At 71.9% G+C, this 56,579-nt stretch carries 50 protein-coding genes and 3 pseudogenes (1 of these 53 running past the window's edge); 34 read left to right on the top strand and 19 right to left on the bottom strand.

Annotated features, from left to right (window positions below; all coding sequences use genetic code 11):
* On the bottom strand, window positions 1-59 hold the start of the coding sequence (locus tag ACIBCM_RS30800; protein WP_399248956.1) for a DUF4247 domain-containing protein. Its footprint begins 343 nt before the window's first position; only the first 59 of its 402 coding nucleotides appear in the window; its start codon is at window positions 57-59; its stop codon lies beyond the left edge, outside the window.
* A pseudogene (locus ACIBCM_RS30795) lies at window positions 56-549 on the bottom strand (DUF2617 family protein). Before ACIBCM_RS30795 ends, ACIBCM_RS30800 begins: the two are co-directional and overlap by 4 nt.
* Before the next feature lie 743 nt (window positions 550-1,292).
* On the opposite strand from ACIBCM_RS30795, the gene ACIBCM_RS30790 reads away from it, so the two are divergent.
* Window positions 1,293-1,529: a hypothetical protein gene (locus ACIBCM_RS30790; RefSeq protein WP_399248954.1), complete on the top strand. Its 237-nt coding sequence runs from the start codon at window positions 1,293-1,295 to the stop codon at window positions 1,527-1,529.
* A complete protein-coding gene (locus ACIBCM_RS30785; protein ID WP_399248952.1) occupies window positions 1,529-1,903 on the top strand; it encodes a toxin Doc in 375 nt (124 codons plus the stop codon). Before ACIBCM_RS30790 ends, ACIBCM_RS30785 begins: the two co-directional genes overlap by 1 nt.
* A gap of 175 nt (window positions 1,904-2,078) precedes the next feature.
* Here ACIBCM_RS30785 and ACIBCM_RS30780 read toward each other — a convergent pair whose 3' ends face one another.
* Window positions 2,079-2,636: a DUF4303 domain-containing protein gene (locus ACIBCM_RS30780; RefSeq protein WP_399248950.1), complete on the bottom strand. Its 558-nt coding sequence runs from the start codon at window positions 2,634-2,636 to the stop codon at window positions 2,079-2,081.
* A gap of 161 nt (window positions 2,637-2,797) precedes the next feature.
* On the opposite strand from ACIBCM_RS30780, the gene ACIBCM_RS30775 reads away from it, so the two are divergent.
* The 4 genes from ACIBCM_RS30775 to ACIBCM_RS30760 all read left to right on the top strand — a co-directional run bounded on the left by ACIBCM_RS30775 (window position 2,798) and on the right by ACIBCM_RS30760 (window position 7,885).
* Window positions 2,798-3,403, top strand: coding sequence for a hypothetical protein (locus ACIBCM_RS30775; RefSeq protein ID WP_399248948.1), 606 nt, complete (start codon window positions 2,798-2,800; stop codon window positions 3,401-3,403).
* Window positions 3,404-3,856: 453 nt separating this feature from the next.
* Window positions 3,857-4,120, top strand: coding sequence for a hypothetical protein (locus ACIBCM_RS30770; RefSeq protein ID WP_399248946.1), 264 nt, complete (start codon window positions 3,857-3,859; stop codon window positions 4,118-4,120).
* Window positions 4,121-4,425: 305 nt separating this feature from the next.
* Window positions 4,426-6,738 carry an ATP-binding cassette domain-containing protein gene (locus ACIBCM_RS30765; RefSeq protein ID WP_399248944.1) on the top strand — a complete coding sequence of 771 codons (2,313 nt, stop codon included), beginning with the start codon at window positions 4,426-4,428 and terminating at the stop codon, window positions 6,736-6,738.
* A gap of 337 nt (window positions 6,739-7,075) precedes the next feature.
* Window positions 7,076-7,885, top strand: coding sequence for an SAM-dependent methyltransferase (locus ACIBCM_RS30760; protein ID WP_399248942.1), 810 nt, complete (start codon window positions 7,076-7,078; stop codon window positions 7,883-7,885).
* Window positions 7,886-8,017: 132 nt separating this feature from the next.
* Here the strand turns inward: ACIBCM_RS30760 and dmpG are convergent, their stop codons facing one another.
* The 5 genes from dmpG to ACIBCM_RS30735 all read right to left on the bottom strand — a co-directional run bounded on the left by dmpG (window position 8,018) and on the right by ACIBCM_RS30735 (window position 12,693).
* Window positions 8,018-9,163, bottom strand: a complete 1,146-nt coding sequence (gene dmpG / locus ACIBCM_RS30755) for a 4-hydroxy-2-oxovalerate aldolase (protein WP_399248940.1) — start codon at window positions 9,161-9,163, stop codon at window positions 8,018-8,020.
* Window positions 9,163-10,140 (bottom strand): acetaldehyde dehydrogenase (acetylating), encoded by a 978-nt coding sequence (locus ACIBCM_RS30750; RefSeq protein WP_399248938.1) that lies wholly within the window; start codon window positions 10,138-10,140, stop codon window positions 9,163-9,165. The genes dmpG and ACIBCM_RS30750 overlap by 1 nt, the downstream gene beginning before the upstream one ends.
* On the bottom strand, window positions 10,137-10,985 hold the full coding sequence (locus tag ACIBCM_RS30745; RefSeq protein ID WP_399248936.1) for a 2-keto-4-pentenoate hydratase: 849 nt from the start codon (window positions 10,983-10,985) through the stop codon (window positions 10,137-10,139). Before ACIBCM_RS30745 ends, ACIBCM_RS30750 begins: the two co-directional genes overlap by 4 nt.
* 296 nt (window positions 10,986-11,281) lie before the next feature.
* Window positions 11,282-11,623, bottom strand: a complete 342-nt coding sequence (locus ACIBCM_RS30740) for an indolepyruvate ferredoxin oxidoreductase subunit alpha (protein WP_399248934.1) — start codon at window positions 11,621-11,623, stop codon at window positions 11,282-11,284.
* Window positions 11,624-11,643: 20 nt separating this feature from the next.
* Window positions 11,644-12,693 (bottom strand): NAD(P)/FAD-dependent oxidoreductase, encoded by a 1,050-nt coding sequence (locus tag ACIBCM_RS30735; protein ID WP_399248932.1) that lies wholly within the window; start codon window positions 12,691-12,693, stop codon window positions 11,644-11,646.
* A gap of 442 nt (window positions 12,694-13,135) precedes the next feature.
* Here ACIBCM_RS30735 and ACIBCM_RS30730 point away from each other — a divergent pair, with 442 nt between their 5' ends.
* The 12 genes from ACIBCM_RS30730 (at window position 13,136) to ACIBCM_RS30675 (ending at window position 25,479) form a co-directional block, all read left to right on the top strand.
* The gene (locus ACIBCM_RS30730; protein ID WP_399248930.1) at window positions 13,136-14,362 is read left to right on the top strand and encodes a Rieske 2Fe-2S domain-containing protein; all 1,227 of its coding nucleotides are present in this window, start codon (window positions 13,136-13,138) and stop codon (window positions 14,360-14,362) included.
* Between the two features lie 212 nt (window positions 14,363-14,574).
* A complete protein-coding gene (locus ACIBCM_RS30725; RefSeq protein ID WP_399248928.1) occupies window positions 14,575-15,531 on the top strand; it encodes a catechol 1,2-dioxygenase in 957 nt (318 codons plus the stop codon).
* Window positions 15,528-16,988: a M20 family metallopeptidase gene (locus ACIBCM_RS30720; RefSeq protein WP_399248926.1), complete on the top strand. Its 1,461-nt coding sequence runs from the start codon at window positions 15,528-15,530 to the stop codon at window positions 16,986-16,988. The genes ACIBCM_RS30725 and ACIBCM_RS30720 overlap by 4 nt, the downstream gene beginning before the upstream one ends.
* Window positions 16,972-17,862 (top strand): alpha/beta fold hydrolase, encoded by an 891-nt coding sequence (locus tag ACIBCM_RS30715; protein ID WP_399248924.1) that lies wholly within the window; start codon window positions 16,972-16,974, stop codon window positions 17,860-17,862. The genes ACIBCM_RS30720 and ACIBCM_RS30715 overlap by 17 nt, the downstream gene beginning before the upstream one ends.
* Window positions 17,859-18,038: a hypothetical protein gene (locus ACIBCM_RS30710; RefSeq protein WP_399248922.1), complete on the top strand. Its 180-nt coding sequence runs from the start codon at window positions 17,859-17,861 to the stop codon at window positions 18,036-18,038. Before ACIBCM_RS30715 ends, ACIBCM_RS30710 begins: the two co-directional genes overlap by 4 nt.
* Before the next feature lie 167 nt (window positions 18,039-18,205).
* Window positions 18,206-19,060, top strand: coding sequence for an alpha/beta fold hydrolase (locus ACIBCM_RS30705; protein WP_399248920.1), 855 nt, complete (start codon window positions 18,206-18,208; stop codon window positions 19,058-19,060).
* A 210-nt stretch (window positions 19,061-19,270) separates the two neighbouring features.
* A complete protein-coding gene (locus ACIBCM_RS30700) occupies window positions 19,271-20,074 on the top strand; it encodes an IclR family transcriptional regulator (protein ID WP_399248918.1) in 804 nt (267 codons plus the stop codon).
* A 235-nt stretch (window positions 20,075-20,309) separates the two neighbouring features.
* Window positions 20,310-20,702, top strand: coding sequence for a YybH family protein (locus ACIBCM_RS30695; protein WP_399248915.1), 393 nt, complete (start codon window positions 20,310-20,312; stop codon window positions 20,700-20,702).
* A 1-nt stretch (window position 20,703) separates the two neighbouring features.
* A complete protein-coding gene (locus ACIBCM_RS30690) occupies window positions 20,704-22,203 on the top strand; it encodes an aldehyde dehydrogenase family protein (protein WP_399248913.1) in 1,500 nt (499 codons plus the stop codon).
* Window positions 22,204-22,263: 60 nt separating this feature from the next.
* Window positions 22,264-23,481 (top strand): acyl-CoA dehydrogenase family protein, encoded by a 1,218-nt coding sequence (locus ACIBCM_RS30685; RefSeq protein WP_399248911.1) that lies wholly within the window; start codon window positions 22,264-22,266, stop codon window positions 23,479-23,481.
* Window positions 23,478-23,987 carry a flavin reductase family protein gene (locus ACIBCM_RS30680; RefSeq protein WP_399248909.1) on the top strand — a complete coding sequence of 170 codons (510 nt, stop codon included), beginning with the start codon at window positions 23,478-23,480 and terminating at the stop codon, window positions 23,985-23,987. The genes ACIBCM_RS30685 and ACIBCM_RS30680 overlap by 4 nt, the downstream gene beginning before the upstream one ends.
* Before the next feature lie 442 nt (window positions 23,988-24,429).
* Window positions 24,430-25,479 carry a LuxR C-terminal-related transcriptional regulator gene (locus ACIBCM_RS30675; protein ID WP_399248906.1) on the top strand — a complete coding sequence of 350 codons (1,050 nt, stop codon included), beginning with the start codon at window positions 24,430-24,432 and terminating at the stop codon, window positions 25,477-25,479.
* Window positions 25,480-25,533: 54 nt separating this feature from the next.
* Here the strand turns inward: ACIBCM_RS30675 and ACIBCM_RS30670 are convergent.
* Window positions 25,534-25,805, bottom strand: a pseudogene (locus ACIBCM_RS30670) (alkene reductase); the annotation flags it as partial.
* Between the two features lie 23 nt (window positions 25,806-25,828).
* Between ACIBCM_RS30670 and ACIBCM_RS30665 the strand changes: the two are divergent.
* From ACIBCM_RS30665 to ACIBCM_RS30655, 3 genes are all read left to right on the top strand, one after another.
* The gene (locus ACIBCM_RS30665; protein ID WP_399248904.1) at window positions 25,829-26,749 is read left to right on the top strand and encodes a phenylacetate--CoA ligase family protein; all 921 of its coding nucleotides are present in this window, start codon (window positions 25,829-25,831) and stop codon (window positions 26,747-26,749) included.
* A gap of 304 nt (window positions 26,750-27,053) precedes the next feature.
* Window positions 27,054-27,575, top strand: coding sequence for a peptidoglycan-binding protein (locus ACIBCM_RS30660; protein ID WP_399248902.1), 522 nt, complete (start codon window positions 27,054-27,056; stop codon window positions 27,573-27,575).
* A 302-nt stretch (window positions 27,576-27,877) separates the two neighbouring features.
* Window positions 27,878-28,660 (top strand): DUF899 family protein, encoded by a 783-nt coding sequence (locus ACIBCM_RS30655; RefSeq protein ID WP_399248900.1) that lies wholly within the window; start codon window positions 27,878-27,880, stop codon window positions 28,658-28,660.
* Window positions 28,661-28,782: 122 nt separating this feature from the next.
* Here the strand turns inward: ACIBCM_RS30655 and ACIBCM_RS30650 are convergent, their stop codons facing one another.
* Both ACIBCM_RS30650 and ACIBCM_RS30645 read right to left on the bottom strand, forming a co-directional pair.
* A complete protein-coding gene (locus tag ACIBCM_RS30650) occupies window positions 28,783-29,445 on the bottom strand; it encodes a response regulator (RefSeq protein ID WP_399248898.1) in 663 nt (220 codons plus the stop codon).
* A complete protein-coding gene (locus ACIBCM_RS30645) occupies window positions 29,442-30,569 on the bottom strand; it encodes a histidine kinase (RefSeq protein WP_399248896.1) in 1,128 nt (375 codons plus the stop codon). Before ACIBCM_RS30645 ends, ACIBCM_RS30650 begins: the two co-directional genes overlap by 4 nt.
* A 218-nt stretch (window positions 30,570-30,787) precedes the next feature.
* On the opposite strand from ACIBCM_RS30645, the gene ACIBCM_RS30640 reads away from it, so the two are divergent.
* A complete protein-coding gene (locus ACIBCM_RS30640) occupies window positions 30,788-31,171 on the top strand; it encodes a DUF6223 family protein (RefSeq protein WP_399248894.1) in 384 nt (127 codons plus the stop codon).
* Between the two features lie 93 nt (window positions 31,172-31,264).
* On the opposite strand, the gene ACIBCM_RS30635 is transcribed toward ACIBCM_RS30640, so the two are convergent.
* From ACIBCM_RS30635 to ACIBCM_RS30625, 3 genes are all read right to left on the bottom strand, one after another.
* A complete protein-coding gene (locus ACIBCM_RS30635) occupies window positions 31,265-31,921 on the bottom strand; it encodes a class I SAM-dependent methyltransferase (protein ID WP_399248892.1) in 657 nt (218 codons plus the stop codon).
* A gap of 382 nt (window positions 31,922-32,303) precedes the next feature.
* Window positions 32,304-33,830: an MFS transporter gene (locus ACIBCM_RS30630; protein ID WP_399248890.1), complete on the bottom strand. Its 1,527-nt coding sequence runs from the start codon at window positions 33,828-33,830 to the stop codon at window positions 32,304-32,306.
* A 265-nt stretch (window positions 33,831-34,095) separates the two neighbouring features.
* On the bottom strand, window positions 34,096-34,791 hold the full coding sequence (locus tag ACIBCM_RS30625) for a TetR/AcrR family transcriptional regulator (protein WP_399248888.1): 696 nt from the start codon (window positions 34,789-34,791) through the stop codon (window positions 34,096-34,098).
* A gap of 81 nt (window positions 34,792-34,872) precedes the next feature.
* Here ACIBCM_RS30625 and ACIBCM_RS30620 point away from each other — a divergent pair, with 81 nt between their 5' ends.
* From ACIBCM_RS30620 to ACIBCM_RS30605, 4 genes are all read left to right on the top strand, one after another.
* Window positions 34,873-36,105: a hypothetical protein gene (locus ACIBCM_RS30620; protein WP_399248886.1), complete on the top strand. Its 1,233-nt coding sequence runs from the start codon at window positions 34,873-34,875 to the stop codon at window positions 36,103-36,105.
* Window positions 36,106-36,196: 91 nt separating this feature from the next.
* On the top strand, window positions 36,197-36,436 hold the full coding sequence (locus ACIBCM_RS30615; protein WP_399248884.1) for a hypothetical protein: 240 nt from the start codon (window positions 36,197-36,199) through the stop codon (window positions 36,434-36,436).
* Window positions 36,437-36,723: 287 nt separating this feature from the next.
* On the top strand, window positions 36,724-37,758 hold the full coding sequence (locus ACIBCM_RS30610) for a polyphosphate kinase 2 family protein (protein ID WP_399248882.1): 1,035 nt from the start codon (window positions 36,724-36,726) through the stop codon (window positions 37,756-37,758).
* A 2-nt stretch (window positions 37,759-37,760) separates the two neighbouring features.
* A complete protein-coding gene (locus ACIBCM_RS30605) occupies window positions 37,761-40,649 on the top strand; it encodes a cation-translocating P-type ATPase (RefSeq protein ID WP_399248880.1) in 2,889 nt (962 codons plus the stop codon).
* Window positions 40,650-40,715: 66 nt separating this feature from the next.
* Here the strand turns inward: ACIBCM_RS30605 and ACIBCM_RS30600 are convergent, their stop codons facing one another.
* Window positions 40,716-41,651: a dihydroxy-acid dehydratase gene (locus tag ACIBCM_RS30600; protein WP_399248878.1), complete on the bottom strand. Its 936-nt coding sequence runs from the start codon at window positions 41,649-41,651 to the stop codon at window positions 40,716-40,718.
* A 171-nt stretch (window positions 41,652-41,822) separates the two neighbouring features.
* On the opposite strand from ACIBCM_RS30600, the gene ACIBCM_RS30595 reads away from it, so the two are divergent.
* Window positions 41,823-42,587: a tetratricopeptide repeat protein gene (locus ACIBCM_RS30595; protein WP_399248876.1), complete on the top strand. Its 765-nt coding sequence runs from the start codon at window positions 41,823-41,825 to the stop codon at window positions 42,585-42,587.
* Window positions 42,588-42,901: 314 nt separating this feature from the next.
* Here the strand turns inward: ACIBCM_RS30595 and ACIBCM_RS30590 are convergent, their stop codons facing one another.
* Window positions 42,902-43,693, bottom strand: a complete 792-nt coding sequence (locus tag ACIBCM_RS30590; RefSeq protein WP_399248874.1) for a TioE family transcriptional regulator — start codon at window positions 43,691-43,693, stop codon at window positions 42,902-42,904.
* Window positions 43,694-43,751: 58 nt separating this feature from the next.
* Between ACIBCM_RS30590 and ACIBCM_RS30585 the strand changes: the two genes are divergently transcribed.
* Window positions 43,752-44,957, top strand: coding sequence for an erythromycin esterase family protein (locus ACIBCM_RS30585; protein WP_399248872.1), 1,206 nt, complete (start codon window positions 43,752-43,754; stop codon window positions 44,955-44,957).
* 264 nt (window positions 44,958-45,221) lie between these two features.
* Here the strand turns inward: ACIBCM_RS30585 and ACIBCM_RS30580 are convergent, their stop codons facing one another.
* Both ACIBCM_RS30580 and ACIBCM_RS30575 read right to left on the bottom strand, forming a co-directional pair.
* Entirely contained in the window at window positions 45,222-46,823 is a 1,602-nt protein-coding gene (locus ACIBCM_RS30580) for a VWA domain-containing protein (protein ID WP_399248871.1), read from the bottom strand.
* Between the two features lie 20 nt (window positions 46,824-46,843).
* Window positions 46,844-48,052 carry an AAA family ATPase gene (locus ACIBCM_RS30575; RefSeq protein WP_399248869.1) on the bottom strand — a complete coding sequence of 403 codons (1,209 nt, stop codon included), beginning with the start codon at window positions 48,050-48,052 and terminating at the stop codon, window positions 46,844-46,846.
* Window positions 48,053-48,698: 646 nt separating this feature from the next.
* Here ACIBCM_RS30575 and ACIBCM_RS30570 point away from each other — a divergent pair.
* The 4 genes and pseudogenes from ACIBCM_RS30570 to ACIBCM_RS30555 all read left to right on the top strand — a co-directional run bounded on the left by ACIBCM_RS30570 (window position 48,699) and on the right by ACIBCM_RS30555 (window position 52,510).
* Complete coding sequence (locus tag ACIBCM_RS30570) at window positions 48,699-49,088, top strand: DUF2267 domain-containing protein (RefSeq protein ID WP_399248867.1); 390 nt, start codon at window positions 48,699-48,701, stop codon at window positions 49,086-49,088.
* A gap of 928 nt (window positions 49,089-50,016) precedes the next feature.
* Window positions 50,017-51,050: pseudogene (locus tag ACIBCM_RS30565) on the top strand (transposase); the annotation flags it as partial.
* Between the two features lie 10 nt (window positions 51,051-51,060).
* Window positions 51,061-51,561: a YfbM family protein gene (locus tag ACIBCM_RS30560; protein WP_399248865.1), complete on the top strand. Its 501-nt coding sequence runs from the start codon at window positions 51,061-51,063 to the stop codon at window positions 51,559-51,561.
* Between the two features lie 298 nt (window positions 51,562-51,859).
* Entirely contained in the window at window positions 51,860-52,510 is a 651-nt protein-coding gene (locus tag ACIBCM_RS30555; protein WP_399248863.1) for a hypothetical protein, read from the top strand.
* Between the two features lie 380 nt (window positions 52,511-52,890).
* Here ACIBCM_RS30555 and ACIBCM_RS30550 read toward each other — a convergent pair whose 3' ends face one another.
* Complete coding sequence (locus ACIBCM_RS30550; RefSeq protein WP_399248861.1) at window positions 52,891-53,484, bottom strand: TetR/AcrR family transcriptional regulator; 594 nt, start codon at window positions 53,482-53,484, stop codon at window positions 52,891-52,893.
* 152 nt (window positions 53,485-53,636) lie between these two features.
* On the opposite strand from ACIBCM_RS30550, the gene ACIBCM_RS30545 reads away from it, so the two are divergent.
* Entirely contained in the window at window positions 53,637-54,668 is a 1,032-nt protein-coding gene (locus ACIBCM_RS30545) for an aldo/keto reductase (protein ID WP_399248859.1), read from the top strand.
* A 417-nt stretch (window positions 54,669-55,085) separates the two neighbouring features.
* Window positions 55,086-56,387: a GNAT family N-acetyltransferase gene (locus tag ACIBCM_RS30540; protein WP_399248857.1), complete on the top strand. Its 1,302-nt coding sequence runs from the start codon at window positions 55,086-55,088 to the stop codon at window positions 56,385-56,387.
* The last annotated feature ends 192 nt before the right edge of the window (window positions 56,388-56,579 follow it).

Here is a 56,579-nt window from a genome sequence, read left to right as displayed (position 1 = left end):
CACGCGGCCAGCGCCACGGTGGCGAGGATCATCACGCCGACGCGTCGGACGTTCTTCATCGGGCCTCCAGCCGGGTGTGCGTCGCCACGATCCGGCGGCTCTGCGGGTAGGTGTGCCAGGTGCGCCAGCTCAGGCCCGTGTTCTCCCGGTCCACGGTCAGCGCGGTGACCGCTTCCGTGGAGCCGGGGAAGACGCCGTACAGGGCCCGGGGATGTCCGTCGGACCAGCAGCGGATCCGGGCCACCCGTTCGCTGAACTCCGCTGCCGGGAAGCGCTGGACGCGGGCGCTGAAGTGGTAGTCCCAGCCGTCGAAGTGCTGCGCCGCCGTGTCCGGGAGGCCCCCGCGACCCCCGGCAGACACGCCACGGTCTCCCGTACCGGCCCCGCGAAGACCTGATGTGAGGCGCCGAGCAGCCTGAGCTGCACATCAAACCCGCCGAACGTCAGATCCCGTACGGCGAGCGCGTCGCGCGCGGGCCGGCCCAGCGTGAACGACAACTGGTCGGCGTCGGTGTCCAGATAGGGGATCGTGAGGGCTATGCCACTCATGCGGCGCCGCCGGGGCGGGCGGCGGGCCGCGCGGGCGCGACCACGGGGCCGGCCACGGCGGCGAGTGCTGCGGGCGCGGTGCCGGAGGCGGCGAACTCGACCTTCAACGTTGATCCCCCGGCTCCGGAACGTGCAGACAGCGCCGCTGAGTATGGCACAGCGGGCCGGAGCCGCAGCGAGGGGGAGTCGCGTCCGGGGCGCCGGTGTGCTCCGTACGGCTTCCCGGGCCCGCCGTACCCGCCCTGTCCCGCGTGGGCGGGCGCAGTCCGGGAGCTGGGGGTGCGTCAGCCGGTGGTGGGGCGTGTGCCGTTCGGGCGGAGCGGCGGTACGGCGGGTACGGGAGGAGCCGGGGCCGGCTGGGAACGCCGGGGTGCCACCGCTCCCGTACGGGCGGGGCGCGAGCCTCCGCGGGTGAGGCGCGGGGCCCGGGGCGAGGTGGACCGGGCCGGCGTGGGTCCCGGCGGGCGAGGCGCGGGCCCGGACGTCCGCCCCGGGCCCGCGCTCGTACGGACACGGCTCGGTCTGCGGCAGCCGTCGGGCCGGGCAAGGCTCCGGCCGGGGAGCCGGCCGGCCGCTCCTCCCCGCCCCTGCCCGGGGCGCCTCCCGGCACCGCCGTCCCGCCTCCGCGGCTTCCGGTCACCGCGCGTGGTCACCGGCCCCGCCGCCCCTTCCTGCGGGGCGGCTCGTCCACCCCGGGAGGGGGGCGCTGGCCTCGGGAGGTACCTAGTAGGTACCATCGGCCCATGCCGTCCCTGAACATCACCTTCACCGACGAGGAACTCGAAGCGGTCCGCGCCGCCGCCGCCGCCGCGGGCAAGTCCCTCAAGCAGTACGTCCACGATCTCCCCCTGCGAGAACAGCAGCGGATCCAGTTCGTCCGCTACGCCGTCTCCTGGGGCGACGCGCACCGGGCCGAGTTCGACGCCGCCTTCCCCGACGAGAGGCCACCGGCCGACGAGCGGGGAGCCGAAGCCGCCTGATGCCGCTCCACATCGACGTCCCCTGGCTTCTCGACGTCCAGGAACAGGCCGTCCCCGAAGACGTCTCCGTGGCCGACTACTCCGCCCTCGTGGCCGCGGTCGCCCGCCACAGGACCCGCATCCCGCGCCCCGCCACCGTCGATCCCGACCCGGCCTGGCGGGCCGCCTCCCTCCTCCACACCCTCGTACGCCTGCAGCCGCTGCCGTACCGCAACTCCCTGTACGCGTGCCAGGTCGCGGTGGCCTATATGCACGCCGCGGGCGAGGGCATCGACCCTCCGTACGGCGCGCTCGTCGTCCTGGTCCGCGACATCCAGTCGGGCGGTACCTCCGTCTACCAGGCCGCCGACCGTCTGCGGGAGTGGCGCATCTGAGAGGGCTCCGCCGGATCCCCGCCCCGGGAACGACGGACGGCTTCACCGGTGGGCCCTCACCCGGGCCGCCCGGCCCATCGCCGGAGCCTGCCGAAGAGCGCCACCGTCACCACCATGGGGACCGTGATCGGCCCGCCCGGCACCAACGGCGCGCTGCTCCGCCCCGGGCCGCCGGTCACTTCGGCAGCAGGTCCTTCTCGTACCGCCTCCGCGCGGGCACCGGATTGAGCCCGCGCGCCCGCGCGACCATCGACTCCTCGTCCTCGTCGCCGGGAAGCGGGACGTTGACGACGACCCGGTGACGTTCGGAGCCGGTGCCGAAGAAGCCCTCGCGATCCAGATCCGCCAGAGCGCCGACCAGCGCCCGGAGCAGTGCCCCGTTCACTTCCTCCGGGCGCTCATAGGGGTCGCCGAGATCCGCGAACAGCGCTGCCGCGGCCGCGAAGTGTTCGTCGCCGAACAGGTCGTACGGAGAGTCGGCCCCGGACCAGCGGAGATCATCTGCCCCGGCCCCCGCGCCGCGCCCGGCGTAGTCGGCCGAGACCCGCGCCGGCCCCTCGGACGAACAGGCCGTCGGGGCCGGCCGGTGGAGCACACCGGCCGGCCAGAGACCGTAGGAGGAGAACGACTCCGCCGGGCGGGCCCGCCGCGGCGCCGTCCACGCCCGTCGTGACGCCTCCCGTACGGAACCGCGGATCCGCTCGCTCTCAGGCGCGCCGGGCCGCACGGTCATGGTCGTCTCCCTGCCCTCGACTGCCCGAGCCGAGCCGGACCGGGTGGCCCGTCTCCCCGTACGGTGATCAGACACCACCGGAGTCCGGCCCCGGCCGGTGGGCGCCCAGGGACGGCCCGTACCGGCGCCGGGAAGACCCCCGGCGGATCTACCCTTGCGGCATGGGACTGGGTATCGAGGTTCTGATCCTCGACTGGGGGCGGGTCGCGTCGGCATCTCCGCATGTGCGGAGCGGGCTGCTGGAGGAGGCCGTCTTCGGGGACGACCAGCCGGGCGGACCCGACGAGGAGGGGTGGGTGTGGCCCACGCGGGCGGATGCCGTCTGGTACGGCAGGTACGCGTTCCGGCGGACCCTCGGTTCCTTCAAACCCCACTTCTGGGCGGGCGAGCGGTGGGAGAGCGTCCGGGGGCACACCGAACCCGGCCTGCGTACCGCTCTCGACCGGTTCGCGGCGGGGCTGTTCTGGGACGGCCTGCCGGACATGCCCGAGTACGCGGCCGCGGGACCGCCCTCTGCCCGGGAGTGCCCTTGGGGTCTCGATCTGCTCATGTGGTGCTCGCCGGACGAGGTCGCCGGACTGCGGGACCACTGGATCCGGGCGGCGCCGGACATCGAGGGTCTGCGGGATCCGTTCACCGGGCATGCCGCGCAGCCGGACGGCTGGATCCCCGACTTCGACTCCTTCGCCCGCTTCCTTGAGGACTGGGGCGAAGTCGTCACCGAAGCCCATCGCAGGGGCTGGGGGATCGTCGGACTGCCCTGGTGACGGGGGAGCTCGGCAGGCTGCGCGGCCGCAGGGAAGCGCGGGGTTCCCTCGGCCGTGCCCCGTCCGGCGCGATCGCGCTCCGGTGCGGGGAGCAGAAGGTGGGTCTCACCTCGTCGATGCCTCCGGAGTCCCCGGTCCACGTCCTGACCCGCAGCGGGTCGACGGGTTGCCGAAATCCCGTTCGACGCAGTCGACGGCGTGTCGGAGTGCGGCCCCGGAGAGGGGTGTCACGAAAGTGAGGGCAGAAGATCCCTTTCGTTCATCCGGCTGATGAGGTCGGATGATCAAGGAAAGCCGTGTCTGCCGGGCCGTTCGCCCTGGCCGGCCTTGTCGCGGAGCAGGTGACAGGGCGATCGGGTGCCCTGTGAGGGCAGACTGAAGATGGCGCCGGAGCAGGCGGAGAAGCAGGCCGCTCCTGCCCGCGGGCGCCGGGAGCACGAGGGGAGTGAGGACATGACGGGCAGGCGGAACGCCGGGGAACGCGGTGGCGGTGCGGCGAGGGCCGCTGCCGAGACGATCGCAGGCTGGGCGGTGCTGGTGCTCGTCCCGGGGCTCCTCGCTTTCCAGGCATGGATCGTGATGCTCGTCGTCGGCGCCGTCCACAGCGCGGCGGCCTCTGTCCCCGCGTTCGGTTACGGGGCGTCGGTGCTGGTCGCCCTGGGGCTCGACCTCGCGGCGTTCCTGGTCATCCGGTTCCTGCGGTTCTTCCGCCGGTAGTACCGGTCACCCCCGCGGCGGTCCGTCGGCCGGGCCCGGCCGACATGCTGCGGGCGGGAAGCCGGGTGCTGGGTCCCGGCCGCCGGGCGATGCGGCGGCGGAGAGACGGATACCCCCGATCCTCCGATTCCCCTGTCCGGCGGTCGCCCGGGCGCGAAGGCCCCTTGTCAGTGATATCGGGTACGTTCGGTTGCTTACGCCGTTCGGGGCCGACCTGTCCGGGCGCGGAGCTCGGATCCGCCCGTACCGGGAGGTCACCGGACCACCGCACGGGAAGTGACCCGCCCGACGAAAGGGATACCCGCATGCCCGCCCACCAGTCAGGCCAGCGATCCACGTCCGCCGAAGGCGCGGACAAGCCCCTGACGCCCGCCGACCATCACACGGTGATCAAGGTCAGAGGCGCGCGGGAGAACAATCTCCGGGGCGTCGACGTCGATCTGCCCAAGCGCCGTCTCACCGTGTTCACCGGTGTCTCCGGATCGGGCAAGTCGAGTCTGGTCTTCGGCACCATCGCCGCCGAGTCCCAGCGCCTGATCAACGAGACGTACACCGCGTTCATCCAGTCCTTCATGCCGAGCCTGGGCCGTCCCGATGTGGACGGGCTGCACAATCTGAGCGCGGCGATCGTCGTGGACCAGGAGCGCATGGGGGCCAACTCCCGCTCCACGGTGGGCACCGCGACCGACGCGTACACCATGCTGCGCATCATCTTCAGCCGCCTCGGCACCCCCCACATCGGCACATCGGGGGCCTTCAGCTTCAACCTTCCCGAGGGCATGTGTCCCCGGTGCGAGGGCCTGGGCAAGGTGTCCGACGTCGACACCGACCAGATCGTCGACCGGGACAAGTCGCTGAACGAGGGCGCGATCACCGTCCCGGGCCACGCCGTCGACTCCTGGCCGTGGTCGATCGTGGTCGGGTCCGGGTTCTTCGACCCCGACACCAAGCTCCGGGACTTCACCGAACAGGAATGGGCCGACCTCCTCCACAAGGAGAGCGTCAAGGTCAAGGTCGGCTCGAACAACTTCACCTACGAGGGTCTGGTCACCCGTATCCGCCGGAGCTGGCTCGTCAAGGACCGGGAGGCGCTCCAGCCGCACATCCGCGCCTTCGTCGACCGCGCCGTCGTCTTCGCGCCCTGCCCCGAGTGCGAGGGAACCCGGCTCACCCGGGCCGCCCTGTCGTCCCGTATCAACGGTGTGAACATCGCCGAGTGCTCGTCCATGCAGATCAGCGATCTCGCCGCCTTCATCCGCGGCATCGACGCCCCCGATGTCGGTCCGCTGCTCACCGGCCTGCGTGAACTGCTGGATTCGCTGGTCGAGATCGGTCTCGGCTATCTCAGCCTGGACCGGTCCGCCTCCACCCTCTCGGGCGGTGAGGCACAGCGGGTGAAGATGGTGCGCCACCTCGGCTCCAGCATCACCGACGTCACCTACGTCTTCGACGAGCCGACCATCGGTCTCCACCCGCACGACATCCAGCGGATGAACGAACTGCTGCTGCTCCTGCGCGACAAGGGCAACACGGTGCTCGTCGTCGAGCACAAGCCCGAGGTGATCGCCATCGCCGACCATGTGGTCGATCTGGGGCCCGGTGCCGGTGAGGCGGGAGGGGAGATCTGCTTCAGCGGCGATGTCGCCGGCCTGCGTGCGTCCGGCACCCTCACCGGCCGCCATCTGGGGCACCGGGTCCGGCTGCGGGAGACCCCGCGGACCGCGCGGGGACAGATCTCCATCAAGGGCGCCGATCTGCACAATCTCAAGGACGTCAGCGTCGATGTGCCGCTCGGCGTGCTGACCGTCGTCACCGGAGTGGCGGGCTCCGGGAAGAGCTCGCTGATCCACGGCTATCTCGCCGATCACGAGGGTGTGGTCGTGGCCGATCAGTCACCGATCCGGGGCTCCCGCCGCTCCAATCCGGCGACGTACACCGGACTGCTCAACCCGATCCGTACGGCCTTCGCCAAAGCGAACGGGGTCAAGGCGGCCCTCTTCAGCGCCAACTCGGAGGGAGCCTGCCCCAAGTGCAACGGGCTGGGTCTCGTCTACACCGATCTGGCGATGATGGCGGGAGTCGCCTCGCTCTGTGAGGAGTGCGAGGGCAAGCGGTTCACCCCCGAGGTCCTCACCTACCTCCTGCGCGGCAGGAACATCAGCGAGGTGCTGGGCATGTCGGCGGCGGAGGCGTACGAGTTCTTCCCCACCGGCCAGGCGCACACCGTCCTCGGGCGGCTCAATGACGTCGGGCTGAGCTATCTGCGCCTCGGGCAGCCGCTGAACACACTCTCCGGAGGTGAGCGGCAGCGGCTGAAGCTGGCCATCCACATGGCGGAGAAGTCCTCCACCTACATCCTGGACGAGCCGACCACCGGTCTGCACATGGCGGACGTCGACAAGCTGCTGGCCCTGCTGGACCGACTCGTCGACGAGGGCAACACGGTCGTCGTCATCGAGCACCACCAGGCCGTCATGGCACATGCCGACTGGCTGATCGACCTGGGGCCGGGCGGCGGCCACGACGGCGGACAGGTGGTGTTCACCGGCACCCCGGCCGATCTGGTGGCCTCCGCGGAGACCCTGACGGCCCGGCATCTGCGGGAGTACGTGTCCTGACCCGCGTACCACACACGGGTGCCGCCGTGTCCGCCCCGGGGCGAGCACGGCGGCATCCGCGCCGGTCGCCACGGACAGGTCCGGACGTCCGTCCGCAGTGCGGGGGCTTCGTCGCCCCGCCCCTCAGATGCTGCCGTGGTGCGGGTACGGCGACGTTCGCAGGTGCTCATGGCCGATGCCGGACGCCGTTGTTCCGGTGAGGGTGAACGGGGGTGGGGATCGCCGTGTCCCGGGACCCGGCGGGAGCGGCGCCGCCGACCCGGGATTCCGTTGGGCTGCACAGGGGCCCGCGCCCCATACACTTCTGAACCATCTCTGCGAGGACGGGAGTTGGGACATGCCGCAAGACGGGCGGGCCGCGGGCAGGATCGATACGACACGGGCGCATTCGGCGCGTGTGTACGACTACATTCTGGGCGGGAAAGATCACTATCCGGTCGATGTCGAGGCCGGTGACGCGATGGTGGCCGGGTGGCCGTCGCTTCCGGTGAGCATGCGGCAGAACCGGCTGTTCATGCAGCGCGTGGCACGGTATCTCGCGGGCGAGGCGGGCATCCGGCAGTTCCTCGACATCGGTACCGGGCTTCCGACCTCGCCCAATCTTCACGAAGTCGCCCAGGGGGAGCGGCCGGACGCGGCGATCGTGTACGTCGACAACGACCCGATCGTCCTCGCGCACGCCGAGGCGCTGCTCACCAGCTCCCCCCAGGGCCGCACGGCCTATGTCGACGCGGACATGCGGGAGCCGGAGTCGATCCTGGAGTCCGAGCCGTTCCGGGAGATCCTGGACCTGGGGAAGCCGGTCGCGCTCACGGTGATCGCGATGCTGCACTTCATCAGGCCGCCGGACGACCTCACGCTGGTGCGGCGGCTGCTGGACCCGCTGCCGTCCGGGAGCTATCTGGCGATCTCCACGGCGACCGCCGACTTCGCGCCGGAGGAGTTCGCCCGGGTGGTGGAGGAGTACGAGGGCAGGGGCATCCCCATGGTGCCGCGCTCCCAGGCGGAGGTCGGCGCGTTCTTCGAAGGGCTGGACGTCGTCGAGCCGGGGCTCACCCAGGTCCACCGCTGGCGGCCCTCGGACGAGCAGTCCGCCGTCCGCAACGAGGAGGTCGCGATGTACGGGGCCGTGGCCCGTAAGCCCTGATACGGATGGCCGGCCCCGGGGCCTTGGGCCTGCGGAGCGGCCCGAGGGGGGTGTGCCCCACGCGGGTGGTGTCCCTGGCGTGCGGGCTGCCGGGTCCGGGCGCGGTGACGCGCCCGGGCACCGGAGGCGTGGTCACGGTGAACCCCCTTCCGCGGTGGGGGAATTCACCGTGGCACCGTTCGCGGCGGCCAGCAGATCGAGAGCCACATCGGTGATCATGTCCTCCTGTCCTCCGACCATACGGCGGCGGCCGACCTCCACGAGGATGCCCCGGGTGTCGAGGCCGTAGCGGGCGGCCGCGGCCTCTGCGTGGCGGAGGAAGCTGGAGTACACCCCCGCGTATCCGAGGCTCAGGGTTTCCCGGTCGACCCGCACCTCACGGTCCTGGAGCGGGCGTACGAGATCGTCGGCCGCGTCCATGAGCGGGAACAGGTCGCAGCCGTGCTCCCAGCCCAGGAGGTCGGCGACCGCGATGAACGCCTCCAGCGGACAGTTGCCCGCGCCGGCGCCCTGACCCGCCAGGGAGGCGTCGATCCGGGTGACCCCGTTCTCGACCGCCACGACGGTGTTCGCGACACCGAGGGCGAGGTTGTGATGGGCGTGGATGCCGAGCCGGGTGGACGGGTCCAGGGCGTCCCGGTAGGCGCGCAGCCGGTCGCGTACACCGTCCATGGTGAGACGGCCGCCGGAGTCGGTGACATAGACGCAGGTGGCGCCGTACGACTCCATGAGCCCCGCCTGACGGGCGAGTTCGGCGGGCTCGGCCATGTGGGACATCATCAGGAAGCCGGAGACGTCCATGCCCAGTTCACGGGCGGCGGCGATGTGCTGGGCGGCGATGTCGGCCTCGGTGCAGTGCGTGGCCACGCGCACCGACCGGATGCCGAGGGCACGGGCCTGCCGCAGATCGCTGAGCGTACCGATCCCGGGCAGCAGGAGGGTGGTGGGTACGGAGGTACGGGTGACGTCGGTGACGGCCTCGATCCACTCCCAGTCGGTGTGCGCCCCGACCCCGTAGGTGATGCTGGAGCCGGACAGGCCGTCGCCGTGGGCGATCTCGATCGCGGAGACCCCCGCGGAGTCGAGGGCGGAGGCGATGGCCCGGGCCTGCTCCACGGTGTAGCGGTGCCGGACCGCGTGCATCCCGTCGCGCAGGGTCACGTCCTGGATGTACAGGACGGGGGGCCCGGCTCCGGAGTCCGGAGCGGGCGTCGGCGCGGTCGTAGACACAGGCGTGGTCACAGTCGTGGTCGTGGCCGTCTTCGCGTTCGCGGTCATCACGCCGTCACCTCGCCGGAGTGCCGTGCCCGCACCCGGGCATGTGCGGCCATGCGCTCCGCGGTGCGCAGCGCGGCCGAGGTCATGATGTCGAGATTCCCGGCGTACGCGGGCAGATAGTGGCCGGCGCCCTCGACTTCGAGGAACACGGACACCTTCAGCGCGTCGGCCCCCGCGCCCCGGGGGAGCAGTCCGCGCAGGGGGTCGTCGTCCGGCACCCCGGCGAACTGCACCCGCTGTTTGAGGCGGTAGCCCGGCACGTACGTGCGCACCCGCTCGGCCATGTCCTCCACCGAGGCGGTGACCGCCCCGGTGTCGCAGCCGGAGACCAGGCAGTGCACGGTGTCGCGCATGATCAGCGGGGGTTCGGCCGGGTTGAGGATGATCACGGCCTTGCCGCGCGCGGCCCCGCCGACACGTTCCAGGGCGGTGGCCGTCGTCTCGGTGAACTCGTCGATGTTCGCGCGGGTCCCGGGACCCGCGGAACGGGAGGCGATGGAGGCGACGATCTCCGCGTAGTGCACAGGGGTGACGGCCGATACCGCCGCGACGACCGGGATCGTCGCCTGCCCTCCGCAGGTGACCAGATTGACGTTGGGCGCGTCCAGATGGGCGTCCCCGTTGACGGGCGGCACCAGATACGGACCGACGGCCGCGGGCGTGAGGTCCACGACGGTACGGCCGAGGGCCCGCAGCACCCGGTCGTGGCGCCGGTGGGCCCCGGCCGAGGTGGCGTCGAAGACGATCCGTACCCCGGCGAACTCGTCGAGACCCGTCAGTCCGTCCAGTCCCGCGCCGGTGGTGGCCACCTTCAGCCGGCGGGCCCGGGCCAGGCCGTCCGACGCCGGGTCGATACCCGCCATCGCGGTCATCTCCAGCGAGTCGGACAGCCGCAGCACCTTGATCATCAGATCGGTGCCGATATTGCCCGAGCCGATGACGGCCACCTTCGTACGGTGTCCGGGCGAGCGCTTCACGGGCTGTCTCCTTCCGGGGCGAAGGCGACCCGGACCGGGCCGAGTCCCGTGATGCGGGCTTCGAAGACGTCTCCCGGAGCGCCCGGGGACATCGGGCCGAGCGCACCCGTCAGGACGACGTCGCCCGCGCGCAGCCCCTCACCCCTGCGGGCGAGCGTCGAGGCGAGCCAGGCGGCCGCGTCGAGCGGGCCGCCCAGGCACTCGGCACCGCTGCCGGTGGAGACACGGGAGCCGTTGCGGGTCATCTCCATCGCGACGGCGCGCAGGTCCGTGCCGGCCGGCGGAACCGGTGTGGAGCCGAGGACGAACAGCCCGCTCGACGCGTTGTCGGCGACGGTGTCCACAAAACCGATGTCCCACCCGGCGATCCGGCTGTCGACGATCTCCAGCGCGGGCAGGGCGAAGCCGACGGCCCCCAGTACGTCGTCGGGGGTGCAGCCGGGGTGCTTCAGCGGACGGCTGAGTACGAGGGCGACCTCGGCCTCCACCTTCGGCGCGAGCAGCAGGCCGGACGGGATCCTCCCGCCGTCCGGTACGGCCATGTCGGCCATCAGCGTCCCGAAGTCGGGCCGGTCGACGCCGAGTTGGCGCTGCACGCGCTTCGAGGTCAGTCCGATCTTCCGGCCGACCACCACCCCGCCGTCGGCGATCCTGCGCTCCACGTTGAGACGCTGGACGGCATACGCGGCATCGACGTCGTCGGCCGCGAACAGTGTGCGCACGGGGGTGGTCGGGACCCCGGTCCTCGCGGCCTCGGCGAGAAGGTCCGCCGCCTTCACGACGGCCGGCCCGGGGAAACGGCCGGCGGGGGTCACCGGCGACACCGCCGCGGACGGGCCGAGCACGGGCGGACGGGACGGGCGCCGACCGGAACGGGGCTGAGGGAGCGGGCGCGGACGGAGTACGGAGAGTTCGGAGGGGGCTGTGGCATGGGCTCTTCTCCGGTCGGGATCGTTCTCGCGGGGCTGGGGGTGGCAGTACTCGTACGGGCTGGGGATGGTCGGGGGAGTGGCCGGGTGTTCCGGGGACGGGCAGCCGGACCGGGGTCGGGGTCGGGTCGCGGTGTGCGTCCGGAGCGCGGGAGGGCCCGGCCCGCTCCGGCTGGTCGGCCGTCGCACGGCGGATGCCGTCGTACCGCGCGTCAGGGCCGGTAGGCGCTCACCAGCGCGGTGTCGACGCCCAGGTCACCGACGGCCCCCGCCCCGCCCGGATCCCCGAGGGGGGTGTGGCGGCCCGGCAGCGGCTCGGCGAAGAAGGCGATCGAATCCGCGGCGAACCGCGCCTTGCCCTCGTCGGATCGGGCCGTACGGCCGGCGAAGATCGCGTCGACCGGGCACTCGGGCTCGCAGGCGCCGCAGTCGATGCACTCGTTGGCGTTGATATAGCTCTTGCGGTCGCCGACGTAGATGCAGTCGACGGGGCAGACGTCCAGGCAGGCACGGTCGGTGACGTCGATACAGCTCGCGCCGATGACATAGGACACGCGGTTCTCCGATCGGTCGGTCAGGTGGTCCGGGCCGGGCGGCCCGGAGGGTCGGTGGTGCGGCCGGGAGATCCGGGGGAGTGACGGGGAGACTCGGTGGAGTGGCCGGGGAAGAGGGAGAGCCCCGGATCGAGTGCGACCGCCGCGTTGTTCACCGCGGTCGCGACCTCCCCGAAGCCGACCGACATCAGCCGGACCTTGCCCTCGTACTCGGTGATGTCCCCGGCCGCGTAGACACGGTCGAGGCTGGTACGCATCCGGCTGTCGACGACGACGGAGCGGCGCCGCAGTTCCAGCCCCCAGGAGGCGAGCGGGCCGAGGCTGCCGACGAAGCCGAGCGCGGCGACCACACTGTCGGCCCTCAGCACCCGCGTACCGGTCTCCCCGCGCACCCGGACATGGGCTTCCCGTACGGCGCCGTTGCCGACGAGTGCTTCCACCTCGGCGTCGGTGATGATCCGGGCACCCCCCTCGGTGACGGCGGTGACGCTCGCGGCATGGGCGCGGAAGGTGGACCGGCGGTGCACCAGGGTCACCGAGCGGGCGATCGGCCCGAGGGTGAGCGCCCAGTCCAGCGCGCTGTCCCCGCCGCCGACGACGAGGACGTCATGACCGGTGTGCGCCGCGGGGTCCGGTACGAAATAGCTCAGGCCGCGGCCCAGGAACTCCTCACCGGCCGGGAGCGCCCGGGGGGTGAAGGTGCCGATGCCGGCGGTGAGGACGACCGCGCCGGCGTCGATGACGTGTCCGTCGGCGAGCGTCACCCGCGGACAGCCCGCCGGGGAGTGCTCCAGCGCGACCGCCTGCCGGCCGAGCAGATACCGGGGCCCGTAGCCCGCGGCCTGGGAGAGGAGCGCGGTGACGAAGTCGCGCCCCTGCACACCGGGGATGCCCGCGACATCGCGGATCTCCTTCTCCGGGTACAGCGCGGCGATCTGGCCGCCCGGCTCGGGCAGGGCGTCGACCACGACCGTGCTCAGGCCGCGGAACCCGGCGCAGTACGCGCCGTAGAGCCCGGTCGGGCCGGCTCCGACGAGGAGGATGTCGGTGACGGTACGGGACGCGGACATGCTGGCCTCCTGGGGTCGCGGTGCGGGGACGGGCGGCCTCCCGGGCGGTGGGGCCCGGGGCTCGGCCGAGGGTGAGGGTGCGCGGGTGATGCGCGGGTGTGGTGTGGACGCGGGGTCGGCACGGGTGCGGTGGGACGGGCGCCGTCCGCGCGGTGGCGCGGCTGTGTGGTGGGCCCGCGGGACGTGCGGGGTGCGGGGCCGTGGTGCCCGTGGGTCCGGGCCGTGGTGTGCGGTACGGGCCCCGGTGGCGGTGCCGTCCGAACGCTAGGCGCGCCCGCACCGTCCGGCACGCGGCCGGGACCGCTCAACGGAACAGCCGGGCAATCCCGCAGGGCGGTCCGGTCAGCAGACCGCCGGCCTTGGGCGGCGGGGGCACCGGTGGTGGACTCCCGGCACGGTCCGGTTGCGCACGGCAGCCGCCGGCGATCCGAAGGGAGCGGTCATGAGCGTACCGACCGGGGAAGAGACCGAATCCGCGCGCCGCCGTCCCGCCCGCCGGGGCAGACTGCCCGGGCGGCAGGACTGGTCGAGCTGGCCCCACTACCAGGCCGCCGCAGCGGGATTCCGCGGCTACTGGTACCCCGTCGTCCATTCCTCGCGGGTCACGGGCAGACCGAGGCAGATCACCCTCCTCGGCGAGAAGATCGTGCTGCTCCGTGACGGCGGTACCGTCTACGCGCTCAAGGACCGGTGCCCGCACCGGGGGGTTCCCCTCAGCCAGGGCGGTCAGCAGTTTCCGGGCACCATCTCCTGCCCCTATCACGGCTGGACGTTCGATCTGCGGACCGGTGGACTGAGGGCCGCGATCACCGACGGTCCGGCGTCCCCGATCTGCGGGAAGGTGACCCAGCCGACGTACGGCACCGCCGAGCGCCTCGGCATGGTGTGGGTCTTCATCGGTGACGGCGAGGAGGTCCCGCCGATCGACGGGCAACTTCCCGAGGAACTCGTGGACAACCCCGCGGTCGTCGGCTCCCGTATCCAGCACCGCCCGGGCAACTGGCGCTTCGCCTGTGAGAACGGCTATGACGAGGGCCACGCCAAGTATCTGCACCGTACGGCCCTGTGGCGGCTCTTCAAGGCGATGCCGGTCTGGAACGAGACCCGTATCGTCCGGCGCGGCCGATGGATCTACCGCGTCCAGGACAAGCAGCACTGGGAGGCCGATTTCCCGGGGCTCGGGAAATGGAGCAACCAGGCGTGGTTCAAGATGAAGCCGCCGAAGGAGGTCGGCAACATCGGGAACACCGGCGGACACCGGGCGGTGGACCCGGTCATCGCCGCGCAGGACTACCCCGGTTTCGCCTCGGTCAGCATGCCCGGGGTGCTGCGTATCGTCTATCCGACCTTCGTCCACTACGAGTTCTACGTCCCCGTCGACGAGGACCGTCACCTCTATGTCGGCGCCCTGGCCGGATTCCGCCAGGGCATCAGGACGCTGCCCTTCTACGTCAAGTACCTCGGCTTCGTCCGGTGGCTCTTCCACGGCCAGTTCTCGGGCCAGGACCGGTGGATGGTCGAGGTCACCGACGCACCGCCGGAGCGCCTCTACCGTCCGGACGACTCGCTGCTGAGATGGCGCGGACTCGCCGAGGACACCACCGAGGCACGGGCCGAACGACTGCGTGGCGAGGGCATCCTGCCGGCCGCCCCGCCCACCGGGAACTGAGCGGTGCCCATGGAACCGGCGGCGTCCGTCAACGGCACCGCCCGGACAACAGCACCGACTGGAAAGCACCGTCCGTCAATGCGGCCGCCGGGAAGGTGGCACCGCCCGTCAATTGCGGCCGCCCGGAACACAGCACCGCCCGGCAACGCCGCCGCCCGGAAGGCGGCACCGTCCGTCAACGGCACCGTCGAGGAAAGCGAGGGACAGGGGACATGGCACGGATCGTGCTCGGGGTCGGAGCGTCCCACTCCACACTGATGAACACCCACTGGGACAAGGTCGTCCACACCGGCCGGGCGGAGCGGTTCCGTGACGCCCTGGACGAGGCACGGGAAGCCGTCGCCGCCTCGGGGGCCGATGTCGCGGTCGTCATCGGGTCGAACCACTTCCGCGGCTTCTGGCTCGATCTGATCCCGGCGTTCACCCTCGGGGTGGGCGAGGTCATCGCCTCCGGCGAGGCGGGGACGCCCGAGGGCCCCCAGCGCACCGACCCCGCCTTCGCGCGGACGCTCGCCCGGCACCTCGTCGAACGGGGGACCGAGGCCGCCCTCTCCGCCCGGCTCCAGATCGACCACGGTCAGACCCATGCCGTCCAGTACGTGCTGCGGGACCTGGACGTCCCGGTCGTACCGCTGGTGGTGAACGTCTTCGCCGCCCCGCTGCCCCGGCTCGACCGGTGCGCGGAGCTGGGACGCAACATCGCGGCCGCGATCGACGCCATGCCGGGGGACCGGCGCGTCGCGGTGATCGCCTCGGGCGGGCTGTCCCACCGGCTGCCCTGGCCCTCCGACTGGAGCGATCCCCACGGCGAGGACGAGGAGTTCATGGTCGGCGCCTGGCTCAACGGCCGCGGCGACTGGGAGCGCTACGACGGGCGGCGCCGGGAGATCATCACCGCCGCCCGGCCGGTGATCTCCCCCGAGTTCGACACGGAGTTCCTGGCCACGCTGGAGCGCGGCGGCCTCGAACGCTATCTGGGCCTGTCCAGCGAGCACGTCGAGGAAGTCGCCGGCAACGGCGGCCAGGAGCTGCGTACCTGGCTGACCATGGCGGCAGCGCTCGGATTCGTACCGGGCCGGACCCTGGCGTACGCGCCCATGCCGGAGTGGCTGACCGGGATGGCCGTCGCGCTGATCGACCCCGACGCCGTGCGGGGAGCGGCACCGTGAGCGGGGGTGCGGCGGGCGCCGACCCGGGCACCCGGGCAGGTGCTGCCGTAGCAGGCACCGGGGCAGCGGCCGAACCGGACACCGTGGCGACGGCCGTGGCCGATCCCGTAACGGAGGCGGTCGTCGCCCGGCTGCTCGCCCTCATCACGCAGGACCGGCTGCGCCAGGCGGTCCACGCCGTCACGGCCGTGGCCAGCCCGACGGGCCGGGAGGCGCCTCTGGCCCATCTGCTGGCCGCCCGGCTGACCGCCGCCGGATTCGCCGCCACCGCCCAGCACCTCGACGAGCACCAGGCCAACGCCGTCGGCAGGCTGCGCGGCCACGGCGGCGGAGAGGATCTGATGCTCTACGCGCCGATCGACACGCTCACCACCGGTGAGGAGGCGATCGACCTGCCGTGGATCGGTGAGCGGCTGCGCCCGGACATGCTGCCCCGGGCCCGGGACGACGGTCCCTTCGTCTCCGGGCTGGGCGCGGGCAACCCCAAGGGGCATGCCGCCTGCGTCCTCGTACTCGCCGAAGCCCTCGGTGAGGTCCGCCCCGCGCTGGCCGGTGATGTCGTGGTGGCCTTCGGGGCCGGCGGTATGCCGACCAACGCCGTCGAGGCGCCCGGCTACCCCGCCCGTACCAACACCGGCCACGGCGTGGGCTGTTCGTTCCTGCTGGAACGCGGCTGGCACACCGACCACGCGGTCATCGCCAAGCCCGGCGACTTCATCGCGCACGACGAGGTGGGCCTGTGCTGGTTCGAGATCATCGTGCCCGGCGTCCACACCTACGCCGGCAGCCGCCACCGGCTGCCCTACCGCAATCCGATCGTCACCGCCGCCGAGGTCGTCACCCGGCTCGAAGCCTGGCTCGCCGACCGTCCCGCGCGGCACCGGACGGCCACGGCCGCGCCGCAGGGCGTCATCGGATCGATCGCGGGCGGCTGGGAGCGCATGCTCGCCGTGACCCCCGCGGCCTGCCGGATCCGGCTCGATCTGCGGACCGCGCCGGGCACCGCACCGATGGCCGCCAAACGGGAACTCACCGCGTACACGGCCCGGCTGTCCGCCGAACTGGACGTGGAACTGACGACCGAACTCGTCCTCGCCGTTCCGGGAACGAGCACCCCGCCCGACGCCACGATCGTGCGCAACGCCGTCACCGCGTGGGAACGGACGGCCGGTACGCCGCACCGGGCCGTGGCCGGCAACAGCGGCGCCACCGACGCCAACATCCTGCGCGCACGGGGCATCCCCACCGCCCGCGTCGGGATGCCGAAGCCGGCCCCCGGCGGATCCGGCACCGACTTCGCGCTCGGCATGAACACCGTCGACGTCCGCGCCATGCGGCGGCTGTGCGAGGTCCTGGCCCGGATCACACTCACCACCACGGGCGCCCGGAGTGCCGCGCCGCCGGCCGCCCGGCGCCCGTACGACCGAGGGAAGGACCGACATGCCACCACCCCCTGAGAGCCACTACGCCGACGGCGGAGGCGTCCGCTACCACTACCACGACCTCGGCACCGGCCCCGACACCGTCTTTCTGCACGGCGGCGGGCCCGGCTGCACCGCCTGGAGCGACTTCGGGCCCGTCGCCCCCCTGTTCGCGGCCGGGCGCCGCTGTCTGCTCGTCGACATCCAGCAGTACGGCAAGTCCGAGAAGTCCCCGATCAGCGGCCCGATGTGGGACCACCACGCGGCCAAGACGGCCGCCCTGCTCGACACCCTGGGCGTCGAGCGCGCCGACTTCGTCTGCAACTCCTGGGGCGGCACCATCGCGCTCAACCTCGCGGCCAAGTACCCCGACCGGGTCCGCGCCCTCGTGGTGACCGGCAGCATGCCCGTGTTCCACGGCCCGCTCGCCCCCCTGCCGGAGGGCGGTCGCCGGGGCCGCAACGCCCGGGACCTCTACTACGGCGGTGAGGGCCCGACCAGGGAGAAGATGCGGCGGCTCATCACCCGGCTGGAGTGGTACGACGGCGACCGGCTGCCACCCGAGACCGTCGACCTGCGGTACGAGCAGAGCCTCGATCCCGGCGAGCGCGAGCTGGCCGCGAGCTCCGACTCCCCGCGCGGCGACTGGCAGGACCTCACCGGGGAACTCGCGCGAATCCAGGCACCGACCCTGTTCCTGTGGGGCATGCAGGACGCGTTCCTCACCCCGGACTATCCGCTGATGCTGGCCCGTATGGTGCCCAACGGGAATCTGTATGTGATGGACCATGCGTCCCATCACCTCCAGGAAGAGCGCCCGGGCGCCTACCACTCCGTGGTCACGGGCTTCCTCGGCTCACTCGGCCCGGCCGCCCTCCGGCCGCCCGGGCACACGGAGGTGCACCCATGAGCGCGGCGAAGAAGAACCCGGTGACGGCAGGCCCGGTGACAGCGGGGCCGGTCGGTTCGAGGCGCGTACGGGAGAACCCGGTGAAGGCCCTGATCGCCCTGGTGGTGTCGGCCGTCCTGCTGCGCCGGCTGGCCGCCCGCAGCAACACCCAGGTGCATCGCATCAACCAGAGGTAGCCGGTGGCCGCCGACGGGCGCCGCCGGGGAGAACAACACGCTCTCCCCATCGACGGGCGCCACCGAGGAGAACAACACGCCCCGCGGGCACCGGAAGACACCAAGAACACCGGAAGGCACCGAAAGGCACCGGAAGCAACCGTCCCCGAAGAATCGGAGCAGCACCCATGAGCATCTGGACCGAACTGGGCCCGGTCTCCCACCGCGTGGAGTACCTCGACGCGAAGGGGGTCCGGACGCGCACCCTGCGCGCGGGTGACCCCGAGGCACAGGCCGTCGTCTTTCTGCACGGCACCAGCGGACACCTCGAAGCCTTCGCCCGTAACATCGCCGCGCACTCCGCGTACGATCTGCACGCCATCGACATGCTCGGGCACGGCTACACCGGGAAACCCGGCAGACCGTACGAGATCGCGGACTACGTCGGGCATCTGCTGGACTACCTCGACGCGGCCGGAGTGGAGCGCGCGCATATCGTCGGGGAGTCACTCGGTGGCTGGGTGGGCGCCCGCACCGCCATCGAGCACCCCGGACGGGTGATCAGCCTGCAACTGCTGTGCGCCGGCGGCACCGTCGCCGACCCCGCGATCATGGAGCGGATCCGCACCAGCACCAGACAGGCGGTCATGAGCGACGACATCGGTCTGACGCGCAAGCGCCTGCGGCTGCTGATGGCGGACGACCGGGACGCCACCGAGGAACTGGTCGAGATCCGCCATGACATCTACCACCAGCCCGGATTCGTCGCGAACATCGGCAATCTGCTCTCGCTCCAGGACATGGAGCGCCGTCTGCGCAATCTGCTGAGCCCCGGGGACCTCGCGCGGATCAACCGGCCGGCCCTGATCGTCTGGGGCCGGCAGAACCCGTTCGGCGACGTCCCCGAGGCGGAGGCCATGCACCGGGCCGTCCCCGGCTCCCGGCTCGAACTGCTCGACGGGTGCGGGCACTGGCCGCAGCACGAGCGGGCCGCCCGCTACAACGAGATCAGCCTGGCCTTCCTGAAGGGCGCCGCCGGCTGATCCCCGCGGGTCCGGCCGGTCCGTACAGCCCGGCCGACGGGCCCTGCCCGGTCGGTCCGCGCTGCCCGGCTGCCATGTTGACCCCGCCGGTCCGTACAGCCCGGCCGCGCGACGGTTACCCGCTCCGGCCCCGGCCGCCGGAATCCGTACGGTCCGGTCAGCGGAACCGGTCCCTTGACCGGACTCGGTCCGCTGACCGACCCTTCGGAAATGTCCGGAATCACTGAACACGGCTCGGAGAGCGCCGGCCCGGGTGCGCACGGCGACGCGGGCGCGAAGAGTGTGCTCGGAAAGGTCCAGCTCATCCTGGAGTCGTTCGGGCACGACGACGAACACCTCAGCCTCACCGAGATCACCCGCCGTTCGGGCATGGCGAAGGCGTCCGTCCACCGCCTCGCCCAGGAGCTGCTCCGCTGGGGTGTGCTGGAGCGCCACGGCTCCGGCTACCGGCTCGGGATGCGGCTGTTCGAGATCGGTCAGCGCGTACCCCGGCAGCGCATTCTCCGCGAGGCCGCGCGGCCGTACATGGAGGACCTCTACCAGAGCACCAACGAGACCGTCCATCTCGCGGTGCTCGACGGCCGTGAGGTGCTGTACCTGGAGAAGGTGTCCGGGCACGGCCAGGTCGCGAAGCCCTCGCGGATCGCCGGGCGGCTTCCCCTGCACTGCACCGCCACCGGCAAGGTGCTGCTCGCGTTCGGCCCGCGCTCCCTCGTCGACGAGGTCGTCGCCGCTCCGCTGGAGCGTCTCACTCCGCGCACCGTCGGCACACCCGGCCTGCTCCTCCAGGAGCTGGCGCGGACCCGGGAGACCGGCTGCGCCGTGGAGTACGAGCAGACCCGGGTCGGCTACCTCAGCGTCGCCGTCCCGCTCGTCGGTGCCACGGGGGCCACCATGGGCGCGCTGTCGGTGACCGCGCCCGTGTTCCGGGCGGAGGTGCGCAAGTACACCGGACTGCTGGAGATGGCGGGGCGGCGGATCAGCAGGACGATCGCCGCCATGAGCGGCGGCTGACCGTCCGGCCCGCCCTCCGCCGCGTTTGCTCCGGCACGCCCTCCGCCACGTCCCGCTCCGGTCCACTCTGCTCCGTCATGCCCCCGGACCTGCGCCGGGTCCTTTCGGCCCGTACGGCGTGAGCCGTATCCCCTCGCCGGGGGATGCCGCCGGAACCCCGTTCCGGAGGGATACGACCGCCCGTGCCCCGCTCCTACGGTGTGAGCAATTCAGGCCACACACCGCAGGAGTCACGATGGGTTCACACAACAGCGTCACCGAGCTCAACGAACTGTTCGTCGAGGCGATGAACGCGGGCGACCTCGATCTCGCCGTGTCCTGCTGGGACGAGGACACCGTCTTCCAGACCGCTCCGGGGACGGAGCCCGTCCGGGGGCTGCCGGCTCTGCGGAACGCGCTCCAGCAGTTCATCGACACCAAGCCCCGGCTGACGGTGCGGGAGCTGCACCGGGTCGAGGCGGGGGACATCACCCTGGTCGCCCTGGAGTGGCAGCTGACGGGGACCGGACCCGACGGGGAGCCGATGGAGATGGGCGCCGTGGACAGCAATGTGTTCGTCCGCAAGGCCGACGGCACGTGGCGCATACGCATCGACAACCCGTTCCACTCCCAGCACCTCGGCCTCTGACATGGCCGCCACCGCACCCACCACCGAGCGGCTCACCCTGACCGAGCCGCAGCCGCTGCTCATCGGCGGCCGGGAAGTCGCGGCCGGTCCGACGTTCCCCGCCGTCGACCCCAGCACCGGCCGTGTCTGGGCGCATATCGCCGCGGGCACGACCGATGACGTGGACCGGGCCGTCGAGGCCGCCGCGAACGCGTTCACCACCTGGCGGGACTCCTCGCCGGACATCCGGCAGGCCCTGCTGTGGGCGGTCGCCGAACGGCTCACCGAGGACGCGCACAACTGGCCGGCCCTCCTCGCGACCGAGAACGGACGGGCCGTGCGCGAAGGCGGTCTGATCGATGTGCCGACCGCCGCGGAGATCTTCCGCTTCTTCTCGGGCATCGTCCGGGACCTGCACGGGCGGACCGTGTCCTGCGGCCCGAACGCCCATGTCGTCGCCACACCCCGGCCGGTCGGTGTCGTCGCCGCGATCGTCCCCTGGAACTCGCCGCTGATCTCGGTGGCCCACAAGCTGGCCCCGGCCCTGGCCGCGGGCAACACCGTGGTCGTGAAGCCCTCGGAACTCGCCTCCGTCAGCACGGTCCGGTTCATCCGCCTCGTCCAGGACCTGCTGCCGCCCGGTGTCGTCAATGTGGTCACCGGCTTCGGCAACGACGTCGGCCGGGCCCTGGTGACGCACCCGGGCGTGGCCAAGGTGAGCTTCACCGGGGGTACGGAGACCGGGCGGCGCATCCTCGGCGACGTCTCGGACCGGCTGGTGCCCGCCCTGATGGAGCTGGGCGGCAAGGGGTCGATGGTGGTGTGCCCGGACGCCGATCCGGACACCGTCACCGAGGATGTGCTCACCGGCATCTTCGCGGCCAACGGGGAGGTGTGCTTCGCCTCCTCCCGGCTTCTGGTGCACCGCGACCTGTACGGCGACATGCTGGAACGGATCAGCGCCCGCGCCGGCGCGATCACCGTGGGAGACGCCCTCGACCCGGCCACCCAACTGGGTCCGCTGGTGACGGCCCGCCACCGTGACGCGGTCGCCGCGCTGGTCCGGACCGCCGTGTCCGAGGGGGCCGAACTCCGCGCGGGCGGCGTTGTCCCCGAGATGTCCGGCGAACTGGCCGGCGGCAGCTACTACCGGCCCACCGTCCTGGCGTCGCCCGGCGGTACGACGAGCGCATCCCGCACCGAGTTCTTCGGACCCGTCCTCACCGTCGAGGCGTGGACCGACGAGGACGAGGTCGTCGAGCGGGCCAACGACGTCGCGTTCGGACTGGCCAACGGGGTGTGGAGCGCGGATCTCGCCCGGGCGTACCGGCTCGCCGACCGGCTCGACTCGGGGATGGTCTGGATCAACACCTGGTTCGCGACCCCGCTCGGCCAGCCGCAGGGTGGTGTCAAGGCCAGCGGCTTCGGCCGCGAGGGCGCCGCCGCCACCCTCCTGGAGTACACCGCGACCAAGGTCGTACACACCAGCCTCGACACCACCCGCCCCCCGATGTGGACCTGACACACCCCTCGATCCGGATCCGGGAACCCCACGGACCGACAACCAGGGAGAGAAGACACCATGCACTTCGGACTCGACGAACAAAGCCGGGAACTGGCCGAACTGGGCGCTCGCCTCGCCGCCGAGTTCGCCCCCCGCGCCCGCGAACACGACCGCGACCGCACCACCGCGACCGAGAACCTCGCGCTCCTGCGGGACTCCGGGCTCTACGGCGTCGCGATCCCGCGCGAACTCGGCGGCCTCGGGGCGCGGACCACCCAGTGGCTCGCCACCGTCGAAGCGCTCGCCCAGGGCGACGCCTCCACGGCCCTCGGCTTCAATATGCACTACGTGGCCACCCGGATCATCTCCACCCTCGACGCCGTACCGGCCGAGGCGAGGAAACGGGTCGCCGATCTGGTGGTGGGGGACGGCGCCCTGATCTGCGCGCCGCTCTCCGAGCCGTCCGCGTCGAGCCTGCTGCCCGCCACCTATGTGCCGACTCTCTCGGCCCGCCGGGTCACCGGAGGGCTGGAGATCAGCGGCACCAAGATGTTCGCGTCGCTGTGGGAGGCGAGCGACTACGCCTTTATGTTCGCCCACCCCGAGTGGTCGGACGACCCGGCCCATGTGGTCGGCTTCCTGATGCCGACACGCCAGGACGATTCCGGCGCGGTCACCGTCACCGACGACTGGGACACGCTGGGAATGCGCGCCACCCGCAGCAACCAGGTCCGGATCGCGGGGGCGTTCGTGCCCGACGAACTGGTCCTGTGCGAGTTCGACGACTTCCTGGGCAACTGGATCGTGGCCCAGGCGCATATCTCCTGGGGCGGGTACACCGGCTGTTATCTGGGCGTCGCCGAGGCCATGGCGCGCTGGCTCCAGGACGCCCTCGGGAAGCGGACGGCCAAGGGCTTCGCCCAGCCGATGGGATACCACCCGACCGTCAGCAGCTCCATGGGGCACATCGCCGCCCAGATCGAGGCCGCGCGGCTGATGATGTACCACGCCGCGTGGGAGGCCGACGAGAACAGCGGGCCCAGCCTGCCGACCTGTGCCGCGTTCCTGCGGGCGAAGCTGATGCTGGGCACGGCGATCCACACCGTCTCCACGCTCGGCACCACCGCGGGCGGACTCAGCTCGCTCATGCGGGAACGGGGGTACGAGCTGATGCTCCGCGACGCCATGACCGGCCCCATCATGCCGCCGAACTCCCTGGCGTGCGCGGAGATGGCGGGGCTGATCTCGATGGGGCTCGACCCGGGCCGGGCACCGGCCCTGCGTACGGCGTCATGACCCGCACCGCCCCTCCCGACCCGTATCTGGAGCCGCCGCCCTTGCTCGACTCCGACGCGTTCCGCTCGGCCTGCGCGCAGTTCCCCACCGGCGTCGTGGTCGTCACCACGGCCGACGGCGGAAAGCTGTACGGCAGCACCGTCAACGCCTTCACCTCGCTCACCCTGGAACCGCCTCAGGTACTGGTCTGCCTGGCGGCCACCTCCCGGACCCGGTCCGCGATCGAACGCTCGGGAGTGTTCGCCGTGAACGTGCTCGCCGCCGGTCAGGCCTCCACGGCCCGGCTGTTCGCCTCGAAGGACCCGGACAAGTTCGCGCGGACGGATCACCGGACCGGGTCACTCGGAGCACCACTGCTCAGCGGGACGGTGGCGCGGTTCGAGTGCCGTCTCGCGGGGACACAGCGCAACAACTCCCACTGGATGCTGATCGGGCAGGTGGCGGCACTGGCCACCGACCCGGGCCGGGACGCCCTGCTCTTCGTCCGCGGCCGACTGACCGGCTGACGGCCCCGCGCACACCGGAGCGCCCACCGCCGGCCGGTCCCGTATCCGGGGCGGGCCGGCGGTGTCGTCGTCATGGCGCTGTCGGCCCGGCGGGCCGGGCCTCCGGAAGCCGGTGCGTGCGGCCGCGGGGGCCACCCTCGTACGGGACCGGCCCGCGAACGGGGCGGGCCGGGGGCGATACGGGGGTCGTACGGGCGTGGTACGGGGTACGCGGCGCGGCCGCGTGCCCCGTCGGTGGCCGGGACGGGCGGGGTCATGGCGATCACATGGCACCGCCCCCTCGTGCCCGGCCCCGGGCGGGCGGTCCGTTCAGCAGACCCCGGTGGTTGACGCCCCCGGCCGCCGTCGTGGAAGGTGGGATCCTCGCTCCTTTGGACCCCCGCCACCGCGCGGGCCCGCCGCTGCGGGCGGAGCCGGAGCGGAATCCAGAGCGGAGGACGCCATGGACAAGGCCCTCACGGAACCGGTCCGGTCACTGCCTCCCGTGCTCGTCGCCGAGCTGGTCACCTCGCCCTCCGTCGAGCGGCTGCTGGACCGCTTCCTCGACGAGGCACCGGCCCGGCTCGGCTCCTTTGCCGCCGGCGTCTATCTCCACGACCACACGACCGGGCGACCCATCGCCTCCGAGGTCCGGGGCCTGGGCAACTACTACGTACGCAGCTACGAACGCTTCGGCCGCGACCAGGATCCGATCGTCCAGAACGCCCTGCGCGACCGCAAGGTCTACGACAGCGACTCGCTGATGCCCCGGGAGGAGTGGCTGAAGCTCCCGGTCGTGCACGAGGTGTTCGCTCCGCACGCCATGGCACGGGTGCTCTGCGCCCCCCTGGTCGTCGGCGGCGAGATCGCCGGAACCCTGAACCTCGCCCGGCGGGACGAACAGCCGGAGTTCACCGAGGAGGACCGCGAGGCGGCTCATGTGGCGGCCACGGTGCTGGGCATCGCCGTGTCCGCGATCCGCGGCAGCGCCTCGGCCGAGCGCGAGCGCACCTCGCTGACGGAGGCGCTGGACCGGTGCGGTACCCCGGTGGTGCTGACCGATCTGGGGCTGGCCCGCCGCCGATTCAACGCACCCGCGCTCACCCTGCTGGAACGGCTCGGGGACGCCCGCCCGGAGTTCGAGAGGCTGCTCGACTGCGACGACGGGGTGGCGGTCTGCTCCTGGAACCCCGGCCAGGGCCCCGGGGCGGGGCCGCAGCTCACGGTCACCTCGCAGCGGCTGCCGAGCCAGCCGGATGTGATCGTGTCGGTGATCGCCGAGCGGAGCGGATCCTCACACACCGTCAGCCCCGCCCAACTGGCGCTGCTCACCCCGCGCGAGGTCGAGATCGCCACCCGCGCGCTCGCCGGTCACCGGGACAGCGAGATCGCGGCCGACCTGGTCATCAGCGCACACACGGTCAAGCACCACTTCAAATCGATCTACACCAAACTCGGTGTCCACACACGTGCGGAGCTGCTCGGCCGGCTGCTGTACCGCCAGGGCGGCTGACTGAAGCCGGCCGGCCGCAGTCGGCGGCCGGCCCGCTTCAGGCTCGTCAGGGCGTCAGGGCAGCGGCGGGTAGTCGGTGTAGCCCCGGTCGCCGCCCCCGTAGAACGTGCCCCGGTCGGGGGACTGGAAAGGGCCCCCTGCGGCAAGGCGGCGGGGCAGGTCGGGGTTGGAAACAGGGCGCCGAAGGCCAGGACGTCCGTGGTGCCGTCGTCGATCAGGGGGAGATCCTCCGGTCCCGTGGGCCGGTCGGCGGGGGTCGACGGATTGAGGACCAGGACGCCCGGGAAGCGCTTGCGGACATCGAGCGTGAGGTCCCGTCCGGCCGGGGGCTCCACCAGGTGGACTGTCGATGTACCTCGCGGGGGTTCCCCTCGTCCGCGCGCTGGAGACCGCCGGGATGCGCACCGTCGCCGTCGGCGCCGAATCCGGAACGGTCAAGCTGCTGCGCCTGATCGGCATCATGCGCCCCCGCGTTCTCGCCTGCACCCCCAGCTACGCCGAGCATCTGATCGAACGGGCCCCCGAGGTCCTCGGCCGTCCCGCCGCGGATCTCGGCGTCGAGATCCTGCTCTGCGCCGGTGAACCGGGAGCCGGACTGCCCGCCGTACGGCGCAAGCTCTCCGAGGGCTGGGGCGGGGCCCGCGTCCACGACATCCTCGGCGGAGTCCACGGGGTCATCAATGTCTCCTGCGACGCGGACGAGTACCAGGGCATGCATGTCCTCGGCGCCGACCACGCCGTGACGACCCAGCTCATCGACCCCGCCACCAAGGAACGGGTCCGCGTCACCGACGGAGCGGTCGGCGAACGGGTGAAGACCGCGCTGCGCTGGCAGGCGGCCCCGCCGTTCCGCTACTCGGTCGGCGACATGTACCAGGTCTTCACCGGCCCCTGCGCCTGCGGCCGCAGCGGCGAGCGCATCAAGGTGATCGGCCGGGTCGACGACCTGCTCATCGTCAAGGGGGTCAAGGTCTACCCCGGCGCGGTCAAGGACGTGGCGGCGTCCTTCGTCCCCGACCTCTCCGGCGAACTGCGCATCGTCCTCGACCAGCCGCCGCCGCGGGTCGTTCCCCCGCTGCGCGTCACCGTCGAGGCGGGCCCCGGCACCGAGCCGTCCCGGTACGAGGACCTCGCGGCCGGTTTCGCGGCGGCCATGCACCAGCGACTGAGTATCCGGCCGCAGGTCACGGTCGTGGCCGCGGGCACCCTGCCCCGTGCCTCGCACAAGACCCAGCTGCTGGAGGTGACGGGCCCGCCGGCCGGAGCCTGAGGCGCTCGGCCGAAGGGCCGGGGGACCGCGACGGGCCGGGTGCGGCCCGCGCGGGCAACCGGCCGGGGCGGTGGATCGGCCGGGGCCGTGGACCGGCCGGTGGGTGAGGAGCCGGGGACGGCCGCGGGCACCCACCCCCGAGGCGCCGTACACGGTCCACCGGTTCCGCCCGGAGGAAGCGGGGAACCCGGGAATTCCACCGGAGGCGCCATCGGCCCTGACGGAATGTCACCGGAATCCATGTCCTGTTCTCGGCAGGAAGTTGTGGAAGGGGAAACAACGAACGGGACTCCACCCTCGCGATATGCGCACCTCGATCCGCGGTGACATGCTGGGAGAAGGGGTGAACCACAGCGCCGCATGGAGGATGGAGATGCTGCCGTATCACACCCTCCCTGGAGGAATACCAGGAATCGAGCAACCAGGTCCCAACAGCATCGTTGAGCTGCTGCAACGCGTACTTCGTCGAGAAGGGGCCTATGGAGGACCCGTCAATGGCGGGTTTACACCGGAGACCGCCACCGCCGTCAAGAACTTCCAAGCCGCGCACGGCCTTCCCACTGATGGAGTCGTCGGTCCGGACACGTGGGACGCGCTCCCGGCGGAGGATCTCCAGGGGGTACCCGTGATCAGTGAGGGGGACACGGGTGGAGCCGTGGCCCTGCTCCAGCGGTGCCTGCGACGGCAGGGGTTCGATCCCGGACCCGTCAACGGGGTTTTCGGTCCTGAGACGACCACGGCGCTGAGGCAGTATCAGGAGACAGGGGCGCCGGAAATCGTCGTCGACGGTATCTGCGGGTTCCAGATCTGGCCTCTCATGGGCTGACACCGGCCAGGGGGAATCCCTGTCGCGGGGCCGGGCGGGTCCCTGCGTCACTTCCTTCGCGCGGAGGGCCCGTGGTTTGTGTACGCGGCCGGGTGACGACGCCCGGCTGCCCGGGCGCGCTCCGGAACTCGGACCGGTTCCGGCGAACCGGCGGGACGGACAACTCCGGGAATATCCGGCCACTTGCGTTCGGCAATCCGCCGAGGGGAACCGATGAGTTCCTCTCCGGTCGCGAGTCTGTTCCGGAGACCGTCGCAGTACGCCGGACCGGCCGTCCGGCACAACACACCCCGGAGGACACCATGCCGACCACGCCGGACGAACCGACCACCGCGCCGCCCGGCCGGCCGCCCGTGGTCGATATGGCCACCTGGCAGGCCGCCCGTGACGAACTGCTGGTCCGCGAGAAGGCCCACACCCATGAGGGCGACGCCCTCGCCGCGGCCCGCCGCCGGCTGCCGATGGTGGAGTTCGACGGGACGGTCGAGGTCGTCGGAGCCGACGGCCCGGTCCCCTTCCTGGATCTGTTCCAGGGCCGCGACGAGCTCATGGTCTACAAGCACATGTGGCACGACGGCGCGCCGCACCAGGGTCAGTGCGAGGGCTGCACCACCACGGCCTGGCACCTCAGGGACGCCGTCTATCTCAACGCCCGCGGAGTCTCGTTCGCCATCCTGACCACAGGCCGTTGGGACGAGGTGGCCCCCTATGTCGAGTTCATGGGCTACACCCAGCCCTGGTACTCGGTGCGGGATGTGGCGGCGCCGGTCGGCCGCAGCATGGGTTCCCTCACCGGCTTTCTGCGTGACGGCGACCGCGCGTTCCTGACCTACTCCACGACGGGCCGTGGGAACGAGCCGGTCAACGCGTCCTTCGGCCTGCTCGACATGACGCCCTACGGCCGCGGCGAGACGTGGGAGGACAACCCCGAGGGCCGGCCCGAGGGGCGCGGCCCGTGCTGGTACTGGCGCTCGGACGCGGACGGGAACGCCACCTGGGGCCCGACCAGCCGCCCCGTGCCGCAGTGGACCCGCCCCGGCGCGACCCCCGTGAAGACCCTCGGCCGGCACGGCCACCACCACTGACACACCGTCGGCGACCGCACCGGCGCCGGGCGGCGGGCGGTACTCGGGACGGTGTGAGGTCCCGCCCGCGCCGCTCGGCGAGCCCCGGCCGGGCGGCGCGGGGTGCCCGGACCGTTCGCACATCAGGAGTGACGAGGGGTCACCAGCCCGGACTCGTAGGCGAGGACGACGAGTTGCGCGCGATCACGGGCGCGGAGCTTGGTCATGGCCCGGTTGACATGGGTCTTCGCGGTCATCGGGCTGATCACCATCCGTTGGGCGATCTCGTCGTTGGACAGACCCCGCGCGACCAGGACGACGGCCTCGCGTTCGCGGTTGGTCAGCTCCTCCAGCCGTGTGCCGGCACCCGTGTCGGGCGGCTGGGTGACATACCGGTTGATGAGCTTGCGGGTGATCGAGGGCGCGAGCAGCGCGTCACCGCGGGCTGCGACGCGTACCGCGTGCAGGAAGTCCTCCGGCACGATGTCCTTGACGAGGAAACCCGCGGCGCCGGCGCGCAGTGCCTCGAAGACGTACTCGTCCAGGCCGTAGTTGGTCAGGATGACGACGTGCACCCGGGACAGGGCCGGGTCCGCGGCGATGCGCCGGGTCGCCTCGATGCCGTCGACGACCGGCATCCGGACGTCGATGAGGGCGATGTCGGGCAGGTGCTCCCCGGCGAGGGCCAGAGCCTCCTGGCCGTCGGCGGCCTCGGCCACCACCTCGATGTCGTCCTCGAGGTCGAGGAGCGCGCGGAATCCGCTGCGGATGAGCGGCTGGTCGTCGACCAGCAGGACACGGATCACGGGGCCCGGTCCACGGGGAGTTCGGCCTGGACGGTGAAGCCGCCCCCGCCGCGCGGCTCCGCGCTCAGCCGGCCACCGAGGGCGGTGACGCGTTCGCGCATACCGAGCAGCCCGACACCGGGTGCCGGTGCGGCGCCGGGCGCGGCCCTGCCGTCGTCGTCGACCCGTATGGTCAGGGCGTCGGGACGGCAGTCGATACGGACCGACGCCGTCGCGGCGTCCGCGTGACGGGCGATGTTGGTGAGCGACTCCTGAACGATCCGGTAGACGGTCCGGCCCACCGCGGCCGGGACGTCCTGACCCCGTCCCTCGATCGTCAGACTCGCGTCCAGACCGGTCAGCCGGGTCCGTGCCACCAGTTCCGGGACGTCGTCGAGCCCGTGCGGCGGGGTCAGCTCGTCGTCACGCAGCGCCTGAAGCGTCGCACGCAGTTCCCGGGTCGCCTCACGCCCCGCCTCCTGGATCGCCAGCAGGGCCTCGGGCACCTGTTCGCCGCGCTTACGGGCCACATGGACGGCGACTTCGGACTGCACCTTGATGATCGAGATCTGATGGGTGAGCGAGTCGTGCAGCTCCCGCGCGATATGCAGCCGCTCCTCGTCGGCACGGTGCCGTGCCGTCTCCTCCCGGGTGCGCTCGGCCTCGTCCGCCCGCCGCTCGGCCTGACGCAGCGCTTCACCCGCGGCGCCGGCGGCGATCAGCCAGGCCATTTCGAGAGCGCCCCGGGCCTGGGCGAACGCCTCGCCCGTGTCGTGTGTGCCCGACGCCAGAGCGGCGAGGGGAAGGGCTGCCAGCATGGTCACGCTCGCCGTCACGGTCAGCGCGCGGTGGCCTTCCCGTACGGCCGCGTACACCGCGAACAGAAACGCGACGGCCGGCACATCGAAACCGGCCGACTGATAACCCCAGGCGCTCAGCCCGGTGGCGGCCAGCACGGGAACGGGCGCGCGGCGGCGCGCGGAGAGCGTCAGACCTCCGGCCACCAGCAGCGCGTAGCCGAGGAGATCGAGGTTGGTGGTGGAGTGCCGTCCGGAGAGCCCCGTGACCAGCAGGGCCGCGGCCACGCCGACGGCGATGGCCCAGTCTCCGACACCGGTCCGGACACCGAACCGTCCTGTACTCATGCGCGCACCCTAACCGGATCGGGAGGGGGGCCGAGTCCTGCTCCCGGACGAGCCGGTGACTACCGCGCACGCGGTACGTCCGCGGCCGCTGCGGTGTCCGCGGTAGCCGGGTGCGGCCGCGGCGGCAGTGCGAACTGCCCGCGTATGCCGGACGACGGGGGGCGGGTCCGGCCGACAGGATCGGACTCCGTCAGTCGCAGGAGCAGAAGGAGCACCTCATGTCAGTCCGACGTGTGCTTGCCGCACCGGTCGCCGCTCACCTCGCGGTCCAGCCCGCCGCAGCCGGTGTCGCCGACATGAGCGCAGGGCGAATCGGTGCCCTCGTTGCCACCTCGGTGGGGCTGATCGGCGTTGTCGTCGGCGGAATGGCTCTGGCGCGTCCCGCCGGTCGCTTCGGCACCGGCTCCGGACGGCTGGGGACCACCGTGGCCCTGACGGCGGGTGTGATCGCCATCGGCCTCGGGGGACTGGTCGTGGCCACCTCCGACAGCGGCATCGGCACCGGCAACGGGCGCGGCGGTGCCTTTGTGGCCCTGCTGGTCGGGCTGATCGGGCTGGTCCTCGGCGGTACGGCTCTCGCCCGCTCCCGCCGCGGGGGCTGATCCCGAACCCCGCGTCGACGGCGGCCGTCCGGCAGGCGGCGGAGCCGTTCTCCGCCGACGCCGTCGGGGACAGCACACTACTCCGGCGGCCCCTCAGGTCCCGGGACCGGCCGGTGGTTCCGCGACGCCGACGTAGTGTGTTCCCAGGGTCCGCAGGCGGACCGACCACCCCAGGGCCGTCAGGTCCTCCGTGAGTGTCCGGGCGTCGTGGAACACCTTGACGACGCGGTACCGGCTGCCGTCGCCGAGCCGGCGCAGCACCGCGGGGGCGGGCTGATCCGCGAGGATCTCCTCGTCCGCGGCAGCGGTGGGGCCGTCGTCGATGAAGATCGCTCTGCCGCCCCGCGAAAGCGCGCCGGCGACGCTGTTCCAGAAGCCGGGCAGCCGTGCCGGTGGAACATGGGAGAGCCAGAAGGCGAAGAACACGGTGTCGTACCGCCGTGGCGGCCGCCACGTGAACAGGTCCGCCTGGATGAACCGCACGCTCGGGGACGCGGTACGCGCACGGGCCAGGGCCAGCACCTCGGCCGACGCGTCGACGGCCGTCACGGAACGCGCCCCGGCGGCCAGCAGCGGGGTCCACTGGCCCGTACCGCAGGCCAGTTCCAGTACGTCCCCGGCGATCGGGAGCTCATCGACGAGGGTCAGCAGCTCCCGCAGATGCCCGCGCTCCGCGTAGGGCCGGTCGTACTCGGCCGCGCCGGCCCTGTAGTAGGCCTGCTGCTCCGTCAGGAGGGGGTCGTCATCCAATGCGGGCTCCTCTTGTCGGGGTCCGGCCGGGGCCGAGGGGGCTCGGTCCGCCGGATGTGGTCACCGCCGACAGCGTCGGCCTTCCCCCGCGGGCAAGGTCAAGGGACAAGAGGTCCGGGGATCCGTCCGCCCGGGTTGGTGGCGCCCACCTCACCGAGCAGCGCCCGCCCACGTTTCCGGTCGCCTCACGTCCTCCCGTACACCCCTTTCCTTCCCGATGTCCGAGCGGGCAACTTCCGCCCTGTGCCCCTGATGGGCCCGGGCTCAGCTGTACGCCGGCACCCGCGAGCAGCGCGTGCCGCGGCCGGTCCCCGCGCGGAGGACCGGGAGAGCGGGGCGGGGCCGGCGGCCCCGGGAGGCCGCCGCCCTGCCCGGTAGCAGGTCAGACGTGCTGGCGCCCGGCGCCGGCGGTCGTCTTCCGGCTGTACTCCTCGTCCTTGTACGGACGGGGCGCGGGAGACCCGGAGAGCATGGCCACGACCAGGGCGGCACCGACGACACACAGTCCGGCGACCCACCAGAGCGCGATGTGCCAGGCGCTGGTGAAGTGGCCGGCGAGGACGCTCTGTCCGGGGCCGCCGGGAAGATGGCCCGCCGTGATCTCCTCGGCCAGATGGCCGGAGCCGACCCGGCTCTGCACCAGGCTGACCAGCAGCGATCCGAAGACCGCCAGGACCAGGGCCTCCGCGCCGCCGCGGACGGTGTTGAGGAAGCCCGCGGCCATGCCCGCACGCTCCGGCTCGACCTGGCTCATGGCCTGGCCGTCGGTGATGCCGAAGGAGACACCCATGCCGATGCCGATCAGCGCCAGCGGACCGAGCAGTTCGAGCGAACCGATCCCCGGCCGCAGGACGGTCAGCCAGGCGCTGCCCGCCGCGATCAGCAGCAGCGCGGTCCCCATCAGGCCCCGTGCGGAGACGCCGCGGGTGATCAGCCAGCCGCCCGCCTGCGGTGCGACGAGCACCGGCACGGTCATCAGGAGCATGGTCACACCCGCTTGGGTCGCCGAGGCGCCGCTCGCGCCCTGGAAGTACGTCGGCAGGAAGGTGAGTGTGCCGACGAATCCGATGGAGGTGATCAGCGTGCCGGCACACCAGGCGGTGTAGCGGCGGTTCTTGAGCAGGCTCAGATCGAGGACGGGGTGGTCGCTGCGGCGCTCCACCACGACGAAGACCCAGAGCAGCGCCGGGCCGAGGACCAGCGACGCGATGATGAGCGGATGGCCCCAGCCGCTCTCGGGGCCCTGGACCAGACCGGTCATCACCAGCGCGAGACCGAGGACGAAGGTGATGACGCCCGGGGCGTCGACGCGCGGCCGCTCCGGTGCCCGGGACTCGGCGATGGTGACGCTGCCGACCAGCATCACGGCGAGGACCACGACGTAGAAGAGGAAACCGGCACGCCAGCCGAGGCCCCCGACCAGCCAGCCCGAAAGGGTGGGCCCGAAGGCGATCCCGATGCCGACGGCCGTGCCCATCGCGGCGAAGGCGCGGGTCCGCGCCGCCCCGTCGAAGGTGGTCGCCAGGATGGCTCCCGAACTGGCGAGGACGCCGGCGGCGCCGGTGCCGGCCACCGCGCGGGCCAGGTCGAGCACGATGATGTGCGGGGCCAGGGCGCTCGCCAGCGATCCCGCGGCGAACAGCCCGCCGCCGATGACGAAGATCCGCCGCCGTCCGAAGAGGTCGGAGAGTGATCCCGCGACCAGGGTGATGGCCGCGAAGAGGAGGTTGTAGATGTTCACGACCCACATCAGTGGTGCGCCCGAGGTGTCCAGGTCCTTCCCGATGCCGGGCAGTGCGACGGCCGCCCCCGAGATGGACATGGGTACGACGAAGACCCCCAGCAGTACGACGACGAGTGTCATGGACGGGCTGGACCGTGACGGGGTGACCGGGTTGGCTGTGCTCAAGGCACGCCCCCTTTCCTGGTGTTGCGGACTGGGGCGACCCTAGAAAGTCAAGTGCGGTTGAGGTCCAGTGGCGGCGGGGAGCTTCGTCAGGACGCCCACTGTGCCCGTGAGCAGGCGGTGAGCGTCGCCCCTCTCCGAGGGCGTGCGCAGGGAGGCTGAGGGTGAGCCCCGGGGCCGTACTCCTTCGAAAGCCGTACGGCGGCGAGCGGACGACGCCGGCAGGGGGCCGGTGTCCGGGGGCCGCGACATGCCGGGAGAGTCCCGGCTAAGTACCGAGCTGGGCCTCGATCCCGTCGAGGATGGTGTGCAGACCGAGTGCGAACGAGCCGTCGAAATCGTCGTTGCCGAGTTCGGCGTGCCGGGCCAGCGTCGGGTAGAGCTCCTTCCGGCGGTCGATGTACTCCTGCGCCCGGCCGCGCACATCGGCCTCCGTGTCAGGGGCACGGTGCAGGGTGCGCCAGCTGTTCTCCGTGGCGGCGTACCCCTGGACGTAGTAGGTCAGGGATCCGACGGCGGCGGTGAGCCGGGGGCCTTCCAGCCCGGCCCCCTGGAGCAGTGAGTAGAAGAACTCGGAGCCGGCGAGGGCATGGGGACCGAGCAGTGGGCGGGTGGACATCAGGGCAGGCAGCCACGGGTGCCTCCGCATGACGCGTCTGCTCTCGATCAGCTGTCTGGTCAGGGCCTCACGCCAGGTCAGGCCGGCCGTGCCGGTGAGCCCGATCTCGGCGACGGCCTCGTCCACCGCGAGGTCGAGCACATCCTCCTTGCCGCCGACGTACTCGTACAGCGACATGGCACCGGCGTCCAGGCGGGCCGCGAGGCGCCGCATGGTCAGTCCCTCCACACCGTCGGCGTCCAGCAGCGCCACGGCGGCCCGGGTGATCCGTTCTCTGGACAGCCGGGGCTTGCGGGGCGGCTTCTCTTCGGCGAACCAGACCGCCGGCGGGCGTGGGCGAGTCACTCCGTATCCCTTCCGTACGTTGTACGGCCCACCGTACAGCTAGCTTCGCGTCGTATCCGATATCGAGGTTCGGGAGGACCGATGACGGTGACACCGCGGGAGTGGCTCCGCGACTATGCCCTGCTGGCACTGCGCGTGAACCTGAGGACGGTGGGGAGCACCACGGGCACCGTGCTCATCTACCGGGGGCCGCGGGAGTGGCGCGACCGGGTGGCGAAGGAGGATCCGCCCCCGGCCGGGCGGCTTGCCGATGACGCCGACGCGCTGATCGGGGACATGCCCTTCGCACCGGAGCGCTCCCGCTATCTGACGGCCCAGGTGAAGGCGCTGCGGGCGGTCGCCCGGCGGCTGTCCGGGGAGGAACTGCCGCTGACGGAGTACGCCCGCGCGTGTCTCGGGGTTTCGGCGCGATGGCTGCCGGAGGAGACATTCGAGGAGGCGCACGCCCTGCTGGACGCCGCGCTGCCGAGGCGGCCCGGGGCCTCGCTGGCCGACCGGCTGCGTACCTGGCAGGCAGCCCACACACTCCCGCCGGGACGCCTGGACCGGCTGCCCGCTCTCGTCGAGCGCGCCGTCGCCGAGACCCGTCGGCGGACCAGCGCCGTCATCCCCCTTCCGGCGGACGAGGTGGTGCGGTGCCGACTGGTGACCGGCGCGCACTTCCGGGCGGCAGGCGACTACGAGGGCGACCTCCGGTCCACCATCCACATCAACAGGGACCTGCCCTTCAATCTGGCCGATCTGCTGTACGTGGTCGCCCACGAGGGGCACCCCGGGCATATCGCCGAGTCACTGCTCAAGGAGCGTTCGCTCGTCGAGGAACAGGGCCTCCTCGACCAGCAGGTCAGGTTTATGCTCGCCCCCTCCTTCGTGATCAGCGAGGGTCTCGGCCTGCATGCGCAGGGCATCGTCTTCCCCGGCGACGAGGCGCAGGCATGGCTCACCGACAACGTCCTCGCCGAACAGGGCATCGCCCCGGACGGCAGCGACTTCGCCGGCGTCCACCGCGCACAGAACATCCTGTTCGGCGTCTGGGCCAACACCGCGTTCATGGCCGCCGAGGGCCGCCCGGACAAGGAGCTGGCCGGCTATCTGTCCCGCTGGGCGCTGACCGGCGACGCGGAGAACGAGGCCGCGCTGGGCTCGCTGAAGGCGACCGGTATGGCCCTGTACGTACTCGGCTACTTCCACGGCTGGAGGATCCTCGACTCCTGGCTGGCCGCACCCGACCGTGACGCCAGGGTCCGGCGTCTGCTCACCGAGCAGCTTCTCCCGGCCGACCTGGAGCGGCCGGGCCGGCGCCCCGGCCGCTGAGGGCGGGCCGCCCAGCCGGACGCACCTCGGCGGTCGTCGGCGTCGGCCTCGGCGCTACGATGCGACGGACGGAGATCCGTGAGCAGGAGGTATGTCTGTGCTGGGTGTGGTCCTGCTCGCGGCACTGCTGCTCGTGGCGGTGGGAGTGGTCTACCTCCTGTCCACCTGGCGTCCCTCGCCCCGCTGGGTCAACCGCAGCGGCCGTAACTGTCCCCAGTGCGGAGGCTTCCGGGTGCGGACCGTGGTCAGCGACGACCGGCTGGACGGGATGCTGGAATGCCGTACGTGCCACCGGGTGTGGGACCCGGCGGACCACCGGCGCCAGGCATAGGGCCGGCCCCCGATCCCCGTACCGCACCGGGTGGAGGCGCGGTCGCCCCGCCCCGGGCATCCGGGCCCGTGCCGCCGGCCCGAGTCCCTGACGGGGCGCCGGGAACGAAGGGGGCACCGCGCGACCGTACTCTCCGTACCGTCGCCGAGCCGGCCACGGCACCCCGGGCCGGATACCCCGCACCGTCAGGCGAACGGCCGTTGTGCGTTTGACGCGCCGTACCCCTCGCCGGACCGTGGCAGTACCTCCCCACGTCGGCGCGGGGCGGCACGGAAGGCTGGTCGGCGATGGCGCAGAAGAAGCCGAAGAGGGGCGGGAAGGCGAAGGCCGGCGGGCGGCCGCGGACGGACGGGAAGCCGGTACCCGGCGGGGACGAGCGTCTTGTGCGCGTCGCCGAGTTCGTCGAACCGCTGCGGGTCCCCCCGGGGACCGAGGTGAACCTGGCCGAGGACTACGACACCCGGTACAAGTCCCGGCTGAAGAAGAAGGACAGCCCCGAACTGCTCGCCTCGGGGGTTGCGCTGCTCGCCGAGTACCAGGCGCGGCTGGCCGCCCAGGACACCTACGGCGTGCTGTTCTGCCTCCAGGCGCTCGACGCCGGGGGCAAGGACGGCACGATCCGCCATGTGATGAGCGGGATGAACCCGCAAGGGGTGACCGTCACCAGCTTCAAGGTGCCGTCCGCCGAGGAACTGGACCACGACTATCTGTGGCGGTACGCCAAATGGCTGCCCGCCCGCGGTGACATCGCGGTCTTCAACCGCTCCCACTACGAGGAGGTCCTCGTCGCCCGGGTGCACCCCGAGGTCCTGGACCGGCAGAAGCTGCCGGACTCGGCGCGGGGCGCGGGGATCTGGGAGCGGCGCTACCGGGAGATCAACAACTGGGAGAGGCATCTGGCCGACAACGGCTTCAAGGTGGTGAAGATCTTCCTCAACCTCTCCAAGGAGGAGCAGCGCGTGCGCTTCCTCAAGCGCATCGACCGCCCGGAGAAGAACTGGAAGTTCTCCGCCGCCGACGTCCGGGAGCGGCAGCGCTGGGACGACTACCAGCACGCGTTCTCCGAGATGCTGTCGGCCACCAGCACCGAGTGGGCGCCCTGGTACGTGGTCCCGGCCGACCGCAAGTGGTTCGCCCGGGTCTGCGCCGCGGCCGTCCTCGTCCACACCCTCGGGGAGATCGACCCCCGATACCCCTCGATCGGCGAGCAGGCCCGGAAGGACCTCCAGACCGTCAGAAGGGAACTGGAGGAGGAGGCTCCGAAGGGAGCCGCGGCCGACCCCTACGCGGAGCGCCACCGCAACGCCGGATCGGAGAGCTGAGCATGCCGGAACAGCCGGACCCGGAAGGCGGTGCCCCGGCGGGCGGACCGCCCGCCGCCGCCGGGGGCCCGGCCTGGTACTCCCGCCTCCCCGAGGACGTCACCTCCGCGCACGGCGTGGACCCCGCGACCGGACTCACCGGCTCCCGCACCGCCGAACTGCTGGCGGCCCACGGCCCGAACGCGCTCCCCGAGGAGAAGCCCGCCCCGGCCTGGCGGCGGTTCCTCGACCAGTACCGCAGCTATATGCAGATCATCCTGGTGGGCGCGGCGGTCGTCTCGCTGGCGATCCAGCAGTGGAGTACGGCGATCCTGCTCGTCCTGCTCACCCTGCTGAACGCGGTCGTGGGCCTGCGCCAGGAGGGCAAGGCCGAGAGCGCGATGAACGCGCTGAAGTCGATGATGAAGGCCACGGCCCGGGTCCGGCGCGACGGCGCCGAGTCGGAGATCCCCGCCGAACAGCTGGTCCCGGGCGACATCGTACTGATCGCCGCCGGGGACCAGGTGCCGGCCGACGGGCGCATCGTGGAGGCGAGCGCGCTCCAGATCGACGAGTCCGCGCTCACCGGCGAGAGCACCCCGGCCGCCAAGGACGCCGGCACCCTGCCGGACACCCCCCTCGGGCCGGGCGACCAGACGAACATGGCGTTCATGAACACGCCCGTCACCCACGGCAGCGGGGTGCTCGTGATCACCGGCACCGGCGCCGGCACCGAACTCGGCAAGATCTCGGGGATGCTCTCCGCCACCGCGAAGGAGGAGTCACCGCTCACCCGGCAGCTCAACAATCTGACGCTGTGGATCGCCGGGGCGGCCGGACTCACCATGATCGTGATGTTCGTCCTCGGCCGTGCCAGGGGCCAGGCGTGGGACGCCCTGTTCGTCAGCGCGGTCTCGCTGGCGATCGCCGCGATCCCCGAGGCCCTGCCCACGGTCACCCAGGTGATCCTCTCCGTCGGCAGCCTCAACCTCGCCAAACGCAACGCGATCGTCAAGGAACTGCCGTCGGTCGAGACCCTGGGCTTCACCTCGGCCATCAACTCGGACAAGACCGGCACTCTGACGATGAACCAGATGACCGCCGTCGAGATCGTCACCCCCGCCGACCGGTACACCGTCTCGGGCACGGGTTACGGGCTGGAGGGCCGGATCCACCACGCGGTCGGGTCCTCAGCGGGCATCGAGGACGCGATCCTGCCCTATCTGATTGCCAACGACGCCGAACTGGTGGACGGCCAGATCGTCGGGGACCCCACCGAGGGCGCCTTCCTGGTGCTCGGCCACAAGGCGGGGCTCGATATCGCCGCCACCCGGGAACGGCTGCCGCGACTGGCGACCCTGCCGTTCGACCCCGGCTACAAGCTGATGGCCACCTTCAACTCCACCACCGGCGCAGAGGGCCGCCCGGTGGTGCGCTGCTTCGTCAAGGGCGCCGCCCCGGCGGTCATGGCCCGCGCCGCCACCGCACTCTCGGAGGGCGCCGAGCGCGTCTGGGACGAGGCGCTGAGCGGACGCGCCCGGCGGGAGACCGAGCGGATGGGGAGCGAGGGGCACCGGGTGATGGCCGCCGCCACCCGGGACATCGACCCCGAGGGATTCGACCCCGGCGGAGACCTCCTCGCCCAGGTCACCGGGTTGCGGATGACCAGCCTCGTCGCCCTGGTCGATCCGCCGCGCGCCGAGTCCAGGGCGGCGGTCGAGAACGCACAGCACGCCCATATCCGGGTCCGTATGGTGACCGGCGACGACGTCACCACCGGCGCCGCCATCGCCCGGCAGCTCGGGATCCCCGGGGAGGCCGTTCTCGGCGCTGACTTCGCCGCGCTGCCGGAGCACGAACAGCTCGACCGGATCGAGCGCATCGGAGTCGTCGGCCGGGTCGCGCCGGAGCACAAGGTCCTGCTCGCCGACACCCTGAAGAAGAAGGGCGACGTGGTGGCGATGACCGGCGACGGTGTCAACGACGCGCCCGCCATCAAGGCCGCGGACATCGGGATCGCCATGGGCAGCGGCACCGACGTGGCCAAGAACGCGGGCCGGATGATCCTCTCCGACGACAACTTCGCCACGATCGTCTACGCGGTGGAGGAGGGCCGGAAGCTCTACGACAACCTCACCAAGTACATCCGTTTCGTCCTGCTGCTGCTCGTCGCCTTCGTCCTCACCTTCCTCGGCGCCACCGTCCTCAATATCGCCGCGGGCGAGCCCTTCACCCCGCCGCAGGTGCTGTGGATCCACTTCATCGTCAACGCCCCCTTCGGCTTCGCCCTCGGTTTCGACCGGGAGAGTCCGGGGCTGATGCGGCGTACACCGCGGCCCCGGGGCGAATCGGTGCTCACCCGGTCACTGCTGCTGACCGTCGCCCTCAGCGGGCTCGCCATCACCGTCATCCTGCTCGGGCTGATCAAGCTGGGCGAGGCGCACTTCGGCAGTGTGGAGACCGGCAGCTCCATCGCGTTCACCGCCTTCGCGCTCTGTCTGATCGTGGCCGCCTTCGAGTCCCGCAGCGAGACCGCCTCGGTGCTGACCACCAGCACCTTCGACAGCAGGCAGATGAACTGGGCCGCTCTCGGCGAGTTCGTGCTCGCCGTCCTGGTCACGCAGATGGACGGCTTCCGCCATATCCTCGGCACCACCCGGATCGATCTGCGGCAGTTCGGCTGGGCGCTGCTGTCGGCCCTGGTGCTGCTGGTGGTGTGGGAGGCGGCCAAGTTCCTCGCCCGCCGTGCGGGGGCGGGGGAGTCCGCGCGTACGGAAGCGGGCGGGCCCGGCACCGCCGTGGGCGCGGCCGGGGGTACCGGCGGCGGTGGTACGGGCGAGGGCGCCGCCGCCCCGGCGGGCGCCGGCGCGGGCGCGGGCACGGGCGGACGATTCAGCCCCTCCGGCGACTGAGGGAGCGCGGGCCTCGGGGCGGAGCCCCGGGAGCCGGTGATCAGGGCACCACCGGGCTTCGGCGGCTCAGCCGTTGAGAGCCGCGTCGAGGTCCGCCACGCGCGCGGCGGCCTCCGCGGCCGTACCCGCGGTCAGGGACGCGCCCATCCCCACCGCCACCGCTCCCGCGGCGATCCACTCGGGAGCGGCCTCCGGGCTGATCCCGCCGGTGGCGACGAACGGGATCTGGGGGAGCGCCGCGCGCATACCGAGGAAGGACTCCGGGGTCCAGCGGCTGGCGGGGAAGAGCTTCACCGCGTCGGCGCCCGCGGAGATGGCCGCGACCGCCTCCGCCGGGGTGTCGACGCCGGGCATCACACTCGCTCCGTAGCGGTGCCCGCAGCTGATGACCTCCGGGTGGAGGGAGGGGGAGAGGAGCAGACGGGCGCCGGCGAGGACGGCGGCCCGCGCGGACGCCTCGTCCAGGACGGTGCCCGCCCCGATCAGCACGTCGTCGCGCTCGCCGGTGATCTGCCGGACGGCGTCGAGGGCCCCGGGGGTGGTGAGGGAGATCTCGACGACCCGCAGACCGGCGACCAGGCAGGCCCTGGCCATCTCCACGGCCTTCGCGGACGAGTCGGTGCGGACGATGCCGACGACCTTCTGACAGGCAATCAGTTCCAGGTGTTCCCAGCGGTACACGGTGTCTCCTACAGCCGCCTCCGGTGCCACATGCAGCACACAGGTCACGTAGGCGGTGCCGCTTATCCGGGCGTCGGAGATCCGGACCATGTCGGTGACGCCCTGCTCCAGCAGCCGCCGGGGCATGGGCAGATTGCCGACCTCCGGCATCCCGGGGTAGCCGCGGGGCACGTCACCGCCTGCGCCTTCGGTGGCCCGGACCTCGACCGGCTCTACATCACCACCTCCGCCATGGGACTCGACCCCGGCACCGAGCCCCGAGCCGGGGCCCTCTTCCGCGCCGACATCGGCGTACGGGGTCTCCCGGCGCGGACCTACCACGTGTGAACCCCCGTCGGCCGCGACGGCGGCCGGGACCGGATGGGGCCGTCGAGGGCGCGCCCGGGTCACGTACCGTTCGCGCACCGCCCGTACGAGGAGCGGGGGCGGGACCCGGCGCCCCATGAGTGCGGCGCTGGACCCTCCCACGATGGGAGAGTCCGGCATGAGGGCATGCACGAAGAACTCCTCACCATCGGGCGCTTCGCCCGCCTGTGCCGGCTGGGCGTCCAGTGGCTCGACAGCAGCCGCCTGCGCACCGGTCATCGGCTGTATGCGCCATCCGCGGGAAGGGGGGCGGGGGACCTCGGCCGTACGCCGCCGAAGGTGAACGCGAGCCGGCGGGGCTGCCCGATCAGGGCCGAGGTCCGGGGCGGGAACGGGGTCACCCGGACCGCACTTGGTGGAAGCGGCATCGTCTGTGAGGCTGGGGGAATGATCACCACACCGGAATGGGAGCGGCGTTCCGCCGATCTGTGGGCCGCGATCGACGACTACGGGGCTGCCGAGTTCCGCGCGAAGGTCGGGGAGCTGGCGGACGAGTTGCCCGAGGGGCACGCGGTCGCGTCCTTCGAGCGCGCTTCGGCCCACGACTCGACCGGCGAGGGGGAGGCTGCCGTACCCCTGTACCGCAAGGCCCTGGAAGCCGGGCTGACGGGCGAACGCAGACGGCGGGCCGTGATCCAGATGTCCAGTACGCTGCGCGCGCTGGGGCACCCGGAGACGGCCGTCGAACTCCTCACCGCGGAGCGGGACCGTGCCACCGATCATCTCGATGACGCCGTCGCGGCCTTCCTGGCACTGGCGTTGATCGACGTCGGCCGCGAACGGGAGGCGGCGTCGATGGCCCTCGGTGCCCTGTCCAAGCACTTGCCGCGCTACAACCGCTCCCTCGCGAACTACGCGCGCATGGCGATCGGTGAGGAGCCGTCCCCCTGACGTTCGTCCCGGCCCGGGCTCCCGACAACCGGGATCACCATCGGCGGCGAGGCCCGGCGGAGGCCCGGTGCATCACGATGGCCGGGCGCCGGGCCGTACCGCGGTTGTCCCGGGGGATCGACGCCCGGGGGCACGGGCCGCCTCCGCGCCCGACCGGACGTCCGTGCGGTCGACGGTGTCGTCCGTGCGCCGCGGTCGGGGCATCCGACGGACCGGAAGGTGCCGGGCGTGCAAAGGGGGAGGAGGACACCCTGTGGATCACCGGGCCCCTCCGCGCCGCGGCCTGCCGGTGGAGGGCCGCCGGGACGGAACCGCTAGGAACCCTGGTTCTCCCGGCCGGCATCGCCTCCGTGTTCACGGAGGTACGCGTCCAGTTCGGCGGCCCCCGCCAGCATGGCCCGCCCGCGGGCGGACAGCCGCCCGCGCCAGTCGCGCAGTGCGGTCTCCAGCGGCTCCAGCCCGCCGGCCGCCCTGACCTGGACGATCAGCGGGGCGATCTGCTCCAGCAGATAGCCGCCCCGCCTGAGCTGATGGGCGAGCCGGGCGTCCCGTACATCGGCCTCGTCGTAGACCCGGTACCCGGTCAGCGGGTCGCGGCGCGGGCGCAGCAGCCCGGCTCGCTCCCAAGCGCGCAGGGTGGCGGGACGGATTCCGAGCTTCCCCGCCAGCGGCCCGATGAACGTGCCGCCCGGCCCGGACCCTGGCCGGGACTCCGCCCTTGGCCCGGACCCTGGCCCCGGTCCCGGCCCTGTACCGGGCTCCAGATCGCGCAGGGCGCTCTCCACGGCCCGGAGGGTCCGGCGGTCGTCGAGGAGCTGGGCGTGACTCTCGTCGATCAGGCGCAACGCCTCCTCGGCCGCGCCCTCGTTCACCGCCCGCATGATCGACGTCGCCGTGCCGTGTCCGTGGCCGGGCACCAGGGCGAGGAACGCGCGCAGGGCCCGCGCGTGGAGCGGGGTGTAGGCGCGGTATCCGTGGGGGGAGCGGGCGGCGGCCGGAAGGATGCCGGCCTCCTCGTAGTTTCTGATCGCCTGCGTGGACAGACCGTGCCCGCGCGCCAGATCAACCGGCCTGAGCCGCTTGCTGGTTTGAAGGTTCCGTCCCATGGTCCTGCCGATATCGCGGGAAAGTCTCAACCGGATGTTCAACGATACCGTAGAGGTCATGACTACTGACATCAAGGACGCCGTCCATCCCTTCGACGCGGCCGCCGTCATGAGGCTGCTCCCGGCCCGGCCGCGGCTGCTCGCCCTGGGCGAGCCCGCCCACGGCGAGGACACACTGCTCGAACTGCGCAACGAACTCTTCCGTCAGCTCGTCGAGCAGGAGGGCTATCGCACGATCACGATCGAGAGCGACTGCCTCATGGGCCTGGTCGTGGACGACTACATCACCTCGGGCACGGGCACACTTGACGAGGTCATGGAGCACGGCTTCAGCCACGGCTTCGGCGCGTCCCCGGCCAACCGCGAACTCGTGCGCTGGATGCGCGCGTACAACGACGGCCGACCCGTGTCCGAGTGCCTGCGTTTCGCAGGGTTCGACGGGCCGCTGGAGATCACCGGAGCCGCGAGCCCGCGGGGGGCCCTCACCGCACTCCACGGCTACCTCGCGGCCCATGTGGACGAGGCCCTGCTCCCCTGCACCGCGGACACGCTCGACCGCCTGCTCGGCGCCGACGGCCCGTGGACCGAACCCGCCGCCATGATGGATCCGACCCGCTCCGTGGGGCGGTCCGCCGAGGCGGCGGGACTGCGGCTGCTCACCGACGACCTGGTGACGCTCCTCGACGCACGGACGCCGGATCTGATCACGGCGACATCACGGGACGACTGGGGCCGGGCGCGACTGTACGGGCGCACCGCCACCGGCCTGCTGCGCTACCACTTCTGGATGGCCGACACCACCCCGAGCCGTATGACGCGGCTGCTGGGCCTGCGGGACTCGATGATGGCCGAGAACCTCCTCGCCCTCACCGAACGAGGTCCGGTACTGGCCTTCGCCCACAACAGCCATCTCCAGCGGGAGAAGAGCACGATGCGCATGTGGGACCAACCCCTGCTGGAGTGGTGGAGCGCCGGGGCGCTGGTGAGCCTCCGCCTGGGCGAGGAGTACGCCTTCCTGGCCACGCACCTCGGCACGATCCGGCACGAGGGGGTGGACACCCCGACGCCCGACACCGTCGAGGGCCTCCTGTACGCGCTCCCTGAGGACCGCTGCGTCGTCGACGCGCCCGGGCTGGCATCAGCCCTCGCCGACGCACAGGTCGCCCCGCGGGTGTCATCGTACTTCGGCTACGCCCCGCTCGACCCGGCGCATCTCGCCGCCCACGACGGGATCGTGTTCGTGAAGGACGTACCGAGGAGTTAGGCCGTATCGCCCCCGACCGGTCCGGCTCGCGGCGCCCCGAACGCAGGGGCGCTGTCGCTCATCTCGCCCACGGCGCATCTGGGGCAGCCCGGGCGCCACCACCCCCCGCGTCGCGGACTCCACACGCGCCCAAGCCGGGACCTCGGCGACTTCACCCAGCCCCGTCCTGGAGCCGACGGGCCATCAATCGCCCTACAGAGCCCACCTCGTGCTTCTGCAAGGCGGGAACGGATCCGCCCCGGGGCACACGGGGCGGAGACCGGATCAGATCACACGGAAGAGGTCTGCGGCGGCGTGGACGTCGGTCAGGTCCTCGATGGAGCGGAGGTTGTCGCACAGGGCCTCCAGCACCGAAACGGCTCCGGCGGCGGTCGGGGCGCCGATGGCCACGCCGAAGACCCGGAAGCCCAACCGGCGCTTGGCCTCGTTCCAGCCCCGCATCCACTCCTCCGTGACACCGCATTCGTCGTCCGTGATCAGCACGATGTCACCGCGCGCGCGGGCGGTGTCGTCGAACTCCTCCTCCAGCAGTTCACCGGCCGCGGTCAGCGGAGTCTGATAGCTGGTGCCGCCGCCGAGGAAGGTCTCCGCGAAGTCGAGCACCCTGCCGATGCCGGCGGGCTCGTCCGCCGGGAAGCGGAAGACCCGGATCTGGCCGGGGGAGGAGAACACGATGCCGACGAAGTCACGCCTGGCGCGACGGGCCTGATCCAGCAGCGCCAGGGCACACGCCTTCGCCCACGCCTCCCGGGTCACTCCGCCGGGCCCCTCCGCGTACATCGAGTGCGAGGTGTCCACACACGCGATCACGGCGCCCCGACCGGTGGACTGCTCTCCCCGGCTGTCGTAGAGCATCAGCTCCCCGGCGGCGTAGCGCGCGGCGAACACGGCACGCGTCTCGGGCAGACCGAGGTTGGCCAGCTCGGAGGGGATGAGGCGGGACAGGTCATCGCCGAGGGTGACGCCGATCAGCTCCCCGGTGGTGTTCTCCACCTTGCGGGCGCGCTCACCGCCTGCCATCTGACGGAAACGCCCGATCAGTTCGGCCCACCGCGCCAGCCGGCCGGTGCGCAGCCGCTCGGCGAGCCGGGCGCGCCCGTCGAACGGCATCCGCTCCAGCTCGCCCGCGCCCACACCCCATGCCCGCATCAGCGCGGCCTCCGCCCGCGCGGCCCCGGCGGCCTTCACCGTCGCGTTCCGCGCGGCCGTACGGATGCCCGGGGCCGCCGCCGCGAGGGCCCGCGCCGCGTCCTGGACGGCCTGCTGCGCCGCTGCACCGGCTGCCTCGGCACCCTCGATCGCCCGCTGTACGGCGTCCGCGGCCGGGGCAGGCACCGGGCCTGCCCCGTCCGCGGCCTGCCGGAGTGCGTCGCCCACGGCGCCCGCGGCCTCCCGCTGTGCCTGTACCGCCTGCTCGGCCCGCCGCTGAGCACCCCGGGAGTGCTCCAGCATCCCGCGCAGCGCAGGGGCCTGCGCGAGCACCGCCATGGCGGCGGCGTAGCGGTCTCCGGCCGTCTCCCGGCGCAGCCCGGTGAACTCAGGTGACTCCACGAGCGAGCTGACGATCTGGTGGTTGACCAGCCGGGAGGGGGCCATCTCCTCGCGCTCGCGCAACCGGGGGGCGGCCTGGTAGGCGACCAGGAACACATCGGTCAGCAGGTCGGCGGCGCAGTCGTGACGCCCGGTCAACTCCTCGGTCAGCTCGCGCAGTCCGGCCGACTCCTCGTAGGTGTCTCGCCAGGAGATCCGGTCGGACCAGGCGGCGGCCACGGCCGCGGTGTGCCGCTCGGGAGCCGCGGCGGACGACTCCGGCGACACCCCGGCCAGGCTCGCCGGCTCGTCGAGTGTGTCCGGTGTCCCGTCCATGGCGTGGATCCCCTCGATGTTCAGAGCTGGGCCTGTACCGTACTCGCGTCCACGCCGAGGGCCTCGGTGAGGACACGGGCGCGGACCGCTCGCTGGCGGCCGGAGATCCGGTCGATGGCGGCGGTCGAGCGGCCGGCGCCCGCCGCCTCCGCACGCAGCTTCTCCAGCCTCTTCCCCGCCGTGGCGAGCTTGTTGTGGGCCTTTTTGATGACCCACTCGCTCAGCGCCTCGCGGGACTGGCCGGCCATCGCGTCGAGCTGGGCCTCCAACTCCTCGATGGCGTCGGCCAGGTCCAGCGCCTCCTTGGCGTCGGGGTGGACCAGTTGCAGCACCTCGCGCTCGACGATGGGGCGCTGGGCGGGGGAGTCCCACAGCACATGGGTCAGCACCGCCAGATCCGTCGTGGCCACCGCCGCCCGGCCGTCGAGGAACGCGGACGCCTGGAGCAGGCCCACCGCCTGCCGCCAGCGCCGGTCGGAGGCGATGAGTTCCTTGCGGCGCAGCGCGGCCCGCAGCGTACACACGGCGTCCACGATCGCCTCGGGGACGTCTACGGCCGGGACGGCCTCGGTCACGGCGTGGCGCAGCGCGGCCAGTTCGACCGTGGTCCGGTTCGGCTCCTGCGGGCGGGTGACGGCGGAGCGGACCAGTGCGGCGAAGTTCGCGGGATCCGCCAGATAACCGACCTCGATCCGCACCAGCAGCCGGTCGTAGACCGCGGCCGAATCCTCGCCGCCCGGCAGTTCGTTGCTCGCCGTGATGGCCCCGATCAGAGGGCAGCGGATCGGCTCGCCGCCGTTCTCGGGGTGGTATATCCGCTCGTTGAGAAAGCCCAGCGTCTCGTTCAGCGCCGCCGTGGAGCACTTGAAGATCTCGTCGATGAACGCGATGTGCGCGGTCGTGGCCCGGCCCTCGTAGACCTGGCGGTACTCACCTTGGGCCAGCGCGGCGACGTCGATGGGGCCGAACATCCTCGTCGGCGCGGTGAACTTCGACAGCAGGATCTCCCAGTAGGCCGCACCCTCGATCCTGCCCGTGAGCTCCCGGGCCATCTCGGACTTCGCGGTGCCGGGCGGGCCGAGCATCAGTGAGTGCTGCCCTGCCAGCAGCGTGACCACCAGCGTCCGTACCACGTCGGCCCGCTCGTAGAACCGGTCCGACAGCTCGTCGCCGATCGCCCGCAGCCTTGTGGCCGTGTCCTGTGCGTCCTGCGTGTCCTGTGCGCCCATGTGCAACTCCTCGCCTGCGCCGCCCTTCACGGGTCGGCGGACTGCCCCTTCTCCGACGCCACGACGACGGGACGAGCAGCCGAGGGGACAGCGGTGACGCCGGGCCGTTCTCGGCAGCGGTCCTTCGCCGGAGCAGGATTACCGGCGGGCAGCGATGCCGCCGCCGGTCTCCGATCGGTTACCCGCATACGATCGCTCATCGGGTGCCGGCGGCTCCATCCGGTATCCGCGGCTCGGCGGACGGGCTTGCTCCCGGTCCGGGAGACGGCAGGACTCGGGCTGTTGCCCCTGGCACGGCCCCCGAGACGCTGATGCTGGATCATGCGCGTGCCGAATGCGCGTTACCGCGGGACCCTCCGGGGGGCCGGAGGGCAGGGCAGCCCTCGCGCGGGCGGCTCCGGCGGGCAGGGACACCGGGTCGGGTTCCCGTACCGACGGTGAAGTGATGGCGGCCGTTGGGGTGAGGGCGGACGCCGGCGAGACGCGGCGCCGGGCCCGGCGGGGACTTCACCGGTCCGCCCCGTCGGCAGGGGCCGAATGGCCGGGACCACGGGTGCGGGCTGCCGCTGTTTCTGCGACGTTGGTCCCGTTCCGTCACTCCTCCCCGGGGTGGAGCACCCGGTCCGAGCAGGGAGGCACACTCCTGATGTCCGACGACGCTTTTCTGGCCCGTGTCCGTGACCGGGGCGAGTACACCAGCCGGGAAGAGGCAGCGGTCATCAGCCATGCCGTGCTCGCCGTGCTCGCACAGCATCTCGGCCGTGAGGGCGCCTGCCGTCTGGCCGCGCGGCTTCCGGAGCGTCTGGCCGGGACGGTGAGCGCTTCCTGCGGGGCGGAGGCGGAGGACCTGGAGGTGGAGGAGTTCTGCCGCCGGGTCGCCGGGCATACGGGGATCCGGCCCCGTACCCCTCAGTGGGACATTCACGCCGTCGTGTCCACCGTCGCCGACGCGCTCTCCCCCGGAGAACGGGGTGCTCTCCGCGCCCGGCTGCCCATCGGTCTCACCACGCTGCTGGATCCCGAACCTCCGGGCTGAGCCGACGGGGGACGGCCGGCTCGGCCCGCCCCCGGGGGGGGCCACGAAGGCACGCGTCCGCCCGGCGTCCCTCCGGAACCCCGCCTGCTCGGAAAGCAGCCCGGGACTCCCTCCTGACCCCCTCGACACCTCTGCCGATGCGGTGATCACCCTCCCGGCCGTGCGCCGCTGGACCGACCCGGGGCACTCACCGTGTGCCGACCTCTCAGCCGAAGGCTGTGCACTGTGCCAGGTGCGACATGTCGACCGTCCGGGTCCGAGCCCGGGAGTCGATCCCCGTGTGGCCGAGTCCGCCACCGGGAACTCAGCGCAGGCCGGACCCCGGATTCGACGCGCGACGGGGTTTCTCCGGGTTGCGGACGTGGTAGCTCACCCGCCCCGACCCCCGCTTTCGATCACACCGCACTCACGATCGACAGGAGAACGGCTTCGCACCAGCACCCCGACCTCCGAGAACTCCTTCAGTCGGGACCGCACTCGGGCACACGGCCCGGCCGGTCCCGCCGATCTCCGCGGCAACTCGCTTGCGCAACCGCCGGTCCCGACGCCATTGCCTGGCACGACACGCCGCAGAGCAGAACCCCGCCCCAGGCCCGGCGGCCGGGCTCAGCCGATCGCCACAGCACGCGCGGCCCCGCCCCGCGCTCTGCCCGCGCGACCTCGGACACCCAGCCGGCCCAGCGCCCGAGGCATTCAGAACCGCGCATCGAGAACAGGCGCTCACCTTGCCGTTTATGGTCCGGTGTCGAACGCGGCTCGAACTTGATCGGTGTTTTCGCAGTTCAGCGCACGTGAGGGCGGCCTTCGTCTGATCCTGTGCTCCGTCACAGAGGCAGAGGGTCAGCGCGAAGGCCGTGGTCATGAGTTTGGTGCATCAGATCGTTTTGCGGGATGCGTTCGCGGAGGTGTCACGCTTCCGGTCGGAGCTGCGGTCCGCCTGGAGCCCGGCGCCGACATCGCCGCGGTCACCACGGTCCAGATCCGCGAGGTCGTCGAGCACCTCATAGCCGCCGGCCAGTGGAGGCCGGCTGATCCGGAGGTCCTGGTCGTGCTGGACGCCGGCTACGACGCCCCGCGCATCGCTCACCTGCTGGACGGCCTGCCCGTGCAAATCCTCGGACGGCTTCGTTCCGACCGGGTGATGCGCCGACCGACACCCTCGCGTGAAGAGTTCCACCTGGCCAACCCCAAGGGCGGCCGCCCAGGCATGGTGGCGAGTTCGTCTTCGGCCGCCCCGAAACCTGGGGCGAGGAAGCGGTGGTGACCGTGACCGATACCAACCGCTACGGGGCGGCGACCGCGCAGGCATGGGACCGGCTGCACCCCCGACTGACCCGCCGGGGGGCTTGGGACGACCACGAGGGACCCTTGCCGATCATCGAAGGCACAGTGTCCGGTTGACGGTCGAGAAGCTGCCGAGCGGCGGGGTGAACAAGCCCGTCTGGCTCTGGTGGTCGGGCACCGGTGCGGGCTCTGAGGACGTGGATCGGTGCTGGAGAGCATTCCTGCGAAGGTTTCGACGTGGAGCACACCTTCCGCCTGTTGAAGCAGACGCTCGGCTGGACCCGCCCCAAGCTCCGGGACTCCGCCGCAGCCGACCGCTGGACCTGACTCGACCTGGCCGCACACACTCAGCTCCGTCTCGCCCGCCCACTCACACAAGACCTTCGTCGGCCATGGGAACGACCAGCGGAACCGAACAGACTCACTCCCGCCCGAGTCCGCCGGGGGTTCAGGAACCTACGAGCGAAGACCGGCACGCCAGCCGGTGCACCGGAACCCAGCCGGCCCGGGCCCGGCCGCCCGCTCGGCTCGAAGAACAAGCAGCCTGCCACCCACTGCGGCGTCGGACGGGTCCTCGCCACCGGTGAGTCCTACTCCAGACCCGCACACCACAGGGTCGGCACCAAACCGCGTCGCACGGGAGGAGCAGCCGGACCTGCTGTCGGAGCCTCTCCGTAAGCTGCCGCCCATGAGCATGAACGGCGAGTACCTGCGCGTCACACCCGAAGAACTGACCCGGGCTTTGAAGGATCCCCAGTGGGCTCTGGACCTCGCCGAGGAGATCCAGGACGCCCAGGAAGACAACCAGACGACACCGGCCGAAGCCCGTCACTTCACCACGCACCAGACCTGGAATCTGCTGGATTTCCTGCTGAAGCGTTCGGCGTTCCCGGTGAGCATCGTGCACGGCGAGGAACCCTTCGCCGAAGCCGATGACTGGGGCTACGGGCCGCCGCGATATCTGACGGCCGACCGCGTACTTCTGGCCGCCGACAAGCTGACTCAGATGACGTATGAACAGCTGATTCACGATGTCGATCACTCGGAACTCGCCGCAGCCGAGATCTACCCCCAGATCTGGGATTCACCGACGTCGCTGGGCTGGGCCCGAGACCTGTTCACCCCGCTGACGGAGTTCTTTCAGGCCGCAGCCTCTGATGGCCACGCCATGGTGATCTGGCTCGACTGAGAACCCGTCCCGCCTGCCGGACGTTAAACGGCAAGCTCACGGTCGTACACCGGGACGGTGCCGCCAGGGACACCGCCCTTGCCCACCGGCCGGACGGGGCCTTTGTGGCGCCCGGGCGCGGGGGACGCGAACCCGTGCCCACTCTCGGGTCCGCAGGCCCGGAGCGGGCAGGCTGCCTCTACCGCGTGGCCTTCGACCACTGGCTCCGGCAGAGCGGGGAGACCGGCGGTTCGCGCGCGGGATGACCGCTCCAGGCGGGCTCCCGTGACTGTCAGTGCTCTCTGGGACCATGGCGATCATGAGCCACAACATCTCGTCATCCACTGCGGACAAGGCCAAGATCTTGGCCTACCTGGGCAGCAAGGGCGATCTCTCACCGGACCAGCAGCGCCGCCTCGCCGTGATCCGCGAGGCGGCGCAGGGGCACCAGGACGACCTTGACCGTCAGGGTGTCGACTGGGGCCTTTCCCTTCCGGATGCACTCGATCACCTTCTGGCCGGCCACACCGGCTCGGACGCGGACTGCGCGGGAAACGCGTACCACTCGGCGCTCCAGCACATCATCGACCACAACGGATCCGACCCGGACCACCTCGGCACCTATTCGCGGCCTTCCACCTTCTTCAGCCTGGTGGACGAGGCGCTGCACGGCCTCGGGGTCCCCGCCGATCTGCTGCCGCACGCGTACCTCTACGGCGGACCGCCCTCGGACTTCCCCCTTCTCCCGGCGTCGGTCGACGGCTACCCGGCGATCGGACACCTGCCGCTGGCCAAGGCCAAACCCGCTGCCGACGCCTACCGCGCCGTGCTGGACCACCTCGACGACGACTTCCTCTATGAGGTCCAGCAGCTCATTGAAGTACTGGATATCTGGCACGAAGGGTGGGAGTACTCCACAGCCAATGTCGCCTGGTACACCCAGGACACACTCTTCTTCCGTCTCGTCTGACGGTCCGGGGCCCCATCGGCCGGGGCCAGCAGAGCTTCCAGCCCATCCGCCCCCGGACCGCCGACGGAGCGCTTGATCCGACGTGCCGAGCCTCTGCCGGGTGCCTGGGATGACGTCCACCGAGCAGGCCCGCTGCCGCGGTGAAGACTGCCGACCGCGTCATCGAGGTGGTACGGCTCCCTGCGCGCCGCGGTCCGCCGGTCGCGGTAACGTGCCGCGGCCATGGGGTTGATGGCGTACCCGGAGCGGCCGGCCGAGCGCAGTGCGGTGACTGGGAGGACTTCACCACGCTGCACGAGCAGGACCTGACCGCCGCCGGTCCTGGCCCCGCCCCGTGAGTCCCGCGATTCAGCGCAGCCGCACACGCGATGCCGCCGAGGTCAGGGGTGGGGTCGGCGCAGCCCTGCGACGAGGAGTTCGACCATGCGGCGTGCGTCGTAGCGGGAATCGCTGTCCGCGCCGATGCAGAGGTTACCGACGCCGCGCATGAGCTGGTACGCATCGATGTCGGGGCGGATCTCGCCGGCGACGGCTGCGGCTTCGAGCAGTTCGGTGCACACGGGCACGAGGCGGTCGAGGAAGTAGGCATGCAACACCTCGAACCCGGCGTTGTCGGCCTGCAGTACGGCGGCGAGTCCGTGCTTGGTGACCAGGAAATCAGCGAAGAGGTCGATCCACTGCCTCAGCGCGGAGTGCGGAGAAGGGCTGGTCGCCAGCAGGGCCGGACCGGCATCGGCGCAGGCGTCGACCTGGTGCCGGTAGACGCCGATGATGAGGTCCGCTCGCGCCGGGAAGTGGCGGTAGATCGTGCCCACCCCGACGCCGGCCCTGGCCGCGATATCGCGTACCGGCGCTTCCACGCCCGACACGACGAAGACCGCGGCGGCAGCATCGAGCAGGACCTTCTGATTGCGGCGGGCGTCCTTCCGCCTGGCCGGGGCCGGCTGCCCCGCGCCCTCGTCGCCGTCGTTCACCGTGCCGCTCCTTCCACACCGCTTGCAAAAACGGAACCATGTTCCGTATCGTTCCGGAACATGGTTCCGTTTTTCTCATGATGCCAGAGCAGGGGCCCGGCGACCAAGCCACGCGATGCACCGCGCTTCACCCACAACGAGGAGACAAGGCCATGCAGTACCGCACTTTGGGCCGCACCGGTGTGCAGGTCAGCACCCTCGCACTCGGAGCGATGAACTTCGGGAAGATCGGACGCACCACCCAGGAGGAGGTCACCGCCATCGTCGACGCCGCCTTGGAGGCGGGGATCAACCTGATCGACACCGCCGATGTCTACAGCGGCGGCGAGTCGGAAGAAATGGTCGGCAAGGCCATCGCGGGCCGCCGCGACGACATCGTGCTGGCCACGAAGGCGACCATGCCGATGGGCGACGAGCGCAATCGCCAGGGCAGTTCCCGCCGCTGGCTGGTCACCGCGCTGGAGGAGAGCCTGCGTCGGCTCGGCGTCGATCACATCGATCTCTACCAAATCCACCGGTGGGACCCGAACACCGGCGACGAGGAGACCTTGTCGGCGTTGACCGACCTGCAGAGCGTGGGAAAGATCCGCTACTTCGGCTCCTCGACCTTTCCGGCCTACCGCATCGTGCAAGCCCAGTGGGCCGCCCGCGAGCACCACTTGAGCCGTTACGTCGCCGAACAGCCCAGCTACTCGATCCTGCAGCGCGGCATCGAGGCCCATGTGCTGCCCGTGACCGAGCAGTACGGGCTCGGTGTGCTGGCATGGAGCCCGCTTGCCTCGGGCTGGCTGTCGGGAGCGATCCGCGAGGGCAGCGAGATCACCACCAGCCGCTCAATGTTCATGCCGCAGCGCTTCGACACCGCCATCCCCTCCAACCGGGCCAGGCTCGACGCCGTCGAGCAACTGGCCGAGGTGGCCGACGAGGCCGGCCTGACGATGATCCAGCTCGCGCTCGGCTTCGTGACCGCGCACCCCGGCGTGACCAGTGCGCTCGTCGGCCCCCGCACGCTGGACCACCTGCACTCGCAGCTTGCCGCCGGGGACATCCGGCTCTCCGCCGACGTACTCGACGCGATCGACGCCATCGTCGCTCCCGGCACCGACCTCGCCGCACACGAGAAGAACGACACCCCGCCCGCGCTGCTCGACCCGTACCTGCGGCGCCGCCGGTCGTCCCAGTGACAGCCTCCGTATCCACTCGTGTGGCATTCGGAAGTGCCGCGCAGTGACAGGGAGCTCAGCGCCGACTCCAGCCTTGGGTCATGGACGAGGACCGACAGCCATTGACTGGCGGTAGCGGTGACTCCGCCTCATGGTCGGCTTACGGGACTCCCGGCACCTGGCGGTCTCCCCGACAAGCCGGCCCGCTGCCGCCACGCCTCGCCGTTCCCTGGTGAGCGAACGGGGCTGTACGGTGCCGGCCGCCGTCGAGGCAGGCCGGATTCCCCGGCGCCGTCCGCACAGCTGCCGCCAACTGCTGGGGGAGAACGCCTCCTCCGCCTCCCGCACCGACGCTCGGCCGCGGACCGGCCCCGGGGGCGCCAACAAGGAGATCACGCGACACCTGTGTGCCACCCCTGAGTTCCGGGAGCGCCCGCTGTGAGCGACCCCGACCCGCCCGACCACTCTCCTGTCACCGACCTGGTGACGGAGGCTTTCTTCACCCTGCACCACGATCTGCCCCGGCAGAGCCCCGGCTCGGACGCCACCACACGGCGCCTGCTGGAGATGGCCGGGCCACTGCCCGAACGTCCGCGTGTGCTGGACGCGGGCTGCGGCCCCGGCCGCTCCACTCTGCTGCCGGAGGAGGAAGCCGGTGCGCACGTGACCGCGGTCGACCTGCACCAGCCCTTCCTGGACGGCCTCGCCGCCGAGGCGGCCCGCCGGGGCCTGGGCCATCGGATCACGGTCGTCAACTGCTCGATGGACCGGCTCCCGGTCCCCGATCACAGCTTCGACGTGATCTGGGCCGAAGGATCCGCATACACCGTCGGCTTTGACGTCGCCCTGCGCGCCTCGCGTCGCCTGCTCGCCCCGGGCGGCGTCCTCGCCATCACCGAAATCGAATGGACCAAGCCCAGCCCCGCTGCTCCGGCGCGCGCCTCCTGGGACGCGATCTACCCACTGCGCACCCACGCCGCGAACACCGCCTCCGCCCAGGCCGCAGGCTATCGCCTCCGCGCGCACTGGCCGCTGCCGGAAAGCAACCGGTGGGACGAGTACTACACGCCGCTCACCCAGCACATGGCCCTGGCGGACCCGCAGCAGCCCGGCATGCCGGAGGCCCTGGCCGCACACCGGACAGAGATCGACATGCGGCGCGAACACGGCGGCGACTACTGTTACGCCGCCTACCTCCTCAGCCCTGACGACACCACTGAGAACGGAATCATGACCACCTGGACCGCCCGTCCCGAAACCGCGGACGACATGCCCGTCGTCCGAGACATCCTCCTCGCGGCCTTCCCCACGGACGCCGAGGCCGACATCGTCGACGCCCTGCGCGCTGACCCGAAGGCGTGGATCGACGGCCTGTCGATGGTCGCCGCGGCCCCCGACAGCACCCCGGTCGGGTACGCGCTGCTCACCCGCTGCCACGTCGACGGTGAACCTGCCCTCGCCCTGGCCCCGTGCGCGGTACTTCCCTCGGTCCAGCGCACCGGTGCCGGCTCCGCGGCGATCCGCGCCGCCCTGGCAGCCGCCGGGGCCATGGGAGAGAACCTCGTTCTCGTCCTGGGACACGCCGACTACTACCCTCGGTTCGGCTTCACGCCGGCCTCCCGCTTCGGCATCCGAGCCCCCTTCGAAGTACCTGACGAGGTCATGATGGCGATGGCTCTGGACGACACCCGCCCGGTCCCGGCGGGCACCATCCAGTACCCCGTCGCGTTCGGCGTCTGATCCCTCCTGTGGCGGGGGGGGGGGGGGGGGCCCCCGGCGCCCCCCCCCCCCCCCCCCCCCCCCCCCCCCCCCCCCCCACCACCCCCACCCCCCCCCCCCCCCCCCCCCCCCCCCCCCCCACAACCACCCCCCCCCCCCCCACCCCCCCCCCCCCCCCGCCGACCCCCCCCCCCCCCCCCCAAACACCCCCCC

Source organism: Streptomyces sp. NPDC051018 (genome assembly GCF_044456085.1).
In the GTDB taxonomy this organism is placed as follows: Bacteria; Actinomycetota; Actinomycetes; order Streptomycetales; family Streptomycetaceae; genus Streptomyces.
This window is presented reverse-complemented; position numbering and strand designations above follow the sequence as displayed.

Bases quoted from the DNA above. Each gene is read 5' to 3' on its own strand.
- ACIBCM_RS30790 (WP_399248954.1), top strand. From the start codon at position 1,293: ATGCCGTCCCTGAACATCACCTTCACCGACGAGGAACTCGAAGCGGTC.
- ACIBCM_RS30785 (WP_399248952.1), top strand. From the start codon at position 1,529: ATGCCGCTCCACATCGACGTCCCCTGGCTTCTCGACGTCCAGGAACAG.
- ACIBCM_RS30780 (WP_399248950.1), bottom strand. From the start codon at position 2,636: ATGACCGTGCGGCCCGGCGCGCCTGAGAGCGAGCGGATCCGCGGTTCC.
- ACIBCM_RS30775 (WP_399248948.1), top strand. From the start codon at position 2,798: ATGGGACTGGGTATCGAGGTTCTGATCCTCGACTGGGGGCGGGTCGCG.
- ACIBCM_RS30770 (WP_399248946.1), top strand. From the start codon at position 3,857: ATGACGGGCAGGCGGAACGCCGGGGAACGCGGTGGCGGTGCGGCGAGG.
- ACIBCM_RS30765 (WP_399248944.1), top strand. From the start codon at position 4,426: ATGCCCGCCCACCAGTCAGGCCAGCGATCCACGTCCGCCGAAGGCGCG.
- ACIBCM_RS30760 (WP_399248942.1), top strand. From the start codon at position 7,076: ATGCCGCAAGACGGGCGGGCCGCGGGCAGGATCGATACGACACGGGCG.
- dmpG (WP_399248940.1), bottom strand. From the start codon at position 9,163: ATGACCGCGAACGCGAAGACGGCCACGACCACGACTGTGACCACGCCT.
- ACIBCM_RS30735 (WP_399248932.1), bottom strand. From the start codon at position 12,693: ATGTCCGCGTCCCGTACCGTCACCGACATCCTCCTCGTCGGAGCCGGC.
- ACIBCM_RS30730 (WP_399248930.1), top strand. From the start codon at position 13,136: ATGAGCGTACCGACCGGGGAAGAGACCGAATCCGCGCGCCGCCGTCCC.
- ACIBCM_RS30725 (WP_399248928.1), top strand. From the start codon at position 14,575: ATGGCACGGATCGTGCTCGGGGTCGGAGCGTCCCACTCCACACTGATG.
- ACIBCM_RS30715 (WP_399248924.1), top strand. From the start codon at position 16,972: ATGCCACCACCCCCTGAGAGCCACTACGCCGACGGCGGAGGCGTCCGC.
- ACIBCM_RS30710 (WP_399248922.1), top strand. From the start codon at position 17,859: ATGAGCGCGGCGAAGAAGAACCCGGTGACGGCAGGCCCGGTGACAGCG.
- ACIBCM_RS30705 (WP_399248920.1), top strand. From the start codon at position 18,206: ATGAGCATCTGGACCGAACTGGGCCCGGTCTCCCACCGCGTGGAGTAC.
- ACIBCM_RS30700 (WP_399248918.1), top strand. From the start codon at position 19,271: ATGTCCGGAATCACTGAACACGGCTCGGAGAGCGCCGGCCCGGGTGCG.
- ACIBCM_RS30695 (WP_399248915.1), top strand. From the start codon at position 20,310: ATGGGTTCACACAACAGCGTCACCGAGCTCAACGAACTGTTCGTCGAG.
- ACIBCM_RS30690 (WP_399248913.1), top strand. From the start codon at position 20,704: ATGGCCGCCACCGCACCCACCACCGAGCGGCTCACCCTGACCGAGCCG.
- ACIBCM_RS30685 (WP_399248911.1), top strand. From the start codon at position 22,264: ATGCACTTCGGACTCGACGAACAAAGCCGGGAACTGGCCGAACTGGGC.
- ACIBCM_RS30680 (WP_399248909.1), top strand. From the start codon at position 23,478: ATGACCCGCACCGCCCCTCCCGACCCGTATCTGGAGCCGCCGCCCTTG.
- ACIBCM_RS30675 (WP_399248906.1), top strand. From the start codon at position 24,430: ATGGACAAGGCCCTCACGGAACCGGTCCGGTCACTGCCTCCCGTGCTC.
- ACIBCM_RS30665 (WP_399248904.1), top strand. From the start codon at position 25,829: ATGTACCTCGCGGGGGTTCCCCTCGTCCGCGCGCTGGAGACCGCCGGG.
- ACIBCM_RS30660 (WP_399248902.1), top strand. From the start codon at position 27,054: ATGCGCACCTCGATCCGCGGTGACATGCTGGGAGAAGGGGTGAACCAC.
- ACIBCM_RS30655 (WP_399248900.1), top strand. From the start codon at position 27,878: ATGCCGACCACGCCGGACGAACCGACCACCGCGCCGCCCGGCCGGCCG.
- ACIBCM_RS30645 (WP_399248896.1), bottom strand. From the start codon at position 30,569: ATGAGTACAGGACGGTTCGGTGTCCGGACCGGTGTCGGAGACTGGGCC.
- ACIBCM_RS30640 (WP_399248894.1), top strand. From the start codon at position 30,788: ATGTCAGTCCGACGTGTGCTTGCCGCACCGGTCGCCGCTCACCTCGCG.
- ACIBCM_RS30620 (WP_399248886.1), top strand. From the start codon at position 34,873: ATGACGGTGACACCGCGGGAGTGGCTCCGCGACTATGCCCTGCTGGCA.
- ACIBCM_RS30615 (WP_399248884.1), top strand. From the start codon at position 36,197: ATGTCTGTGCTGGGTGTGGTCCTGCTCGCGGCACTGCTGCTCGTGGCG.
- ACIBCM_RS30610 (WP_399248882.1), top strand. From the start codon at position 36,724: ATGGCGCAGAAGAAGCCGAAGAGGGGCGGGAAGGCGAAGGCCGGCGGG.
- ACIBCM_RS30605 (WP_399248880.1), top strand. From the start codon at position 37,761: ATGCCGGAACAGCCGGACCCGGAAGGCGGTGCCCCGGCGGGCGGACCG.
- ACIBCM_RS30595 (WP_399248876.1), top strand. From the start codon at position 41,823: ATGCACGAAGAACTCCTCACCATCGGGCGCTTCGCCCGCCTGTGCCGG.
- ACIBCM_RS30590 (WP_399248874.1), bottom strand. From the start codon at position 43,693: ATGGGACGGAACCTTCAAACCAGCAAGCGGCTCAGGCCGGTTGATCTG.
- ACIBCM_RS30585 (WP_399248872.1), top strand. From the start codon at position 43,752: ATGACTACTGACATCAAGGACGCCGTCCATCCCTTCGACGCGGCCGCC.
- ACIBCM_RS30580 (WP_399248871.1), bottom strand. From the start codon at position 46,823: ATGGACGGGACACCGGACACACTCGACGAGCCGGCGAGCCTGGCCGGG.
- ACIBCM_RS30575 (WP_399248869.1), bottom strand. From the start codon at position 48,052: ATGGGCGCACAGGACACGCAGGACGCACAGGACACGGCCACAAGGCTG.
- ACIBCM_RS30570 (WP_399248867.1), top strand. From the start codon at position 48,699: ATGTCCGACGACGCTTTTCTGGCCCGTGTCCGTGACCGGGGCGAGTAC.
- ACIBCM_RS30560 (WP_399248865.1), top strand. From the start codon at position 51,061: ATGAGCATGAACGGCGAGTACCTGCGCGTCACACCCGAAGAACTGACC.
- ACIBCM_RS30555 (WP_399248863.1), top strand. From the start codon at position 51,860: ATGAGCCACAACATCTCGTCATCCACTGCGGACAAGGCCAAGATCTTG.
- ACIBCM_RS30545 (WP_399248859.1), top strand. From the start codon at position 53,637: ATGCAGTACCGCACTTTGGGCCGCACCGGTGTGCAGGTCAGCACCCTC.